Annotated in this window: 58 protein-coding genes (1 of these 58 running past the window's edge); 43 read left to right on the top strand and 15 right to left on the bottom strand. The window is 38.8% G+C overall.

The features are described from left to right. A protein-coding gene (locus tag MMB68_RS19495) for a Cof-type HAD-IIB family hydrolase (protein ID WP_153252809.1) crosses the window boundary here: on the top strand, positions 1–44 show its final stretch. The gene continues 826 nt to the left of window position 1, outside the view; only the last 44 of its 870 coding nucleotides appear in the window; its start codon lies beyond the left edge, outside the window; the stop codon is at positions 42–44. A gap of 33 nt (positions 45–77) precedes the next feature. Here MMB68_RS19495 and pdxK read toward each other — a convergent pair whose 3' ends face one another. Continuing rightward, on the bottom strand, positions 78–902 hold the full coding sequence (pdxK, locus tag MMB68_RS19490; RefSeq protein ID WP_277448481.1) for a pyridoxine/pyridoxal/pyridoxamine kinase: 825 nt from the start codon (positions 900–902) through the stop codon (positions 78–80). A 255-nt stretch (positions 903–1,157) separates the two neighbouring features. On the opposite strand from pdxK, the gene MMB68_RS19485 reads away from it, so the two are divergent. Then, the gene (locus tag MMB68_RS19485; RefSeq protein ID WP_277448480.1) at positions 1,158–1,949 is read left to right on the top strand and encodes a hypothetical protein; all 792 of its coding nucleotides are present in this window, start codon (positions 1,158–1,160) and stop codon (positions 1,947–1,949) included. A gap of 62 nt (positions 1,950–2,011) precedes the next feature. Here the strand turns inward: MMB68_RS19485 and ald are convergent, their stop codons facing one another. Beyond that, positions 2,012–3,145 carry an alanine dehydrogenase gene (ald, locus tag MMB68_RS19480; RefSeq protein WP_221785888.1) on the bottom strand — a complete coding sequence of 378 codons (1,134 nt, stop codon included), beginning with the start codon at positions 3,143–3,145 and terminating at the stop codon, positions 2,012–2,014. Between the two features lie 253 nt (positions 3,146–3,398). Next, complete coding sequence (locus tag MMB68_RS19475) at positions 3,399–4,634, bottom strand: PucR family transcriptional regulator (RefSeq protein ID WP_221785887.1); 1,236 nt, start codon at positions 4,632–4,634, stop codon at positions 3,399–3,401. A gap of 396 nt (positions 4,635–5,030) precedes the next feature. Here MMB68_RS19475 and gndA point away from each other — a divergent pair, with 396 nt between their 5' ends. After that, positions 5,031–6,443, top strand: a complete 1,413-nt coding sequence (gene gndA / locus MMB68_RS19470) for an NADP-dependent phosphogluconate dehydrogenase (RefSeq protein WP_013059861.1) — start codon at positions 5,031–5,033, stop codon at positions 6,441–6,443. A gap of 42 nt (positions 6,444–6,485) precedes the next feature. Here the strand turns inward: gndA and zwf are convergent, their stop codons facing one another. Both zwf and MMB68_RS19460 read right to left on the bottom strand, forming a co-directional pair. Continuing rightward, entirely contained in the window at positions 6,486–7,988 is a 1,503-nt protein-coding gene (gene zwf, locus MMB68_RS19465; RefSeq protein ID WP_013085508.1) for a glucose-6-phosphate dehydrogenase, read from the bottom strand. Between the two features lie 305 nt (positions 7,989–8,293). Next, positions 8,294–8,740, bottom strand: coding sequence for a staygreen family protein (locus MMB68_RS19460; protein ID WP_075421471.1), 447 nt, complete (start codon positions 8,738–8,740; stop codon positions 8,294–8,296). Positions 8,741–8,917: 177 nt separating this feature from the next. Here MMB68_RS19460 and MMB68_RS19455 point away from each other — a divergent pair, with 177 nt between their 5' ends. The 3 genes from MMB68_RS19455 to MMB68_RS19445 all read left to right on the top strand — a co-directional run bounded on the left by MMB68_RS19455 (position 8,918) and on the right by MMB68_RS19445 (position 10,400). Beyond that, positions 8,918–9,592 (top strand): uracil-DNA glycosylase, encoded by a 675-nt coding sequence (locus tag MMB68_RS19455; RefSeq protein ID WP_221785886.1) that lies wholly within the window; start codon positions 8,918–8,920, stop codon positions 9,590–9,592. 103 nt (positions 9,593–9,695) lie between these two features. Next, on the top strand, positions 9,696–10,013 hold the full coding sequence (locus tag MMB68_RS19450) for a YwdI family protein (protein ID WP_075421472.1): 318 nt from the start codon (positions 9,696–9,698) through the stop codon (positions 10,011–10,013). 15 nt (positions 10,014–10,028) lie between these two features. Next, a complete protein-coding gene (locus MMB68_RS19445; RefSeq protein WP_013059856.1) occupies positions 10,029–10,400 on the top strand; it encodes a DUF423 domain-containing protein in 372 nt (123 codons plus the stop codon). 24 nt (positions 10,401–10,424) lie between these two features. On the opposite strand, the gene gerQ is transcribed toward MMB68_RS19445, so the two are convergent. The 3 genes from gerQ to hemQ all read right to left on the bottom strand — a co-directional run bounded on the left by gerQ (position 10,425) and on the right by hemQ (position 12,275). Continuing rightward, complete coding sequence (gene gerQ / locus MMB68_RS19440; protein ID WP_043977525.1) at positions 10,425–10,904, bottom strand: spore coat protein GerQ; 480 nt, start codon at positions 10,902–10,904, stop codon at positions 10,425–10,427. A gap of 26 nt (positions 10,905–10,930) precedes the next feature. Then, the gene (locus MMB68_RS19435; RefSeq protein ID WP_153252804.1) at positions 10,931–11,353 is read right to left on the bottom strand and encodes a cell wall hydrolase; all 423 of its coding nucleotides are present in this window, start codon (positions 11,351–11,353) and stop codon (positions 10,931–10,933) included. A gap of 178 nt (positions 11,354–11,531) precedes the next feature. Beyond that, positions 11,532–12,275 carry a hydrogen peroxide-dependent heme synthase gene (hemQ, locus tag MMB68_RS19430; protein WP_013059854.1) on the bottom strand — a complete coding sequence of 248 codons (744 nt, stop codon included), beginning with the start codon at positions 12,273–12,275 and terminating at the stop codon, positions 11,532–11,534. A 276-nt stretch (positions 12,276–12,551) separates the two neighbouring features. On the opposite strand from hemQ, the gene pta reads away from it, so the two are divergent. After that, the gene (gene pta / locus MMB68_RS19425) at positions 12,552–13,523 is read left to right on the top strand and encodes a phosphate acetyltransferase (protein WP_013059853.1); all 972 of its coding nucleotides are present in this window, start codon (positions 12,552–12,554) and stop codon (positions 13,521–13,523) included. Positions 13,524–13,554: 31 nt separating this feature from the next. Here the strand turns inward: pta and lipL are convergent, their stop codons facing one another. Together lipL and MMB68_RS19415 are read right to left on the bottom strand one after the other, a co-directional pair. Further along, entirely contained in the window at positions 13,555–14,406 is an 852-nt protein-coding gene (gene lipL / locus MMB68_RS19420) for an octanoyl-[GcvH]:protein N-octanoyltransferase (protein WP_013059852.1), read from the bottom strand. 128 nt (positions 14,407–14,534) lie between these two features. Further along, on the bottom strand, positions 14,535–15,209 hold the full coding sequence (locus MMB68_RS19415) for an RsfA family transcriptional regulator (protein WP_116739811.1): 675 nt from the start codon (positions 15,207–15,209) through the stop codon (positions 14,535–14,537). A gap of 201 nt (positions 15,210–15,410) precedes the next feature. Between MMB68_RS19415 and MMB68_RS19410 the strand changes: the two genes are divergently transcribed. The 3 genes from MMB68_RS19410 (at position 15,411) to MMB68_RS19400 (ending at position 17,669) form a co-directional block, all read left to right on the top strand. After that, on the top strand, positions 15,411–15,635 hold the full coding sequence (locus tag MMB68_RS19410) for a YuzB family protein (protein ID WP_013059850.1): 225 nt from the start codon (positions 15,411–15,413) through the stop codon (positions 15,633–15,635). A 193-nt stretch (positions 15,636–15,828) separates the two neighbouring features. Continuing rightward, positions 15,829–17,136, top strand: coding sequence for an HD domain-containing protein (locus MMB68_RS19405; protein WP_013059849.1), 1,308 nt, complete (start codon positions 15,829–15,831; stop codon positions 17,134–17,136). A 23-nt stretch (positions 17,137–17,159) separates the two neighbouring features. Then, the gene (locus MMB68_RS19400; RefSeq protein WP_013059848.1) at positions 17,160–17,669 is read left to right on the top strand and encodes a YwgA family protein; all 510 of its coding nucleotides are present in this window, start codon (positions 17,160–17,162) and stop codon (positions 17,667–17,669) included. A 46-nt stretch (positions 17,670–17,715) separates the two neighbouring features. On the opposite strand, the gene MMB68_RS19395 is transcribed toward MMB68_RS19400, so the two are convergent. Beyond that, entirely contained in the window at positions 17,716–17,901 is a 186-nt protein-coding gene (locus MMB68_RS19395) for a 2-hydroxymuconate tautomerase (protein ID WP_013059847.1), read from the bottom strand. A 274-nt stretch (positions 17,902–18,175) separates the two neighbouring features. Between MMB68_RS19395 and MMB68_RS19390 the strand changes: the two genes are divergently transcribed. Together MMB68_RS19390 and MMB68_RS19385 are read left to right on the top strand one after the other, a co-directional pair. After that, a complete protein-coding gene (locus MMB68_RS19390) occupies positions 18,176–18,820 on the top strand; it encodes a site-2 protease family protein (protein WP_016765944.1) in 645 nt (214 codons plus the stop codon). Positions 18,821–18,839: 19 nt separating this feature from the next. Then, positions 18,840–19,352, top strand: a complete 513-nt coding sequence (locus tag MMB68_RS19385; RefSeq protein WP_221785885.1) for a YwhD family protein — start codon at positions 18,840–18,842, stop codon at positions 19,350–19,352. Positions 19,353–19,388: 36 nt separating this feature from the next. Here the strand turns inward: MMB68_RS19385 and MMB68_RS19380 are convergent, their stop codons facing one another. After that, a complete protein-coding gene (locus MMB68_RS19380; protein ID WP_221785884.1) occupies positions 19,389–21,455 on the bottom strand; it encodes a transglycosylase domain-containing protein in 2,067 nt (688 codons plus the stop codon). 266 nt (positions 21,456–21,721) lie between these two features. On the opposite strand from MMB68_RS19380, the gene speE reads away from it, so the two are divergent. The 4 genes from speE (at position 21,722) to argS (ending at position 25,799) form a co-directional block, all read left to right on the top strand. After that, entirely contained in the window at positions 21,722–22,549 is an 828-nt protein-coding gene (gene speE, locus MMB68_RS19375; RefSeq protein ID WP_013059843.1) for a spermidine synthase, read from the top strand. Positions 22,550–22,624: 75 nt separating this feature from the next. Further along, positions 22,625–23,503, top strand: a complete 879-nt coding sequence (speB, locus tag MMB68_RS19370; RefSeq protein WP_221785883.1) for an agmatinase — start codon at positions 22,625–22,627, stop codon at positions 23,501–23,503. A 188-nt stretch (positions 23,504–23,691) separates the two neighbouring features. After that, a complete protein-coding gene (locus MMB68_RS19365) occupies positions 23,692–24,132 on the top strand; it encodes a YwiB family protein (protein ID WP_014457736.1) in 441 nt (146 codons plus the stop codon). Continuing rightward, entirely contained in the window at positions 24,129–25,799 is a 1,671-nt protein-coding gene (gene argS / locus MMB68_RS19360; protein WP_221785882.1) for an arginine--tRNA ligase, read from the top strand. Before MMB68_RS19365 ends, argS begins: the two co-directional genes overlap by 4 nt. Positions 25,800–25,830: 31 nt before the next feature. On the opposite strand, the gene uvsE is transcribed toward argS, so the two are convergent. Together uvsE and cls are read right to left on the bottom strand one after the other, a co-directional pair. Further along, a complete protein-coding gene (gene uvsE, locus MMB68_RS19355; RefSeq protein WP_221785881.1) occupies positions 25,831–26,784 on the bottom strand; it encodes a UV DNA damage repair endonuclease UvsE in 954 nt (317 codons plus the stop codon). 24 nt (positions 26,785–26,808) lie between these two features. Continuing rightward, complete coding sequence (gene cls, locus MMB68_RS19350; protein WP_260507032.1) at positions 26,809–28,005, bottom strand: cardiolipin synthase; 1,197 nt, start codon at positions 28,003–28,005, stop codon at positions 26,809–26,811. A gap of 195 nt (positions 28,006–28,200) precedes the next feature. Between cls and MMB68_RS19345 the strand changes: the two genes are divergently transcribed. The 9 genes from MMB68_RS19345 to MMB68_RS19305 all read left to right on the top strand — a co-directional run bounded on the left by MMB68_RS19345 (position 28,201) and on the right by MMB68_RS19305 (position 41,461). After that, positions 28,201–30,312, top strand: coding sequence for a (Fe-S)-binding protein (locus MMB68_RS19345; RefSeq protein ID WP_221785880.1), 2,112 nt, complete (start codon positions 28,201–28,203; stop codon positions 30,310–30,312). A 104-nt stretch (positions 30,313–30,416) separates the two neighbouring features. After that, positions 30,417–31,580: an acetyl-CoA C-acetyltransferase gene (locus MMB68_RS19340; protein ID WP_221785879.1), complete on the top strand. Its 1,164-nt coding sequence runs from the start codon at positions 30,417–30,419 to the stop codon at positions 31,578–31,580. Positions 31,581–31,595: 15 nt separating this feature from the next. Continuing rightward, positions 31,596–32,450, top strand: a complete 855-nt coding sequence (locus MMB68_RS19335) for a 3-hydroxybutyryl-CoA dehydrogenase (RefSeq protein WP_221785878.1) — start codon at positions 31,596–31,598, stop codon at positions 32,448–32,450. Positions 32,451–32,462: 12 nt separating this feature from the next. Further along, positions 32,463–33,590: an acyl-CoA dehydrogenase gene (locus MMB68_RS19330; protein WP_144633615.1), complete on the top strand. Its 1,128-nt coding sequence runs from the start codon at positions 32,463–32,465 to the stop codon at positions 33,588–33,590. An 11-nt stretch (positions 33,591–33,601) separates the two neighbouring features. Beyond that, positions 33,602–34,735 (top strand): acyl-CoA dehydrogenase, encoded by a 1,134-nt coding sequence (locus tag MMB68_RS19325; protein ID WP_013059833.1) that lies wholly within the window; start codon positions 33,602–33,604, stop codon positions 34,733–34,735. 27 nt (positions 34,736–34,762) lie between these two features. After that, positions 34,763–35,407, top strand: a complete 645-nt coding sequence (locus MMB68_RS19320) for a TetR/AcrR family transcriptional regulator (RefSeq protein ID WP_014457745.1) — start codon at positions 34,763–34,765, stop codon at positions 35,405–35,407. Further along, complete coding sequence (icmF, locus tag MMB68_RS19315) at positions 35,404–38,646, top strand: fused isobutyryl-CoA mutase/GTPase IcmF (protein WP_277448479.1); 3,243 nt, start codon at positions 35,404–35,406, stop codon at positions 38,644–38,646. The genes MMB68_RS19320 and icmF overlap by 4 nt, the downstream gene beginning before the upstream one ends. Before the next feature lie 350 nt (positions 38,647–38,996). Next, entirely contained in the window at positions 38,997–39,533 is a 537-nt protein-coding gene (rpoE, locus tag MMB68_RS19310) for a DNA-directed RNA polymerase subunit delta (RefSeq protein ID WP_013059830.1), read from the top strand. Positions 39,534–39,853: 320 nt separating this feature from the next. Further along, positions 39,854–41,461, top strand: coding sequence for a CTP synthase (locus tag MMB68_RS19305; RefSeq protein ID WP_014457748.1), 1,608 nt, complete (start codon positions 39,854–39,856; stop codon positions 41,459–41,461). 38 nt (positions 41,462–41,499) lie between these two features. Here the strand turns inward: MMB68_RS19305 and MMB68_RS19300 are convergent, their stop codons facing one another. Beyond that, a complete protein-coding gene (locus MMB68_RS19300) occupies positions 41,500–42,030 on the bottom strand; it encodes a DUF2529 family protein (protein WP_221785876.1) in 531 nt (176 codons plus the stop codon). Between the two features lie 237 nt (positions 42,031–42,267). Between MMB68_RS19300 and MMB68_RS19295 the strand changes: the two genes are divergently transcribed. The 18 genes from MMB68_RS19295 to MMB68_RS19210 all read left to right on the top strand — a co-directional run bounded on the left by MMB68_RS19295 (position 42,268) and on the right by MMB68_RS19210 (position 57,588). After that, positions 42,268–42,642, top strand: a complete 375-nt coding sequence (locus tag MMB68_RS19295; RefSeq protein ID WP_087944205.1) for a response regulator — start codon at positions 42,268–42,270, stop codon at positions 42,640–42,642. Between the two features lie 224 nt (positions 42,643–42,866). Then, positions 42,867–43,724 carry a class II fructose-bisphosphate aldolase gene (locus tag MMB68_RS19290; protein WP_129705480.1) on the top strand — a complete coding sequence of 286 codons (858 nt, stop codon included), beginning with the start codon at positions 42,867–42,869 and terminating at the stop codon, positions 43,722–43,724. 137 nt (positions 43,725–43,861) lie between these two features. Then, positions 43,862–44,506: a fructose-6-phosphate aldolase gene (gene fsa / locus MMB68_RS19285; RefSeq protein WP_221785875.1), complete on the top strand. Its 645-nt coding sequence runs from the start codon at positions 43,862–43,864 to the stop codon at positions 44,504–44,506. 207 nt (positions 44,507–44,713) lie between these two features. Continuing rightward, entirely contained in the window at positions 44,714–46,000 is a 1,287-nt protein-coding gene (locus tag MMB68_RS19280) for a UDP-N-acetylglucosamine 1-carboxyvinyltransferase (protein WP_013059824.1), read from the top strand. Positions 46,001–46,525: 525 nt separating this feature from the next. Next, positions 46,526–47,800 carry a transcription termination factor Rho gene (rho, locus tag MMB68_RS19275; RefSeq protein ID WP_013059823.1) on the top strand — a complete coding sequence of 425 codons (1,275 nt, stop codon included), beginning with the start codon at positions 46,526–46,528 and terminating at the stop codon, positions 47,798–47,800. 154 nt (positions 47,801–47,954) lie between these two features. Beyond that, a complete protein-coding gene (gene rpmE / locus MMB68_RS19270) occupies positions 47,955–48,155 on the top strand; it encodes a 50S ribosomal protein L31 (RefSeq protein ID WP_013085477.1) in 201 nt (66 codons plus the stop codon). Positions 48,156–48,359: 204 nt separating this feature from the next. After that, complete coding sequence (locus MMB68_RS19265) at positions 48,360–48,974, top strand: thymidine kinase (RefSeq protein WP_153252841.1); 615 nt, start codon at positions 48,360–48,362, stop codon at positions 48,972–48,974. Between the two features lie 138 nt (positions 48,975–49,112). Continuing rightward, positions 49,113–50,180 (top strand): peptide chain release factor 1, encoded by a 1,068-nt coding sequence (gene prfA, locus MMB68_RS19260; protein ID WP_013059820.1) that lies wholly within the window; start codon positions 49,113–49,115, stop codon positions 50,178–50,180. After that, positions 50,180–51,031 carry a peptide chain release factor N(5)-glutamine methyltransferase gene (gene prmC, locus MMB68_RS19255; RefSeq protein WP_221785874.1) on the top strand — a complete coding sequence of 284 codons (852 nt, stop codon included), beginning with the start codon at positions 50,180–50,182 and terminating at the stop codon, positions 51,029–51,031. The genes prfA and prmC overlap by 1 nt, the downstream gene beginning before the upstream one ends. 120 nt (positions 51,032–51,151) lie before the next feature. Then, the gene (gene spoIIR / locus MMB68_RS19250; protein ID WP_221785873.1) at positions 51,152–52,045 is read left to right on the top strand and encodes a stage II sporulation protein R; all 894 of its coding nucleotides are present in this window, start codon (positions 51,152–51,154) and stop codon (positions 52,043–52,045) included. Positions 52,046–52,130: 85 nt separating this feature from the next. Beyond that, positions 52,131–52,577 carry a GNAT family N-acetyltransferase gene (locus MMB68_RS19245; protein WP_221785872.1) on the top strand — a complete coding sequence of 149 codons (447 nt, stop codon included), beginning with the start codon at positions 52,131–52,133 and terminating at the stop codon, positions 52,575–52,577. 192 nt (positions 52,578–52,769) lie between these two features. After that, the gene (locus MMB68_RS19240; protein ID WP_221785871.1) at positions 52,770–53,810 is read left to right on the top strand and encodes an L-threonylcarbamoyladenylate synthase; all 1,041 of its coding nucleotides are present in this window, start codon (positions 52,770–52,772) and stop codon (positions 53,808–53,810) included. Between the two features lie 67 nt (positions 53,811–53,877). After that, a complete protein-coding gene (locus tag MMB68_RS19235; RefSeq protein ID WP_013059815.1) occupies positions 53,878–54,438 on the top strand; it encodes a manganese efflux pump MntP in 561 nt (186 codons plus the stop codon). A gap of 24 nt (positions 54,439–54,462) precedes the next feature. Continuing rightward, positions 54,463–54,618 carry a hypothetical protein gene (locus MMB68_RS19230; protein ID WP_221785870.1) on the top strand — a complete coding sequence of 52 codons (156 nt, stop codon included), beginning with the start codon at positions 54,463–54,465 and terminating at the stop codon, positions 54,616–54,618. 50 nt (positions 54,619–54,668) lie between these two features. Further along, on the top strand, positions 54,669–55,097 hold the full coding sequence (locus MMB68_RS19225) for a low molecular weight protein arginine phosphatase (protein WP_153252778.1): 429 nt from the start codon (positions 54,669–54,671) through the stop codon (positions 55,095–55,097). A gap of 80 nt (positions 55,098–55,177) precedes the next feature. Next, positions 55,178–55,639, top strand: a complete 462-nt coding sequence (gene rpiB / locus MMB68_RS19220) for a ribose 5-phosphate isomerase B (protein ID WP_153252777.1) — start codon at positions 55,178–55,180, stop codon at positions 55,637–55,639. 35 nt (positions 55,640–55,674) lie between these two features. After that, the gene (locus tag MMB68_RS19215; protein WP_029319400.1) at positions 55,675–56,226 is read left to right on the top strand and encodes a TIGR01440 family protein; all 552 of its coding nucleotides are present in this window, start codon (positions 55,675–55,677) and stop codon (positions 56,224–56,226) included. A gap of 117 nt (positions 56,227–56,343) precedes the next feature. Further along, the gene (locus MMB68_RS19210) at positions 56,344–57,588 is read left to right on the top strand and encodes a serine hydroxymethyltransferase (protein WP_013059811.1); all 1,245 of its coding nucleotides are present in this window, start codon (positions 56,344–56,346) and stop codon (positions 57,586–57,588) included. Positions 57,589–57,671 lie beyond the last annotated feature (83 nt).

Genomic DNA, 57,671 nt, shown 5'->3' with positions numbered 1-57,671 from the left:
TAGCTCAAGCCATTTTAAATGCCCTTGAAACAGTCAAACAATAAGCAAACTAAAAAGCATGCCTTTAGGCATGCTTTTTAGTTTGCTACTTTTTCTTTTTTACGACGGTACGCACCGTGGTTTGTTGGTCCAACATATTGATTTAAAGCAAATGAATGCCGAATTGCTTCTGTAATAAATTCTTTTGCTGTATAAATAGCTTGTTTAACGTTACTGCCTTTTGCCAATTCAGCAGCAATCGCAGCTGAGTATGTGCATCCAGCACCGTGTGTAAATGTCGTTTCAATACGTTCAGACTCCAAGATTTCAAACGTCTTTCCATCATAAAGTAAATCGATTGCTTTTTCGTGCTCTAATTTACTTCCGCCTTTAATCAATACATATTCGGCACCAAGTTCAGAAATTTTCACGGCCGCTTCTTTCATTTTATCGACCGTTTTGATAGGACCAAGTCCGCTTAATTGGCTAGCTTCAAATAAGTTAGGCGTTACGACTGTTGCTTTTGGAACTAGTACATCACGCAAGCTGACAGTTGTTTCCGGGTGAAGCGCTTCGTCTTCTCCTTTACATACCATCACAGGATCTACTACGACATTTTTCAAACCGTATTCTTCAATTGTTTTTGCGGCTAGCTCAATAATTTCCACTGAGCCAAGCATACCTGTTTTGAGAGCTTGTATGCCTACGCCTTTTACAATTGTTTTTAACTGCTGTTCAACAGTTGAAACTTCTTGTGGAAATACGTTATGAGACCAGCTGTTATCGGGATCCATTGTTACAATTGTTGTTAAAGCTGTCATTCCGTAAACACCCAGTTCTTGGAATGTTTTTAAATCCGCTTGAATGCCAGCTCCGCCGCTGCTGTCAGAACCAGCAATGGTTAATGCTTTATTCATTGTCATAAAAAATCCTCCCGTATTTTAAGTTCATAGAGAAAATAGAGTAAAACTTCCACCGGTCGGTTTTTAGCTGCCCAATGTGTTTTAGATAACTTTCTTCCATTCACTTTTTCTTCTATTTTATCGCTTTTAATGTAGATATTCAATTTCTAAAAACTGTATGAATCGTAAGTGTATACTTTTGTCTTAGCCTCTTTTACCTTATGGTACAAGCACTCTTTCTTTTCATGAATAGAATAAAGAGAAACTTAAGAAAGGGTGATTCACATAAAAAAACATTCTAATCATGACAGTTATAAAGACGATTCGTATTCTTTCAATAAATCACAGCCTCGCAAAAAAAATCACAAAGATTATTATATGAATTCAAATTTAACAAACGATCACTTCACAACTGTTAAGGCAGGCACTTTAAATGTTTGTATAATTGTATTACCAGGAGCTAAAGTTGATAGAAACTTCAAAGATAATCAGTCTATAGTTCCCAATCGTGTAAAAAGAGACATAGCGGCTGCTAACAGAATATGGAAACAATATGAGAAAAAACGATTAACCCAAGGTGTTACATTTACTATTACACGTTCAGTTGTTTTTTTGGAAAACATCAATGGCATTGTTAGTAATGCGGAAAATTTTCCAATTGGAGGGGCTAGTCATCTTACAATGGTACAAGCAATGCTTAAAACTGGCCGAAAGGTTTGTCAAAATGCTGATGTGTATGTATTTTACATGAATGGAAATAGATTTGGGCCTGTTAATTTTGACTATTCATCTACTCTCGCTGTGACTTATAACTCTTTTCCGCTTATTATTATGACAAATGCAAGTACAGATGAGTATCTTCTCGCACATGAATTGGGTCATTTTATGTTTATTACGAATCGTTTTAACGAGACGGATGATCCAGAACCTTTTCATGAACTAGATGGAAATCATAATAAAACGCCTAGTAACCTTATGTTTCCTACTCCTGAATTCTGGCCAATAGTACCGGAGATTACCAGTGAACAGATACACAAAGCTTTAAATAGTCGTGTTTTTTACCGCTGATTGTTGTTCATGCAAAATAAAAACGCCCTTAACAGAGGGTTAAGGGCGTTTTTCACTTTTTATTAAATAGAAGCTAATTCTTTTTCAAGAGCTACGTCTACTGATACATAATCATAACCTAAATCATGTGCAACTGCTTCGTACGTAATGGCTCCGTTTGCAACGTTCACTCCTAATTTTAACGCTTTGTTTTGAGCGATTGCTTTGTGAACACCTTTAGAAGCAATTTGAAGTGCGTAAGGTACCGTTACATTTGTTAGAGCAATCGTTGATGTGCGAGGAACTGCTCCCGGCATGTTTGCAACTGCATAGTGTACAACGCCGTGCTTTTCATAAGTCGGCTGATCGTGTGTTGTAATGTGGTCGATTGTTTCAACAATACCACCTTGGTCGATTGCTACGTCAACAATAACAGAACCTGGCTTCATTGTTTTCACCATTTCTTCTGTTACTAGTTTTGGAGCTTTTGCACCTGGGATTAATACTGCGCCAATCACTAGATCTGACTCCGCTACTGCATCCGCAATATTATAAGGGTTTGACACTAGCGTATTGATTTGGTTGCCAAAGATATCGTCTAATTGACGTAAGCGTTCAGGACTTAAATCAATAATTGTTACATCAGCACCGAGACCGATTGCGATTTTTGCAGCATTTGTACCAACACCGCCGCCTCCGATAATCGTTACTTTTCCGCGGCTAACTCCAGGAACACCCGCTAGTAAAATTCCTTTTCCACCGTTTGATTTTTGAAGGAATTGTGCACCGATTTGAGCAGCCATACGTCCTGCTACTTCGCTCATAGGCGTTAATAGAGGCAATGTACGATTTACTGCTACTGTTTCATAAGCAATGGCTGTTACGCCGCTATCTTTTAATGCTTTTGCTAGTGCTGGTTCAGCTGCTAAGTGAAGGTATGTGAATAAGATAAGACCTGGTCTAAAATAGCCGTATTCACTTGCTAGTGGTTCTTTTACTTTCATAACCATTTCAGCTTGTGCCCACACGTCAGCTGCTGTCTCAACAATTTCAGCTCCAGCTTTTACATAATCTTCGTTTGTGAAGTTACTTCCAATACCCGCTTCATTTTCAATTAATACACGATGACCTGTACCAACAAATGATGCTACGCCTGCTGGTGTAATCGCTACCCGGTTTTCGTTGTTTTTGATTTCTTTTGGTACGCCAATAATCATGATTAATTTCCCCCTTGGTCGTTTGTGTACCTTTAGTATAAAGAAAGTTTTATGAAATTTCTTTGTCTAGAAAGAAGAATTGAAGAAGTAGTTTTTGTTTAAACACACAAATGTAAACGCTTACTTATCAGAATTTTTAATTTTTGTGTAAGGTAATCTAACATCATAAAGAAATAAAAAGTGAAAAAAAAGAGCTATTCGTTTATTTTCCAATAAACGAATAGCTCAATGTTAAAAAAAGTAACATCATCTGTTATTTTTTATATTTCATTAACTTAATATCAATATAAAGAGTCATTTTTTGATTAACGTCCTTTAAGTTAATATCACCAATCTCTGAAATTCGCTTTAATCGATAGCTAAGTGTATTCATATGCACATTTAATTCTTTTGCTGCTTCGTTAATGTTATTATCATTATTTAAAAATACTTCGAGAGTCTCCACCAAGTTGCTATTATGACGAAGATCGTAATCAGTTAGCTTCTTTAAAGAATGGTTTTCAAATTGATCTTGCACGCGCTTTTCTAAAATAACGTCAAGAAATTGATAAATACCTAATTCCTGATAGTTAATAATCTCTCTCGTTTCTTCTGGAAACTTACTTTTCATATCTAATACGTTCAAGGCTTCTTTATAACTTTTTTCGATATGATCGTGCGATGAATAAATACTGCTGCAGCTGGCTTTAATTTGAGTAACATCAAAGCGTTCATACATGTTGCCTCTAAAATAGTCTACAAAATCTCGCTGTTCATCAAGAGGGTTTTCAACTGCATCCAAAGAAAGCAGTAAGATTAAATCATTGCAATCAATCGTGTAAAGCACGATTTTCAAGCGGTGCATCGTTTTTAGCATATACGAGATTTGACGTTCAGCTTCAGGCCTAATATCTTCTTGGAAGCGGAAGATAGCAATGGAAAACGTTGATGGAGCTGTAATTTGAGCTTCATAAAACGCTTCTGAAATTTCTTGGCGAGACTTAATGTGACCAGTTAATAACTTCCAGAAAAATTCCTGTGAACGTTCCTCTCGTTTATACTTTCGAATTTGAAGCTGTAGCAATTTATTTTTTAATACATTCGCAGCTTTTTTTAATAGCTCTACTTCTTCGTCGCCTAAGGCTTTCTCAATTTCAACAGCCCAAATGAATCCTAGAACTTCTTCATTTTTCCAGATGGAAATAGCTATACGATCTCCAAGCCCAATTTCATTTATATTTTTCACACGCACAGGCTCATTTGTCTCAAGCAGTTTAGGAATAATGCCTTCTTTCCATAAGTTGTTGATGACTTTTTCCGGAACTCTTCTTCCAATAATCGTGGCAATACGCGCCTGGTCCGTTCTTTCGTCATGGGTGCTATAAGCTAATAAGCGATGATTAGCATCTTCAATGGTAATAGGACAGTTCAATACTTCGCTAATGCGATCAGCGAATTCTTCAAGCGTATCAAAATTTTCCTTGAACGGATCTTTGATTGGTTTCGTCATATATAAAATCCCTCTTCATAAAACAAAATAAGTACTAGTACAGCTTTTTTAGCTGCAATAAATATAGTAAAACGGTAACAACCGTGTTGATCATCAATTCGTTGAAATGATTAACTGCTTAATATTTTAACAAAAGTAATTGTTTAAGAAAATGTTAAAATGCGTCTAAAGGTAGTTAAGAATGTGCGGATGATTAGTAACTGCGTTCATTTCACTTATTTTATCGAAATTTTCTTCAAAATAATCAATGTTCGGTGAGCATGATTCTTTTCAAATGTGTATAATAAAACGTATGATTATGGTTATATCAAACTTGAATCTGTAACTTTCTTTATGATATGTTCAGTTACGATTAGGTTGACCAATTCATATTACACATGAAGGGAAGAATTTAACATGGCAAAACAACAAATCGGTGTTATCGGTTTAGCGGTTATGGGGAAAAACTTGGCGCTAAACATTGAGAGCAGAGGCTATTCTGTTTCAGTTTATAACCGCTCTCCTGAAAAGACAGAAGAGTTCCTAAAAACAGAAGCAGAAGGTAAAAATTTTGCAGGTACATACAGTGTGGAAGAGTTTATTAATTCTCTTGAAAAACCGCGTAAAATTTTATTAATGGTTAAAGCTGGTGCTGCTACAGATGCAACAATTGATTCGTTAAAACCATACTTAGAAAAAGGCGACATTTTAATCGATGGCGGAAATACATTCTTCCAGGATACAATTCGTCGTAACAAAGAGCTAGAAGAATTAGGTATCCATTTCATCGGTACAGGCGTATCCGGCGGAGAAGAAGGCGCATTAAAAGGACCTTCAATCATGCCTGGCGGACAAAAAGAAGCATATGAACTTGTAAAACCAATCTTAACAGCTATTTCAGCGAAAGTTGAAGGCGACGATTGCTGCACATATATTGGACCAAATGGTGCAGGTCACTACGTAAAAATGGTTCATAACGGCATCGAGTATGGGGATATGCAGTTAATTTGTGAAGCATACTTCATTATGAAAAACGTATTAGGTTTAGAAACAGATGAACTACATGAAGTATTTGCTGAATGGAATAAAGGCGAGCTAGATAGCTACTTAATTGAAATCACAGCGGATATCTTTACGAAAAAAGATGAAGAAACAGGTAAAGCACTTGTAGACGTTATTTTAGACACTGCAGGTCAAAAGGGTACAGGTAAATGGACAAGCCAAAGTGCGCTTGACTTAGGTGTACCACTACCAATCATTACTGAATCTGTATTTGCGCGCTTTATTTCAGCTATGAAAGAAGAACGTGTAAAAGCAAGCAAAGTATTAAGCGGTCCAAATGCAGCTGCATTTGAAGGCGATAAAACCGAATTAGTAGAAGCAATCCGTAAAGCATTGTACATGAGTAAAATTTGTTCATATGCGCAAGGGTTTGCTCAAATGAAAGCAGCTTCTGAAGAATATGACTGGAATTTACAGTACGGTGATATTGCAATGATCTTCCGTGGTGGTTGTATCATCCGTGCACAATTCTTACAAAAAATTAAAGAAGCTTACGATCGCGATGCAGATCTAACAAACTTATTATTAGACCCATACTTCAAGGATATCGTAGAAGGCTATCAGTCGGCTCTTCGTGAAGTTATTTCAATTGCGGTTAAACAAGGTATTCCTGTACCAAGTTTCTCAAGTGCATTAGCTTACTATGACAGCTACCGTACAGAAACGCTACCGGCGAACCTTTTACAAGCGCAACGTGACTACTTCGGAGCTCACACATATCAACGTGTTGATAAAGAGGGCGTATTCCATACTGAGTGGTTAAAATAAAAAACAAGAAAAGCAGCTGTATACTACAGCTGCTTTTTTTATTTACTCTTTAGGTGAGAAGTTGTCTTCTCCGACTGGCCACCAGTGAAAACCGTCTTCAGCAAGCAATGCGTCTGATTCTTTTGGTCCCATTGAACCTGATTCGTAGTTCGGGAAGTTTTGTGCTTTTGTGCTTTCCCATGCTTCTGAAATGGTATCAACAAACTTCCAAGAAAGGGCTACTTCATCCCAGTGAGTAAAGTTCGTTGCATCTCCAAGCATGCAATCATAAATAAGGCGCTCATAAGCTTCCGGTGTATTCATTTTATCTCCACAGTTATTGCAATAGTTCAAGTTAATTGGTGTGGACGATGTTGCACCCGGCGTTTTACGAGCGTTTAAGTGAAGCGTAATGCCTTCTTCCGGTTGGATATGAATGACAAGCAAGTTTGGATGAATTTCTTTATCTTTATTGAAGTACAGGTTCATTGGTAAGTCTTTGAACTGTACAACAATTGTCGTTGCTTTTTCTTTCATGCGTTTACCTGTACGGATATAAATTGGTACCCCAGCCCATCTGAAGTTATCAATCATAAGCTTACCAGATACAAATGTAGCGGTATTAGACTCAGGATCAACCGAGTTTCCTTCGCGATAGCCGATCACTTCTTCTCCTTCAAGTACACCTTTGCCGTATTGGCCTCGTACAAAATAATCATCTACTTCATCTACTGATAAAGAGCGAAGAGCACGCAGTACTTTTACTTTTTCACTACGAATTTCTTCCGGTGTTAATTTAATTGGCGGTTCCATTGCAAGCAATGCCACCATTTGAAGCATATGGTTTTGTACCATATCTCGAAGGGCACCTGAAGATTCATAGTAACGGCCACGGTCTTCTACACCAAGCGTCTCGCTAGACGTAATTTGGATGTTTGAAATGTATTGGTTGTTCCACATCGGTTCAAATAGAGCATTTGCAAAACGGATAACTTCGATATTTTGCACCATTTCTTTACCGAGGTAGTGGTCGATACGATAAATTTGATCTTCCTTAAATGCATGGCGAATTTGTTCATTTAGTTCTTTAGCAGAAGGATAATCATGGCCAAATGGCTTTTCAATGACTAGGCGACTCCAACCTTCTGTTTGTGTTAAACCTTCATTTTTTAAATTCGAAGCAATTGTTCCGAAAAATTCAGGTGCCATTGCTAGATAGAAAATACGATTTCCAGGCACGTTGTATTGCTCATCAAGGCTTTCTGTTAGGCTTTTTAATTCTTGATAAGAAGCGACATCTGTTACGTCAAACGGTTGGTAATAAAAATGTGAAGCAAACTTTTCAATGTCAGCGTCACTGTTTTTGAAACTGCTCACTGATTTTTTTACATTTTCGCGTAATTCGTCATTAGTCCAAGGTCTTCTTGCGACACCAACAACAGCGAAATCTTCCGATAGTTTGTTCGCTTTATATAAGCGGAAAATAGAGGGGAATAACTTACGTTTTGCTAAATCACCTGTAGCGCCAAAAATTACGATAATGGATTTTGGTTGTACATTTGTCATTACTTCTAGGACCTCACTTTGTCGTAGTTACGTTCAATTTTTTTCCGCTTTAACAGACAACACTAAAATGAAATCTGGGGATTCATTGCCCGTTAAACTCGGCCTTTATAAACAAACGAATGATTGCTTGTTTACCTTTTCCTTTATGTATAGAACTACTAATAAATTGTAACGATTTTAAAGGGTTAACGCAAATAGATTAAAACAATTTGTAGTTATTATTCCATGTTTTTAACAAGTTTAAAAGTATTTTGTTTCGAATACGGAGAAAAAGCTACTGTTATTTTAACAGTAGCTTTTCTCATTTATTTATATTGATACAGGGAACCGATAGATTTTTTTGTTAAAAATGGCAAGTCAGGGCTATCGGCGATGATAAAAATAGGACAGTGCATTAAAAGTGGATGTTTTTCGAAAAAAGAAGCATCAGCGTGATAGATGGACGATAGAATAACAGGGAGCTGTTCTAAAAAGTGAAGGTAGCGTGTAATGGTTTCATCTGTTGATGTATGCGCACCGATGTAATAATACACAGTAAGGGAATAAAAGCCTTTATCAAAGACGAAGGATGCTAAATATTCGTTCCGCTCTTTTTGCATATGATCGTAGGCAAATTCAATGCCGATTTGAATGGAAGGAACAGAAGTGTGTTGACCTGGGAAAACGGTGTATTTTCTTGGTATCATCGGTTCAACGGGTGTAACACCCAGGCTGTAGGTTACATCTATTTGGTGGGGATTGCTAATGATCATATGGAATCCCTCCTTTAATATAAAAATACACTCTTTATAAGTGTATACAAAGTTTCATTGAACATGACAATATTAAAATATGCCCAGGCTCTCAGCATATTTAAAGCAGGCAACGTTTGAGCAGGGGGCAGAGTTTACGATAAAATAACAAAAAAGATTATTATGAGGTGATAAGCGATGAGTATTTTAAAAAATGACTGGGCTCCTTTATTAGAAGAAGAATTTCAAAAAGACTATTACATACAGCTTCGAGAATTTTTAGTGGATGAATATAATCACCACACCATTTACCCTGATAAATATGATATTTTTAATGCCTTACACTATACGGATTATAAAAATGTAAAAGTGGTCATATTGGGACAAGATCCTTATCATGGACCAAATCAAGCGCATGGACTGAGCTTCTCTGTTCAACCAGGAGTAAAAACACCGCCTTCTTTAGTGAATATTTACAAAGAGCTGAAAAATGAAATGAATTATCATATTCCGAATAACGGTTATTTAGTCAAATGGGCAGAACAAGGTGTTCTTTTGCTTAACACTGTTTTAACAGTTAGAAGAGGAGAAGCGAACTCTCACAAAGGAAAAGGGTGGGAACAGCTGACGGACCGCATTATTGAATTAGTGGCACAAAAAGAGGAGCCAGTCGTGTTTTTGCTGTGGGGCAAGCATGCACAAGCTAAAAAAGAGCTTATTCATCATTCGCACCATTTAATTTTGGAAAGCCCGCACCCTAGCCCATTTTCGGCTAATCGAGGCTTTTTTGGCAATAATCACTTTCAACGAGCAAATGAGTTTTTGCTCCAACAAGGACGTCAATCTATTAATTGGCAAATTGACGATGTGTAAAAGTGAGCATTTCATGAAGATTAGCTTCAGACATAGCCTCCTATTTCATCTTTTGATAAAATAGCTGTATAAAGTCATATTGAATGTAAGATGAGGTGTCTACATGGATATAAAAATGACGCAGCTCCTTGATAAAATTAGTGCAGAAGTACAAAAAGCAAAGCACCATTCGAATAGTGCGAACGTTCGAGATCAATTGGTTGCCATAAAAGCACTATGTGAGCTTGCATTAGATCAAAATGGAGAGGTTTCAGTATCGAAACCTGTCTCGGTTTCAAAACCTGTTGTAATGTCTTCACCGGAAATTATGCAATCGCCTGAGATTATGCAGCAACAGATTATTCAGTCATCCAAACCTAATTTTGAAGGAACGAAATTGAAATCAGATGATGCAAACGGCGATAGTCTGTTTGATTTCTAAAGTGAGGAGAAAAACATGAAACTATTTTTAATAATCGGTGCAATCAATGCAATGTTAGCGGTTGCTCTTGGTGCTTTTGGAGCGCATGGGTTAGAAGGGAAAATCTCAGAGAAGTATTTAGAGGTATGGAAAACGGGAGTGCAGTACCAAATGTTCCATGCAATGGGGCTGTTTGTCATTGCGTTTCTATTAAGCAAATTTCCTCAATCTTCTTTGTTAACAGCTTCGGGCTGGATTATGTTCGCGGGGATTGTGCTGTTTTCGGGCAGTCTCTATGTATTAAGTACGTCCGGTATTAAAGTTCTCGGCGCGATTACTCCGCTAGGTGGAGTTGCATTTATTGTGGCTTGGATTTTAATTGTTGTTGCAGCTGTAAAATGGCTATAAAAAAACCCCTGAAAAGGGGTTTTTTTAACGCGGAGAATAATTGCTCAACTGCTGGCCTCCACCGCTAAACGGATAATTATATTTGATTGGACCCTCAAAAGTGATGTAATCGAGATAAACCATAAGCAGTAAATAACGAGTGCCAGTTTGTGGATCACTTAAAATGATATGATCGCGTCCGGCAGCTTCAATTTCCCCTCTAAAGACTTTCGCGTTCCACTGCGTGTTATTTTCAAACGTCATATATACAGTGGCTATTTTCCCTCGATTTAAACGTAAAATATTTTCAATATATGATTCTTCAATGGGCAGTTGATTCGGGTCTTGCGGGGCACCGCTGCCTCCAGAAGAGGTAGGGGGCGGACCTCCTTGGGTTTGCCCTTGAACCTGCTGGCCGCCTGGCTGGGGCTGCTGAGGCTGAGGCATATAATAAGGATAGTTTGGACTCATATACGGATTTTGCATATATTGCTGTTGTGGTTGATTAGACTTTGGTTTTTTCATAGGAACCTCCTTCAAACAAAAAGAAATTAGTAAACTCCTGGACAATCAGCTTGAGTTGGTGCAAAGAAACAGTGAGATTTAAATCGTCCTGTGTTATTTTGGTTATACCATTGAGCAGGACAGTCGCCGCTGGGCCTGAAAAACCACAGTGAGTTTTCTGCGGGGTTAAAACGTTCCCCTCTTAATACACGTCGTGCAAGTGTAATTTCAGACTGGCGGGCACGCTGATAAAAGTAGCCTTTTTGAGTTGCTTCAAATCCGCCTGGGTTTTGAAACACCATCTGACGAATGGTTCTTATATTTCTAAAATCTAAACAGGGAGCTTTAGCGCGGTTCACGCCTACATTTCCTACCAGTAACATCCCTTGTTTTCCTTCACTTTCAGCTTCAGCTCGAATGAGTCTGGCTAGGAGCTTAACATCTTCTTCGTTGTGTGCAACGACTGCCATTATCCCACCTCGCTTACTTGTGACACTGTTGTATATATATGGTCCTGTAAGTGCGAATATGCCATGGCTAGAAAATAAAAAACCTGTTTCCACTTGGAAACAGGTTTTTTTAGATAAAGCTCATTGATATTTATTGTTCTAGGCGTTACAAAAGCGATGAGCGCTTTTGCGGCTTAGTTTAAACGTGTAAAAAGCGTGCAATAGCTTCTTCTTTTAATAAATTTCCGACAAAGAAGCTGCCAAATTCCCCGTATCGAGCACTTACTTCGTCAAAACGCATTTCGTATACTAATTTTTTAAATTGAAGTACGTCATCTGCAAAAAGAGTAACGCCCCACTCGTAATCATCAAAACCCACAGAACCCGTAATGATTTGCTTTACTTTTCCAGCGTATTGACGTCCAATCATTCCATGACTGCGCATTAAGCTGCGTCGCTCTTCCATGGGAAGCATGTACCAATTGTCATTTCCTTGACGACGTTTATCCATTGGATAAAAGCAAACATGACTAGCTTTTGGTAAAGTTGGATATAGTCTAGCTTGGATTTGGGGATTTTCATAAGGATCCTCCCCAGCAGGTAAGTAGTTGCTTAATTCAACTACTGATACGTATGAATAAGTAGGAATGGTAAACTCAGCAAGCTTTGTTTTATTAAATTCTGTTTCAATTTCATTTAGTTCTTCCATAGTAGGACGAACAAGCATTAGCATAAAGTCTGCTTTTTGGCCGACAATGGTATATAAAGCATGACTGCCTTGCTTCTCAGCTTCAGTTCCTTTCCATTTCTCAATCAACCCTAAAAATTCATGGATAGCCGCTTGGCGATCGTCGCTTGATAACTGCTTCCAAGCGCCCCAATCGATTGAACGGAAATCATGAAGTGCATACCAACCGTCTAATGTTTGTGCTGCTTCTGCCATTTCGTTTCACTCCTATTGTCCGATTATGATAAATTCCAATTCTACTATATCATAGTTTGTCCGAAGAACTGGAATGAAAAACCTGTGATTTTGTGACTAAACTTTAAACAATTGTCGCAAAGTAAAAACAGGTTTCATTTTAGGTGTTAGTGGAAAATTAAGAATTAAAAGACTTTTTTGTAATCATGGATTCTTGAAGGACATGCCTTTGATTTTTAAAAAAAGTGGAGTATCCTATTATGAGAAAAGTTTTTTACATATCGAGGAGGATTTACTTTGAGTGATTTATTTACAGGTTTAAAACAAAAAGTATCAGCTAGCGATGTATCAATCGTATTCCCAGAGGGATTAGATGAGCGCGTATTAGGCGCTGTTTCTCGTTTAGCTGCCGACAATATCTTAAAGCCTATCGTTGTTGGAAACAAAGACGCTGTAGCATCAAAAGCAGCAGAACTAAACGTGAAATTAGACGGTGTTGAGGTTTTAGATCCTCAAAGCTACTCTGAATTTGATGAAATGGTAGCAGCGTTTGTTGAGCGTCGTAAAGGTAAGGCAACAGAAGAAGATGCTCGCAAAATTTTATTAGATGAAAACTATTTTGGCACAATGCTTGTTCATATGAACAAAGCTGACGGTCTTGTAAGCGGAGCCGCTCATTCTACAGCAGACACAGTGCGACCTGCTCTACAAATTATCAAAACAAGACAAGGTGTTAAGAAAACATCTGGCGTATTTATTATGGTTCGCGGCGATCAAAAATACGTATTTGCTGACTGTGCAATCAATATTTCACCTGACAGCCAAGATTTAGCTGAAATTGCTATCGAAAGTGCTCGTACAGCTGAAATGTTCGACATCGATCCCCGTGTTGCTATGCTAAGCTTCTCAACAAAAGGATCAGCAAAATCTCCGGAAACAGAAAAGGTAGCAAACGCAGTAGAAATTGCAAAAGAATTAGCACCAAGCGTAACATTAGACGGCGAATTCCAATTCGACGCAGCATTTGTTCCTTCTGTAGCTGAAAAGAAAGCACCAGGTTCAGTGATTAAAGGAGATGCAAATGTATTTGTATTCCCAAGCCTTGAAGCAGGTAACATTGGTTACAAAATTGCACAGCGCCTAGGAAACTTTGAAGCAGTAGGTCCAATCTTACAAGGTCTAAACAAACCGGTAAACGATCTATCTCGCGGTTGTAACGAAGAAGATGTGTACAAGCTTGCTTTAATCACAGCAGCTCAAGCACTATAATAAAAAACTCCGTCCTAGGGCGGAGTTTTTTTTATTCGGCTAATGAACCTAATGCTTTTTCGTTGCGGTCATACATGCGCTGCAGCTGCGTCTCAAACAGCTCTTGTTCGGTAGCATTTAAAGGCATATTTACAAGAGAAGAGCTCATACTATTCAGTGTTTGCAATAAAAGCAGCATGACATCAGATACAGTTAACTCAATCTGTAATAGTTCAGATAGAGAAGCCATTGTGTGAGGCTCGATATCTGGGTATGAAAATTTAGTTTCCGTGTTTTGGAGACCTTTTTTGTAAAACTCTTGAATGAGAGAAGCACGTTTAGAACCGCTTCCTTTAACGCATAAGTAAATTTGTACAGCCACTCCGCCGCGAACGCGTCGCTGTGAAATGCCTGCAAACTTTTGGTTGCGAATGCTTAAATCGAAGCTGCCGGGACAATAAGAGCCTACGATTTCCTTCGCTTCAATTGCTGTCCCGTAAGATGCAAACATGACCTTAATCAAATCAAACATGGCTTCATATCCACGATCAATATCAATTCCTTTTTCTGCATCAGGAAAAATTAAAGAAATGTTTAGAACATCCTGATCAAGTACGACAGCGAGGCCGCCTGAATTGCGGACGATTGTTTTATATCCTTGTTCATGTAAATAAGCTGCCCCTTCAGCTAAATGAGGTAGCTTTGTATCTTGGATGCCTAACACAATCGTATCGTGATGCACCCATGAGCGCATGACAGCTGGAGATTCACCTCTTCCAACGGTTGTACAAAGCGTGTCATCGATGGCAAAAGAATGACGGGCATCAAAATGAGGACCTAGACTGGATTGATCAATAATACGCCAAGCGGGCTGTGCTAAAAGCTTCAAACTATTCTGCTGCATATCTCAAACCCCTTTATAAACAGTAAACGAACATATTATAGCATAAAGGCGTCCCGTCATTGGCTGTAAAATAGAAAAAGAAGAAAGAAGAGCCAAGTTTGACATCCCTCTTTCTTCGTTCGTGTAGCTTATTCAGCCATTTTCTCAAGATTTCCGTTACGATCCATTTTAAATGTAGTAGAAGAACGTTCTTCTTCATCAAATAGAGCTAACTTTCGCGCACGGTTCATGATTTGCATTAATGTTTCATAGTCTTCTTGAATAGTAGTAGCATTTGCCTCGAGATGTTTGATTTGTTTTTCCAACTCTGTGTTTTTCTTAGCTAGCTCTGCATTTTCTTGCATCAAGCGTTTGTTTTCGCTTTGCAATGCCTGTAAATTGCTCGCTTGATTTGGCATTGTTTGCAAAAAGCGAATAACGTCAGCCATTGAAAGCTCCTCGCTGCTGCTTTTTTCTACTTGTGTTTCAGGTAAGCTATATGTTGCTGTAGGTGCAGACATTATTTGTTCCACATGCTCTACAGATGCTGGTGGCGTATATAACAATTTCTTTTTGCCTTGCTCTTGTCCAAGTGCACGCATGCGCTGTTTTCGCTGTTTTTTAGCTAGCTGCAGTGCTTTTTCATACTGATGGCGTACCACAGCATTCCATCTGAATCCACATGCTGCTGAAGTGCGGTTTAATTCATCTCCAACTTCTTCAAACGCATTCAGCTGCGTACTTCCTTCGCGGACATGGCGCAATACTGTTTCAGCTAATAATAAGTCGTTTTCTTCTGTCCAAGCATCTTGTCTATCTTTCACTTTGTTCACTCCTCTATTTTCCATGACTCATAGTAATCATGTTTTGTAGTATCATCATGTACAAAAAATCCATACTTTATACCATTTCTTCTAGGAGTATGATAGATTTTGCTTCCTTCTTTAACTTGCATCGGACTTCAAATAGGGGTAAAATACCCCTTAGACAAAATGATGAACCAATTTTGAAAGGATTGTGTCAACATGGCAAATGAATTTAGAATTTGTGATGATTGTCAGGCAACAAACGTCAAAACGTTGTTACCTCGACTTAAAAAAATAGATGAACAAGCTGAAGTACAAATCGGCTGCCAGTCTTACTGTGGACCCGGACGTAAAAAGTCATTTGCATTTGTAAACAACCGTCCTGTAGCAGCGCCAACAGAGGATGAATTAATCGAGAAGATTGAGAAAAAAGTAAAAAAATAGATAGTGAAACAATAAATAGCTGCTTTTCTGCTACTTATTTGTCGAACGAGCTTCTTACAAACAGAATCGCCTTGTTTGTTAGGTAAATCACCTTGGTTGCTTGACAAGGTGATTTTTTATTCTGAATAGGAAAATAGGAAGTGAGTGTCGAAAAATTATAGCAACAACAAAGTGAAGATAGAGAGGTATGTAAATGACATATCCTAATGAAAAACTCAGTGAAGAAAAAGTATTTAAAGATCCTGTTCACCGCTATATCCATGTAAGAGATCGTGTTATTTGGGAGCTAATTGGGACAGCCGAATTTCAAAGGCTGCGCCGTATTAGACAGCTAGGAACGACATACTTAACGTTTCATGGGGCTGAGCACAGCCGTTTTAGTCATTCCTTAGGTGTTTATGAAATTGTGCGCCGTATTATTGATGACGGTTTTCAAGGACGCCCTGAATGGAATGAAGATGAGCGTCTTCTTTGTCTTTGTGCTGCTTTACTGCACGATTTAGGTCACGGTCCGTTTTCACATTCGTTTGAGAAGGTTTTCCACTTAGACCATGAAGAATTTACACAAGCCATTATCGTAGGTGACACAGAGGTAAATCAAGTGTTAACGAAAGTAGGAAAGGATTTTCCTAAAAAAGTGGCTGAAGTAATCGCGAAAACATATGAAAATAAGCTTGTCGTTAGTTTGATTTCCAGTCAAATTGATGCAGATCGCATGGATTATTTGCAGCGTGATGCGTATTACACAGGAGTAAGCTACGGTCATTTTGATATGGAGCGAATTCTGCGTGTTATGCGCCCTCGGGAAGACCAAGCCGTGATTAAACACAGCGGTATGCATGCGGTTGAGGATTATATTATGAGCCGCTATCAAATGTACTGGCAAGTGTATTTTCATCCTGTTACGAGAAGTGCTGAAGTGATTTTGACAAAAATTTTACATCGTGCAAAAGAGCTCCATCATCATTACTATGAGTTTAAGCAGGAGCCAACTCATTTTTATTCGATTTTTGAAGAAGAAATATCGCTAAAAGAGTATTTGAAATTAGATGAATCTGTTATTTTATTTTATTTTCAAGCGTGGGAAGAAGAAGAGGATGAAATTTTATCTGATCTATGCCGAAGATTTATGAATCGTCAGCTTTTTAAATACATTGAGTTTAATCCGAATTCACAAATGAAGATGTGGATGGAGCTTACAACATTATTTAAAAAAGCGGGCATTAATCCAGATTATTATTTAGTCGTCGATTCTTCAAGCGACTTACCATACGATTTTTATCGACCGGGTGAAGAGGAAGAGCGTTTGCCGATTCATCTGTTGATGCCAAATAATGAAGTGCGTGAATTATCACGTCAGTCGGAGATTGTTGAAGCAATTTCAGGGAAAAAGAGAACCGATCATAAATTATATTTTCCACAAGATCTCATTGATCAATTGTCGTCTAAGCGAAAAGTTAAAGATCAGATTATAAACTTACTAAAAGGAGATCAGAGTTAAATAGTATAGGAGTTGAAGGGGCTGTGTTAAACGATCACGCAAAGATTGTGAAAGTATTTTCCGCGGCGGGAGAAGTTGTTGGCAGAAAAAAGTTACAAAAGATGATATTTATCGGAAAAAAGCTGAAGTTTCCTTTTTATGAAAAGTATAATTTTCACTTTTTTGGACCTTATTCTGAGGAATTAACGCTTCGAATTGAAGAGCTGTGTAACTTAGGCTTTTTAAGTGAAATTAAAGAGAAAAAAGGCGGGTATATGCAGTATCGCTACGTATTAACAGAAGCGGGGGAAGGATTTCTAAGCCACTATGACTTAGAACTTCCTCACTTGCAGGAATGTATGAAGGATATGAACGAACAAAGCTCGAAATTTTTGGAGCTTGTCTCTACGATTTTATATTTCGATAATTTACCGAAAGAAGAAGTAAAAGAAAAAGTGTTTACGCTAAAGCGTAAGCAAAACTATACAGAAGAAGACATTTCAGAAGCATACAAATATATTGAAAAACTTCAGGCAACGCTGTCTGTCCATTAAAAAAATGCCATAGGTTCATTCCTATGGCATCTTTTTTATGTAGGCGTTATTGATCGCTCATGCGTTTGCCCGCTACAGCGTAATGGTTTTTAGACATTTCTTCGATGATAATGGATACTTTTTCAGGTGCTGCACCTGTTGTTTCAACAACAGCATCCGTTACTTTTTCAACAAGAGCTCTTTTTTGATCATCTGTACGGCCCTCAAGCATTTTAACAGTTACAACTGGCATAATGTGTACACTCCTTTTTGATCGTTATATGATTAGTGTACCCGTTTTCTGAATAAAATGACAGTATGAGATAGTGATGGAGGCCATAATCTGTAGTATACTTTTATAATAACATCGATATAAAAAAACAGGTGTGCCTAAAGGAAGCACATCGCTGGTCTTTGAGAACTTTTAGGGCATATTTGAAGAAACCTTGTATCTTTCTTACCGCAAAAAAAGATTCATCTAGTAGATGTGATAGGTAGAAATTATTTTAAAATAAAGGAGATAAAGAGTGGAACATTTTTTAGCTTTTTCATTGCAAGACCTTCCTTACGTGGTAATGACGCTTATTGTTGCATTCACGCTGCATGAGTTTGCACATGCGTATGTAGCTTATTTATTTGGAGACCACACGGCTAAAAAGCAAGGAAGGCTAACGCTTTCTCCGCTGGCTCATTTAGATCCATTTGGAACGCTTTTGTTAATCATCGCAGGTTTTGGGTGGGCGAAGCCGGTTCCTGTTAATCGCTATTTCTTTAAAAAGCCACGTTTAGCTGGTATTCTAGTATCGATAGCGGGACCGTTTAGCAACTTGGTGTTGGCATTTATCGGCTTGCTTATTTATTATTTGATGAATAACGCCGCAGTGGACAATGATGCGCTTTATCGTTTTGTTACATTATTTATTCAAATAAACCTAACGCTAGGTGTATTTAACTTGTTGCCTTTTCCGCCTTTAGACGGCTACCGCGTGATTGAAGATCTCGTTCCGCCATCCACGCGAGCCAAAATGACGCAGTATGAGTCTTGGGGCATTTTTGTATTTTTGATTCTTGTGATTACACCTCTGGATCGAATTGTGATCTGGCCGCTTCTAAACGGAGCAGCAACATTTGTTATGAATATCTTTCAGCAGATATTAGCACCACTGATTTAATGAATAGAGGAGGCTTACTATGACTCAGTCAAAAAAGAAAAGTATAGGATTTAATATCATAAAAGACGATTCAACCGACGGCCACGGTGGTTACGGGGTTGGAGCGTTAAGTTTAGAAAACATTTCACCCGTTTTTGTTTGTCCGAGCGATGAAGAAGTATTTGTGGATATCGGTGCGATGCATGCAAGAAGTGTAGTGGAAAAAGGAATTAAGTTCTTACCCAATAAAGACGAGGTGCCAAACGGCAAGTTATATTGGCTTGTGTGGGTAACAATTGATCGCAAGCAAGAAGGACCTTACTACGCAGGTATGACAGCATGTGAAATGACTGTTGATCGTGAAATTCGCCGCGGCTATAAGTCACTTCCTGAACACGTGAACAAAATGGATAAATCCTTAAAACGACGCATTATGGTAGAAGAAATGGATAACAAGTCTAAGGATTTGCTTCGTGAGTTTTTGAAGTCTCATAATGAAGAAATTTGGACGTTATCTAATGATGACTTAAAAGAAGCGCTTCAAACATCGTAATGCTAAAAAAGCTTAAGGCCTTGGCCTTAAGCTTTTTTAATCAAACCATTTGGGGAACCAGTGAAACTTTTTATCTTCTGTTTCATGCTCTTTTTTCTTCGTTCTTGCTGCATGATCAATGTGATCAGTACAATATGTTTTTGGCTGTGTTCCAGTTAAATAATAAGCTTTATATTGAACAGGGCATGATTTGGATGCTAACTTTCCATTTTGAGGATTAATGTTTACGCTCATTAATCCGTTTGGTGCTTTAAACTTTTCTTTTTTCTTCCCTTTTAAAGCATCTTCCATAAATAATGCCCACATTTTTTTGGCGTATCCTTTTTCAGCTACATCATCCATTGTCCTTCCTTGATCATATCCAACCCAAACGCCTGAAACGAGCTGAGGAGAGTAGCCAATCATCCAGCTGTCCGTAGAGGTCGTGCCGGATTTTCCTGCGTAAGGACGAGATACATATTTAGAAATAGGCTTTCCTGTGACGGTTGTATAGCCATTTAGCTTTTGATTAAACATGCCTGTCATTAAATGGGTAGTAAGAAAAGCATAGCGCTTATCAATGACTTGTTTCTGTTCGGAAGGAGCTTGATAAACAACTTCTCCGTCATGGGTTTCAATTCGTTTAATAAATGTTGGACGAATTTCTTTTCCGCCATTAGCAAAGATGCCGTACGCATTAACCATATCAATGACTTTGACAGGCGAAGTTCCAAGAGCTAAAGATGGAACTTTCTTTAAAGGTGATGATATTCCAAGTGTTTTAGCGGTTTCAATCAAGCGGTTTTCCCCAATAAACAAATGCGTTTTTACGGCATAAATATTGTCTGAAAGTGCGATGGCTTGAGCCATTGTAATAGGAGCATCTGCATAATAGTTGTGATAGTTACTAGGCGTGTATGTCGAAACGCCATCTTCCAATTTGAACGTCGTTTCTTCACTTTTCATTGGAGTAGATTCAGTAAAACCATCTTTTAACGCCGCATAGTATAAAAATGGCTTCATCGTTGAGCCAGGCTGTCTTATTGCTTGAGTCGCGCGATTAAACGGGCTCTTTTCATAATCTCTTCCACCAATAAGAGCTTTCACTTGTCCATTTTTAGGATTCATCGCAACAAATGCACTTTGTACGTCTGAAGAGCTGCTGATAACATCCTTCATTTTTTCTTCTGCCGTTCGCTGCATCTTTTCATCCAGCGTTGTATAAACGCGAAGTCCATTTGTATAAATCATGGTTTCATCAATGCCTAAATCTTGCTTTAATTCTGCTAGCGCTGCATCCATAAAGTAAGAAGCATCTTCTTTGTTAGGATCTTTTTCAGCAGGCTTTGCGAATGCTAGAGGTGTTACAAGCGCTTTTGTTGCTTGCTTAGCTGTAATAATTCCATCCTCTTTCATGAGAGATAAAATGATATTTTGTCGTTTTTTTGCATTTTCTTGATGAATAAGAGGAGAGTAGTAGCTAGGGCCTTTTGGAATACCTGCTAACATACTCGCTTCACTTAACGTCAAATTCTTGGCGTGCTTATCAAAGTACAGCCTAGCTGCCGCTTCAATTCCATAAGCTCCATGGCCGTAGTAAATCGTGTTCATGTAGCCTTCTAGAATTTGGTCTTTGCTATAATTCATTTCTAACCGAATCGTATACAGAGCTTCTTGAAGCTTTCGAGTCCACGTTTTGTCGTGCTCTAAAAACAAGTTTCGTGCATACTGCTGAGTAATAGTACTCGCACCTTGTACTTTTCCCATAGCTTTTATATCAGCTACAATTGCTCCGGCGATTCGATGCATATCAAAGCCATGATGCTCATAGAAGCGCTTATCTTCAACGGCTAAAGTCGCATCTTTTACGTAAGGTGAAATTTGATTAAGTGAAACCCAGTAGCGCTTTTGTCCATTGTGAACTTCATCAAGAACTTTACCGTTTGCTGAGTAGAAAACAGCTGTTTGAGAAACGTTTAGCGGAGGGGGGCCAGCGATTTTGGCGTAGAGAAAGATGCTTATGTAGGCAAACAACAATAAAGCCCCCGCTAATATACCAAGGACGAGAAGAATTCGGAAGATGCGTCTTGCCTTTTTTAAATGTTCGGTTAATACCGTTTCCATTTCTATTCACCACCAATATGTGTCACTATGCACCATACATGTTGTTTTCAACACAACAAAATTCTATTAAAAGAGCGGTGCAAGTAGATTCTAAAGCTTGTATCTATCATCAGTATGAAATAGAAAAGGAGGTTTTAAACCTCCATTGCTAAAAATTTCACTTGCTTTTTTGCTGAATTCATCTATACTTTTTTCATGTTTGTATAAATTATGTTAGGGTAATCTATGCATAGGTTAATTCTCAAAATAGAAGGGAAGAGTTTGAAATGGAATTATGGTTCACAGAAAAGCAAACAAAGAACTTTGGTATTACAGCTAAAATTAATCGCACTTTACATACAGAGCAAACGGAGTTTCAAAAATTAGACATGGTTGAAACAGAAGAGTTTGGTAACATGCTCCTACTTGACGGTATGGTTATGACAACAGAAAAAGATGAGTTCGTTTATCATGAAATGGTTGCACATGTACCGTTATTTACGCATCCAAATCCAGAAAACGTACTAGTTGTAGGTGGAGGAGACGGAGGGGTAATCCGTGAAATCTTAAAACACCCAAGCGTAAAAAAAGCGACGTTAGTTGATATCGATGGAAAAGTTATTGAGTACTCAAAAAAATTCTTACCTTCAATTGCGGGTAAACTAGAAGATCCTCGTGTTGATGTACAAGTAGATGACGGATTTATGCACATCGCTAAAAGCGAGAACGAATACGATGTCATTTTAGTGGATTCAACAGAGCCAGTAGGTCCAGCTGTGAATTTATTTACAAAAGGATTCTATGCAGGTATCTCAAAAGCACTTAAAGAAGATGGTATCTTTGTTGCTCAATCGGACAACCCTTGGTTCACGCCAGAACTTATCTCAAATGTTCAGCGTGATGTAAGAGAAATCTTCCCGATTACACGTCTATACGTAGCAAATATTCCAACGTACCCAAGCGGTTTATGGACATTTACAATGGGTTCAAAGAAACATGATCCATTAGAAGTAAGTGAAGATCGTTTCTTCGATATTGATACAAAATATTACACAAAAGAATTGCACAAAGCCGCATTTGCTTTACCTAAATTTGTGCAAGATCTTATTAAATAAGTTATCACATACAAGTGAGATGCCAGAGGTTTAAGGCTGGCATCTTTTCTATGAATAATGAAGGAGGAACAAAATATGCGTTTTGATGAAGCTTATTCAGGTAATGTATTTATCGGCAGTCACCCTGTTTTTGAAGAAAGTGAAGCGGTTCTTTACGGAATGCCAATGGACTGGACAGTTAGCTATCGTCCAGGTTCACGATTTGGCCCAACTCGTATTCGTGAAGTATCAATTGGATTAGAAGAATACAGCCCGTATTTAGATCGCGAGCTAGAGGAAGTAAAATATTTTGATGCAGGAGATATTCCACTTCCATTTGGAAATCCGCAGCGCAGCTTAAATATGATTGAAGAGTATATCGACCAGCTTTTAGCAGCAGACAAGTTCCCGTTAGGTATGGGCGGAGAGCATTTGGTTTCTTGGCCTGTTATGAAAGCTATGTATAAAAAATATCCTGATTTAGCCATTATCCATATGGATGCTCACACAGACCTTCGTGAAGAGTATGAAGGAGAACCACTTTCTCATTCCACTCCGATTCGTAAAGTAGCAGAACTAATCGGACCGGAGAATGTTTATTCATTTGGTATTCGTTCAGGAATGAAAGAAGAATTTCAATGGGCAAAAGAAAACGGCATGCATATTTCAAAGTTTGAAGTTCTAGAGCCGTTAAAAAAGATTCTACCAACACTTGCAGGTCGTCCTGTTTATGTAACAATTGATATCGATGTATTAGATCCAGCGCACGCTCCTGGTACAGGAACAGTAGATGCAGGCGGTATCACATCAAAAGAGCTTTTAGCTTCTATTCACGCAATTGCTAAATCAGATCTTCGCATTGTCGGAGGAGATTTAGTCGAAGTAGCTCCAATTTATGATCCGTCTGAACAAACAGCTAATACAGCAAGCAAGCTTATTCGCGAAATGATCTTAGGCTGGGTTCAAAAGAAATAAATAAAGTAAAAAGGCGGCCGCCTACGGCCGCCTTTTTTGTTTGAAATATGTGAGTATGTCAAACACAGTGAAAAAGGAATTCTCGGCGTATCTATCATATTTCCTTTGAAGTATTATTGAATTCTTTCTTTAGAATGTTTATACTATTTAAGTTATAACGTATTCATTTTAATAAGGAAGTGTCTTTTGTGAGTAACGCTTCAGAAGTCAAGAAACCCATTGAAGTTAAAATTGTGACGGATATCCGCGATGGTCACCGAAAAGAGACAACATCGGTAAATGCAAAAGGTATGTATTATGAAAAAGGATCGAAAATTTATCTTACATACACAGAGCGCCAAGAGGAAATCGGAGATATTAGAACAATGGTGAAAATTAGCGAAGATGAAGTATCAATTAATCGAACCGGTGCTGTTCAAATGAAGCAATCGTTTCGTAAAAAGGTACAGATCGAAGGAACTTATATAAGCCCTTATGGACGTATGGATTTACTAACATTCGCTCATAACATTGAATATAAACAAATGACTCAAAAGGGTCGGTTATTTTTAACGTATGATCTAGAAGTACAGGGTCAGCCTACCGGGAAATATGCGTTAACCATTACATTCAAGGAGGAGAAAAAATGAACATCGTCGAACAAGTGCAGCAAAAATTAAAAGCTGAAATTCAAGATGCTGTGGTCAAAGCAGGACTTGCTGAAAAAGCAGAACTTCCAGAAGTTCTATTAGAAACCCCAAAAGATAAAACACATGGTGATTATTCTACCAATATGGCTATGCAGCTAGCTCGTATTGCCAAAAAAGCACCGCGTGTTATCGCTGAAGAGCTTGTAGCAAACTTCGATAAATCAAAAGCATCTATCGAGAAAATTGACATTGCAGGCCCTGGATTCATCAACTTTTATATGAATAACTCTTATTTAACAGAGCTTATCCCAACGATTGTAAAAGCTGGTGAAGCGTACGGTCAAACAAACGTAGGGAACGGACAAAAAGTACAGGTTGAGTTTGTTTCAGCTAATCCGACAGGGGATTTACATTTAGGACATGCCCGCGGTGCTGCAGTTGGAGACTCATTATGTAATGTTCTTGAAAAAGCAGGTTACGATGTGTCACGTGAATATTATATCAATGATGCTGGTAACCAAATTAATAACCTGGCTTATTCAGTAGAAGCACGCTACATGCAGGCTCTTGGTTTAGAGAAAGAAATGCCTGCAGACGGCTATCATGGTGCGGACATTATAAACATCGGAAAAGAGCTAGCAAAAGAGCACGGAGACAAGTATGTAAATGTTTCTGAAGAAGAGCGTTTTGAATTCTTCCGTCAATACGGGTTAGATTATGAGTTAGCTAAATTAAAGCGTGATCTTGAACAGTTCCGTGTGAAATTTGACGTATGGTATTCTGAAACGTCTCTTTATAAAAATGATAAAATCTCAGTTGCACTTGAAACGCTGAAAAAACAAGGCCATGTATATGAAGAAGAAGGTGCTACGTGGTTCCGTTCTACGACATTTGGTGATGATAAAGACCGTGTGTTAATTAAAAATGACGGTTCATTTACGTACTTAACACCAGATATCGCGTATCATCAAGACAAAATTCAACGCGGATTTGATAAGCTAATTAACATTTGGGGAGCCGATCACCATGGATATATTCCTCGTATGAAAGCGGCGATTCAAGCGCTTGGTTATGAAAAAGATACGCTTGAAGTAGAAATTATTCAAATGGTTCAACTGTATCAAAATGGCGAAAAAATGAAGATGAGCAAACGTACAGGTAAAGCAGTAACAATGCGTGATCTAGTAGAAGAGGTAGGCCTTGATGCAACTCGCTACTTCTTTGCGATGAGAAGTGCGGATACACATTTAGACTTTGATTTAGATTTAGCTGTTTCTCAATCTAATGAAAATCCTGTATACTACGCGCAATATGCTCATGCCCGTATTTGCAGTATTCTTCGTCAAGGTGAAGAGATGGGGATTCAATCAACATCTGGCACTGACCTTTCATTAATTAGTGCAGAAAAAGAAATGGAACTGCTGAAGAAAATCGGAGAGTTCCCTCAGGCCGTAGCGGAAGCAGCAACAAAACGTATTCCACACCGCATTACGAACTATGTATTTGATCTTGCTTCTACGTTCCATAGTTTCTATAATGCAGAAAAAGTATTAGACAGCGATAATGTAGAAACAAGTAAAGCGCGTATTGAACTAGTGAAAGCTGTTCAAGTAACGCTTCAAAACTCCTTAAAACTAATTGGTGTTTCAGCACCTGAAAAAATGTAAAAAAAAAAGAGCCTCTTGGCTCTTTTTTTGTTTAAAAAACAAGCGTGGCACCTCCCGTACGCTTTACTCCTCTCATTGATACTAAATCTTCTACTAATTTTAGCAGCGCTTTATCTTTTAACTTTGCTTCAATCATTACGTCAAAATCTTGTCCGATATCTTTAGCTATTTGCAAAAAAGGTGCGATAAAATCAGTTGAAACATAATCAGAGTGACTTCTAAATTCTTTTTCAGATTTAGGAGAAGAGATATGTACTTTTGGTTTTAACCCGATATGTTTCCACGTGTCAAAGATACGAGGGAGCAATAATGAAAGAGGTTCTTCTCCTTCATTTGCTTTGTGGTGGTGATAGTCAAATAGGAGAGGGACTTTCTCTTTTTCGCATACAGCTAATGTTTCTTCAGTCGTGTATGTTTTATCATCATTTTCAAGAGTCATGCGCTTTTTAATGACAGGTGGCAGCGTTTGAATGTTTTCATGAAATCGACCGATCGCTTTTTCTTTATTGCCATAGGCTCCTCCTACATGAATATTAATAAGAGCTTGATCGGCCACTCCCATCGCTTCAAGCATTCTATAATGATAGTCCATGTCTTTTACCGCATTTTCTGTAATATGTTTTTTGTCGCTTGTAAATAATGTGAACTGATTGGGGTGAAAACTTACGCGCAGCTGATGATTCCGAATCAATTCTCCTATCTCTGACCAATCGTCTTGGAACGCATCAATGTAATTCCAATCTACTTCAGGATGAGTGGCTAAAGGGACAAGAGAAGATGATAATCGATACAGCATAATTTCATGGGCAATATTAAAATGTAAAGCGCGCTTAGTATGATTCAAATTTTGTTTTGTGACGTAATGAAGCTTATCCAGCCTCTCGTCTTTTTTCATTTTTTCCCATCTAGTAAACGTGAGGGTTTTCGCGGGTGAGCAGTCCCAAAGCGACAGGGCATGTGATACATAGCCAAATCTAATTTTCATGATAAATTTTCCTCTTTTCGTTCATTAAAGTAACGGAGAAATAAAGGTTGCAAATCCTTGCTTTAGTTTTTCACTCCATTTTCGGTTTTTGACATCTTCTAAAGACAAAATTGGGCATTCCCCCATACAAGCTTTAAAGCTGTTCTTTACCTCTTCAATGTATGTGGCATCGTAGATTAAACAGTTGATTTCAGCGTTTAAGAACAAGCTTCTTTTATCAAAATTAGCCGTTCCTACATCGCAGATAACATTGTCTGCAATTAATACTTTTGCGTGGTAAAAACCGTAATAATATTGATAAATCATGCAGCCTGCTTGAAGTAATGTAGGAAGATAGGCAAATGCAGCATGATGAACAAGCGGTTGATCTGCACGCATTGGAATCAAAATATGAACTTGTACTCCCCGTGCGCGAGCTTGCAGTAACGCATTCATCAAAGGTTCACTTGGAATAAAATAAGGGGTACCTATGTACAATTCCCTATTGGCTTGGTTGATAATCGATAAAAAGCTTTCTTCAAGTGAAAAACCTTCAGTCGACTGTAGCTGAATAACATAGTCTCCTTCAGAGGTTGGTGGAAAGTACCTTTCCACTTTACGCAGGTCTATGCCGGTAGCAGCATACCAGTCGCTCAACAGCTGCATTTGAAGATCTTGGATACCTTCACCTTCCATACGCAGGTGGTAATCTTTCCACACCCCAAGCTTGGGGTCGAGTCCTAAATATTCTCTTCCGATATTAAAACCGCCAATGTAGCCAACTTTCCCATCAATAACGGCCATTTTACGGTGATTACGTGCGTTGAGTGTATAAAACAAATAAGGCCACCGTAGCGTTCGACTGTAAGCAAAATGAACACCTTGTTTTTTTAAGAATGCAATTTTGTTTTTCTTGATTTTATAGCTTCCCACACGGTCTACCAATAACCGGACTTCAATATTTTGCTGTGCTTTTTGGACTAGTAAATCTAAAAAATCTTGGCTAATTTCATCATTTTGTACGATGTAAAACGATAAATGGATAAATGAAGAGGCATTTTCTATTTCATGAAATAAATCTTTATACAAGACATTCCCGTCTGCGAACAAAAAAAGAGAAGCACGGCGCTTTGGAAATGTGTTTTCACCCTGAGAAAATACTTTCTTTCCAACGCCAAGGTCAATTGCAAGCCAAGCAATAAAAATAATAAAAAGTAAAATTACAACCATGCCGCTCATCATGTCACCTCTTTTCCCGATGTAAATACATTTTATGTTGTTCTTAGTGTCACCTTGTTTAAATAGAATATGAACAAAAGAACGAAAAGATATTGACTGAATGCTCATTCATTATATACAATGAAAACAGATATATTATCAGAAAATTTAGTCGTCAGGAGGAAAGAAAGGTAACAAATTATTTAAGGAGGGGACGAGATGACAGGGTTGCTGTGGGTGAATTTTCTCTTTTTTATTATTGTAACCGCTTACGCTGTTTCTTTGTTTGTATATTTAATTCGCACACGCATTGAGTATATTCAATTAGGGAAAAAAGTAGAATTTGATCAGCGGTTAAAAGAAAGGCTGCAAAAAATTTGGGTGAACGTGTTTGGACAAAAGAAGCTGTTAAAAGATAAAAAAAGTGGAATTATGCACGTCATGTTTTTTTATGGGTTTATTTTAGTTCAGTTCGGCGCGTTAGACTTCATTATAAAAGGTTTGCTTCCAGGTAAACATTTGCCGCTTGGACCTTTATATCCCGGCTTTACATTTTTTCAAGAAATTGTGACGTTTTTGATTTTAGTAGCAGTTGTCTGGGCTTTTCATCGTCGCTATGTAGAAAAGCTTGTGCGTTTAAAAAGAGGGTTTAAATCTGGTTTAGTACTGATTTTTATTGGAGCGCTTATGCTTTCAGTGCTTGTTGGAAACGGTATGTCAATCATCTGGCATAATCATGAACCGGCTTGGACAGAACCGATTGCGTCATCGATTGCCATCTTGTTTAAGGGAATCAATGACGTTGCCGCTATCTCCATTTTTTATGTTTCATGGTGGATTCACTTAGCGGTGTTATTGACGTTTTTAGTATATGTTCCTCAATCAAAACATGCTCATTTACTGGCTGGACCGGCCAATGTATTTTTTAACCGTGTTTCTAAGCCAGGTAAGCTTGAAAAGATTGATTTTGAAGACGAGACGCAGGAGACGTTTGGGGTTGGAAAGATTGAAGAATTCACGCAGCATCAGCTTATTGATTTATATGCCTGTGTGGAATGCGGTCGCTGTACGAATATGTGTCCGGCAACGGGTACAGGGAAAATTTTATCTCCAATGGATTTAATTTTAAAGATGCGCGATCACTTAACAGAAAAAGGAGCAGTTGTGACATCTAAGGCTCCTTGGGTTCCTACGTATGCATTCTCTAAAACAAAAGGAAATCAACTGGCGATGATGGCGGCGGGCCAAGGCGGAGAAGAAGCCGCAGCAACAGCGGAATATAATCCCGCTTTAATTGGAGAAGTCATTACGGAAGAAGAAATTTGGGCATGTACAACGTGCCGAAACTGTGAAGATCAATGTCCCGTAATGAACGAGCATGTAGATAAGATTATAGATTTACGACGTTTTTTAGTATTAACCGAAGGAAAGATGGACGCGGATGCTCAGCGTGCCATGACGAATATTGAGCGTCAAGGAAACCCTTGGGGATTAAATCGAAAAGAGCGTGAAGAATGGCGACATGTAAGAGAAGATGTTCACATTCCGACTGTTAAAGAAGTAAGTAAAGCGGGTGAAACGTTTGAGTATTTGTTCTGGGTAGGTTCGATGGGATCTTATGATAACCGCAGCCAAAAAATCGCTCTATCGTTTGCAAAGCTTCTCAATGAAGCGGGTGTTTCATTTGCGATTTTAGGAAATAAAGAAAAAAATTCTGGTGACACGCCGCGCAGGTTGGGCAATGAATTTTTATTCCAAGAGTTAGCTTCTAAAAATATCGCTGAATTTGAAAAAAATGAAATCAAAAAAATTGTTACGATTGATCCACATGCTTACAATATTTTTAAAAATGAATATCCAGATTTCGGTTTTGAAGGAGAAGTGTATCATCACACAGAATTATTAGCTATGTTGGTGAAAGAAGGTAAGCTGACACCAAAACATGCGGTTAATGAAAAGATTACCTTCCATGATTCCTGTTATTTAGGAAGATATAACGAAGTATACAGTCCCCCAAGAGAAATTTTGAAAGCGATTCCAGGTGTTAGTTTGATTGAAATGGATCGCAACCGTGAAAATGGTATGTGCTGTGGAGCAGGAGGAGGGTTAATGTGGACGGAAGAAACGACCGGCCAGCGCATTAACGTAGCGCGCACGGAACAAGCCTTAGCCGTTAACCCAAGCATTATCAGTTCAGGTTGTCCGTACTGCTTGACGATGCTAAGTGACGGAACAAAAGCAAAAGAAGTAGAAGAAAAAGTTCATACGTATGACGTAGCAGAACTGCTTGAAAAGTCAATTTATGGCGACGTGCAAGAACAGCTTTCATAAAGGAGAAGTAGAGATGGTATTCATCTCTACTTTTTACAGAAAGGAAATTGAGCAAGCGTTCAATCAGCAAGGACAAAGATTAGGAAAAAGAGGAGGAAACAATAGTGGGGAAAACAGTTATTGTGAGTGCAGTTCGAACACCTTTTGGAAAATTAGGTGGCAGCGTAAGCGGACTAAAAGCGGCAGAACTAGGCGGGAAAGCGATTCAAGCAGCATCAAAGGGACGTACAGAAATTGATTCCGTTATTATGGGGTGCGTGCTGCAAGGAGGCCAAGGACAGCTACCTTCTAGGCAAGCCATGCATTATGCAGGTTTACCGTGGCAAGTAGAGACGGAAACCATTAATAAAGTTTGTGCATCGGGCATGCGCAGTATTACAACTGCTGATCAGCTGATTCGATTAGGAGAAGCAAAAACAATCATTGCAGGTGGAATGGAATCGATGAGTAACGCGCCGTATCTTCTTCCAAAAGCAAGATGGGGATTCCGTATGGGAGATAGTGTTGTGACGGATTTGATGGTTCATGACGGTTTGACATGCAGCTTTACAGGGGTTCAAATGGGTACGTATGGAAATGAAATAGCTTCTGAAATGAATATTTCCCGAGAAAAGCAGGATGAATGGGCGCTTCGCAGTCATCAGTTAGCGGTAGAGTCAGAAGAGAAAGGGAGATGGATCGCAGAAAGAATTTCAGTTGATATTCCGTCTAAAAAAGGAACGATAACGGTTCAAAAAGATGAAGGACCAAGAAAAGATACGTCGATAGAAAAACTCTCGTCTCTTCGGCCTGTATTTGGCCACAGCGGAACCATTACAGCAGGAAATGCACCTAGCGTAAATGACGGAGCAGCTGCGCTCATGCTAATGGATGAAGATGTGGCAAAAACAAATGGCTATGAGCCGTTGGCTACGATTATAAACCATACTTCTCTTGCGATGGAGCCAAGGGAATTTCCGAAAACGCCTGGGTTTGCTATTAACAAGCTACTGCAAAAAACAAATAAGACAGTAGACGATATTGCGCTGTTTGAAATCAATGAAGCTTTTTCAGCAGTAGCGTTGATGAGTATGGAGATTGCAGGGCTTCCGGCTGAAAAAGTAAATGTGAACGGCGGGGCTGTGGCACTTGGACATCCAATTGGCGCAAGCGGCGCCCGTATTGTTGTCACGCTCATTCATGAATTAAGACGACGAGGCGGCGGTCTAGGCATTGCTTCTATTTGCAGCGGCGGCGGCCAAGGCGATGCCATCATGGTAGAGGTGTAAAAGGGGGATATCAACTTGAATATTGAAACAGTTATGGTTATTGGAGCAGGTCAGATGGGGGCAGGCATTGCACAAGTATTTGCTGCGAGCGGATATCAAGTTTCTTTGTATGACGTTGATCAAAAAAATACACAAAAGGGAATAGAAGGTATTGATAAACGTCTGAAAAAACAGGTGGGAAAAGGTTCTCTCTCAGCTAAGGAATATGAAGGGATTATGGAGCGCCTTCACCTGGCAAATGAAATAACGGCAGCACAAAAAGCAGATTTAATCGTCGAAGCGGTTGTGGAAAAGATGGAAGTCAAACAAGCCATTTTTGCGGAGTTGGATTCGTTAGCCCCGAGTCATACTATTTTAGCAACCAACACGTCTTCGCTTCCTATTACTGAAATTGCAGCTGTGACCACTCGACCTGAAAAAGTAATTGGCATGCATTTTATGAATCCTGTTCCGGTGATGAAGCTCGTTGAAATTATTAGAGGGCTGGCTACTAACGATGAAGTGTATCAAGCAGTCTATGAAACAACGAAAAAATTAAATAAAACCCCGGTGGAAGTTCATGATTTTCCAGGGTTTGTTTCAAATCGAATTTTAATGCCAATGATTAACGAAGCTGTGTTTACGCTCTATGAAGGTGTAGCAAACGAAGAGGATATTGATCAAGTCATGAAACTAGGAATGAATCATCCAATGGGACCTTTGACATTAGCAGATTTTATCGGCCTCGATACATGTTTATTTATTATGGAAACGCTTCATAAAGGGTTTGGTGATGACAAATATCGTCCTTGTCCATTGCTTAGGAAATATGTAAAGGCAGGGTGGCTTGGTCGAAAAACAAGAAAAGGATTTTTTACGTACGAAATATAAAGGAGTGGCGAAATGATCTTTTTTACGTCTGAACAACACATGATTAAAAAGATGGTAGCTGATTTTAGTGAAAAAGAAGTCGCTGCGGCTGTGCCAAACATGGAAAAGGGCGAATTTCCTCGAGGTTTATTAAAGCAGATGGCTGACCTTGGCCTGATGGGCATTCCCGTTCCTCAAATTTACGGAGGGGGCGGACTGGACTTTGTGTCCTATATGATTGCCATCCACGAAATATCAAAAGTAAGTCCAGCCCTGGGCGTCATTTTGTCTGTTCATACTTCTGTAGGTACGAATCCTATTGTCGTATTTGGGACGGAAGATCAAAAACAAAAGTATGTAAAAAAACTGGCGACAGGTGAATATTTAGGTGCTTTTTGTTTAACAGAACCTAGTGCAGGGTCTGATGCTGCGAGCTTAAAAACAAAGGCAGAACGAAAAGGAGACCACTATCTTTTAAATGGCTCAAAGCTTTTCATTACAAACGGCGGAGAAGCGGATACGTATATTGTATTTGCTAAAACGAATCCCGAACGCGGGTCCAGAGGGATGAGCGCTTTTATCGTTGAAAAGACCATGGAGGGATTTTCAGTAGGAAAAGATGAACATAAGATGGGCCTTCACGGTTCTCGAACGGTTCAACTGCACTTTGAAAATATACAGGTGCCCGTAGAAAATCGTCTTGGAGAAGAAGGTGAAGGCTTTCGAATTGCTATGGCTAATTTAAATGCAGGAAGAATTGGTATTGCTGCTCAGGCGGTAGGAATTGCTGAAGGTGCGTTAACGGCAGCTAAAAACTATGCAAATGAACGATATCAATTCGGAAAACCGATTTTATCTCAGCAGGGTATTGCCTTTAAGCTGGCTGATATGGAAACGGCTGTTGAATCAGCGAAGCTTTTAATGTATAGAGCCGCTTTTTTATATGATCAAAAACTTCCTTGTAAAAAAGAAGCCTCAATGGCGAAATTATTTGCTTCCCAAACGGCCATGAATGTAGCAATCGATGCGATTCAAGTTTTGGGAGGCTATGGTTATATGAAAGATTATCCAGTAGAGAGGTATTTTCGTGACGCCAAAGTATGCGAAATCTACGAAGGTACAAGCGAAATTCAGCGCATCGTCATTAGCAGTCAATTATAGGGGGAATAATCATGTTTTTTAAACTTTCAGAAGAACACGAAATGATTCGAAAAATGGTGCGGGACTTTGCCAAAAACGAAGTGGCTCCGACAGCTGCACAACGAGATGAAGAAGAGCGTTTTGACAGAGGAATCTTTACGCAAATGGCTGATCTAGGATTAACAGGTATTCCATGGCCGGAGCAATACGGAGGAATTGGCAGTGACTATCTAGCTTATTGCATTGCTGTTGAAGAACTGTCTAGAGTATGTGCATCAACAGGTGTTACTTTGTCGGCTCATACTTCTCTTGCCGGCTGGCCAATCTATACATTCGGAACAGAAGAACAAAAACAAAAATACCTGAAACCTATGGCAACAGGTGAGAAAATAGGTGCTTATGGGTTAACCGAACCGAGTGCTGGATCAGACGCAGGAGGAATGAGAACGCTCGCTGTAAAAGACGGAGAAGATTATATTTTAAATGGTTCTAAAATCTTTATTACAAACGGCGGCGAAGCGGATATTTACGTCGTATTTGCTCGCATCGACCCCAATGAAAAACGCACGAGCGCTTTTATTATTGAAAAAGATATGCCCGGATTTTCAGTTGGTAAAAAAGAAAAGAAACTGGGCATTCGCTCTTCACCTACCACAGAAATTATTTTCGAGGACTGCCGTGTTCCAAAAGAAAATTTGCTGGGAAATGAAGGAGAAGGATTTAAAGTTGCGATGATGACACTAGATGGCGGCCGAAATGGCATTGCAGCGCAGGCTGTAGGAATTGCTCAGGGGGCGTTAGATGCGGCCGTAGCTTATGCCAAGGAACGTCAGCAATTTGGTAAGCCAATTATTTCTCAGCAAGGAATTGCGTTTAAGTTAGCCGACATGGCCACGAGTATAGAAGCTGCAAGACTGTTAACCTATCAAGCCGCTTGGCTGGAGTCCCAAGGGCTGCCATATGGCAAAGAATCAGCCATGTCAAAATTATATGCCGGGGATACCGCAATGAAAGTAACGACAGAAGCGGTTCAAGTATTTGGAGGGTACGGTTATACAAAAGATTATCCAGTAGAACGTTTTATGAGAGATGCAAAAATCACGCAAATTTATGAAGGCACACAAGAAATTCAGCGTCTCGTCATTTCTAGGTATCTTGCCAAATAAAACACTTGTTGTAGGAGAGGTGAAAAAATGAAAAAGAGAGAAGTTCTCACATCTATTAAAGATGAAAAGCTGATTGTAGAGCGTCGTAATCAAATGATTAAAGGGGCCGTCACGCTATTTAAGGAAAAAGGTTTTCACCGAACAACAACAAGGGAAATTGCCAAAGCCGCTGGGTTCAGTATCGGTACACTTTACGAATATATTCAATCTAAAGAAGATGTTTTATATCTTGTATGTGACAATATTTACGATGAAGTGAGAGAGCGATTAGAAGAGATGGTCGTGGATCGTTATACAATCGCTGAGCTTCAACAAGCGATTCAGCACTATTTTAAAGTTGTGGATGAGCTTCAAGATGAAGTATTAGTCATGTACCAAGAAGCGAAATCACTGTCTAAAGATGCGCTTCCATATGTATTAAAAAAAGAGCTGGATATGGTTGAGATGTTTAAGGTTATTATCGAAGGCTGCGTAGAAAACAATCAATTTGCACTTACGGATAAAGAAATTTCGCTGTTTGCTCATCATTTATTTGTTCAAGGTCAGATGTGGGCATTTCGCAGATGGTGGCTGCAAAAGCATTATTCATTAGAAGAATATACAAATATGCAGTTAGATTTTTTACTTAAAAATTTTTCATTTCAACAACTTTGTGAGGGGGAGACAGTTTGAATACAAGCAAAAGACCGCTTCGTTTTTTAACCGCTTCTAGCCTGTTTGACGGCCACGACGCGTCCATTAATATTATGAGACGAATTCTTCAAGCCAAGGGGGTAGAAGTCATTCACCTGGGACATAACCGATCTGTTGAAGAAGTTGTTAACGCTTCCATACAAGAGGATGTTCAGGGGATTGCCATTTCTTCTTATCAAGGCGGCCATGTAGAATATTTTAAGTATATGTACGATTTACTCCAAGAACAACAGGCTTCTCATATTAAAATTTATGGCGGAGGAGGAGGGGTCATTATTCCGAGTGAGATTCAAGAGCTTCATGATTACGGCATTTCTAAAATCTTTTCTCCGGAAGATGGACGAAAAATGGGGTTAGAAGGCATGATTCAATTCATGATCGATGATTGTTATTACACAAATCCCCCTGCACTGCCGAAGGATCGAACCTTAACGCCAGCTAATGACCGTTTAATTGCCCAGCTTATTACATGCGCTGAAAATGAAGCCTATGAATACACAAAAGAGCACGCAGCTGCTCTTGAAGAAATCCGAGAAAGTGTAATCGAAAGCGAGACGGATCAAAAAATACCGGTCATTGGAATCACAGGAACAGGAGGAGCGGGGAAAAGTTCGCTTACGGATGAATTAGTAAGAAGGTTTATTGAACATATTCCAGATATTCATGTAGCTGTCTTATCCGTTGATCCAACTAAACAAAAAACCGGAGGAGCGCTTCTTGGGGATCGAATTCGCATGAACATCGCAGCGTCTCCTCGTGTGTATATGAGAAGTTTGGCCACGCGTTCATCTGGACATGAGCTATCGGCCGCCATTCGAGATGGAATTGCCGTCGTGAAAAAAGCGGGTTTCGACATTATCATTGTCGAAACAAGCGGCATCGGGCAAGCTGATGCTCAAGTCAAAGATATTGCAAACGTCTCTCTTTATGTAATGACAAGCGAATTTGGCGCGCCGTCGCAGTTAGAAAAGATTGAAATGATTGATTACGCAGACTTTATTGTAATCAATAAATTTGAAAAAAAAGGTTCCGAAGACGCAAAAAAACAAGTGCAGCGTCAGTATCAGCGCAATCATCAGCTGTTTGAAAATAATCTCTCTACCATGCCAATTTACGGAACAATTGCGAGTCAGTTCAACGACGGGGGAACAAATATTTTATTCGAAGATCTTGTAAATCATCTGCATCAAACATGCCGTACGTCTTGGCACGTAGAAAAATCATCAGAGCGCGTAAGTGAAAAGAAATATACCATCATTCCTAATGATCAACAGCAATATTTACAGGAGATTGTAAACAGCGTTCGCTCTTATCACCGCAATGCGGATGTTCAAGTGCAAACAGCGCGTAAATTTTATCAGCTAGAGGGTGCTCTGGAAGAAGTGGAAACAGAAACAGCCAAGCAAGAGCTCACTCAGCTAAAGGAGAAATATCAAAAACAGCTAACGGCTGAATCAATTGAAAAGCTGGAAAACTGGCCGAAATTAAAAAGTCAGTATGGGCAAGAAGAACTTATTACAAAGATAAGAAATAAAGAAATTAAAACCTCTCTGCAAGTTGATACCCTATCAGGACTGCGTATTCCGCGCGTGGCCCTTCCAAAAGTTAAAGAATACGGGGAAGTTCTTCGTTTTCTTTATAAAGAAAATGTGCCAGGTGCGTTTCCTTATACAGCAGGTGTTTTTCCGTTCAAACGAAAAGGTGAAGATCCTAAGCGTCAATTCGCAGGCGAAGGAACACCAGAACGAACAAATCGCCGCTTTCACTATTTGTCAAAAGATGATGAGGCTAAGCGTTTAAGTACAGCGTTTGATTCTGTAACGCTTTATGGAGAAAATCCGGATCCAAGGCCGGATATCTTCGGGAAAATTGGCGAAAGCGGCGTAAATGTCTGTACGCTTGATGATATGAAACTCTTGTATAAAGGATTTGATCTTTGCCATCCGTCGACTTCCGTTTCGATGACCATCAATGGGCCGGCTCCAATATTACTAGCTATGTTTATGAATACAGCTATCAGTCAGCAGGTGGAAAAGAAGGAAGAGGAGCTGAAGCGTCCTTTAACAGAAGAGGAATACGAGGACGTAAAATCGGGTACGTTGAAACAAGTGAGAGGAACCGTTCAAGCGGATATTTTAAAAGAAGACCAAGGACAGAATACGTGTATTTTTTCCACAGAATTTGCATTAAAAATGATGGGAGATATTCAGCAGTACTTTATTGACGAGAAAGTGCGCAACTATTATTCTGTTTCTATTTCAGGCTATCATATTGCTGAAGCAGGAGCGAATCCAATTTCTCAGCTCGCGTTTACATTAGCCAACGGTTTTACGTACGTGGAATATTACTTGAGCCGAGGCATGCACATTGATGATTTTGCTCCTAATTTATCTTTCTTCTTTAGTAATGGACTTGACCCTGAATACACGGTTATTGGACGTGTAGCGAGAAGAATCTGGGCAATTGTGATGCGTGATAAATACGGCGCGAATGAACGCAGTCAAAAGCTTAAGTATCATATTCAAACATCCGGCAGATCGCTTCATGCACAGGAAATTAATTTTAATGATATACGTACGACGCTGCAAGCCTTAATGGCTCTTCATGACAACTGCAACTCTCTTCATACCAATGCGTATGATGAAGCAATTACAACACCGACAGAGGAATCTGTACGAAGAGCGATGGCCATTCAATTAATCATTACAAAAGAGCATGGATTAACTAAAAACGAAAATCCACTACAGGGCTCTTTTATTATTGATGAACTAACAGACTTGGTAGAAGAAGCGGTCTTGGCTGAGTTCCAACGCTTAAATGATCGAGGCGGCGTTTTAGGTGCGATGGAAATGCAGTATCAGCGAGGTAAGATTCAAGATGAATCGATGGAATATGAGATGCAAAAACATACGGGAGCTTTACCTATTATAGGAGTAAATACGTATATTAATCCAAATGAAGAGGAAAATTCCTCGGTTGATGACATGCAGTTAGCCCGCGCATCAAAAGAAGAAAAAAATCATCAAATTAATCAGCTTCAGAAGTTTCAACAGCAGCATGAAGAAAAAAGAGAAGATGCGCTGAAAAGGTTAAAGAAAGCTGCAACAGAAGGAGAGAACATTTTTAAAGAGTTAATGGAGACCGTTAAAGTAGCCAGCTTAGGAGAAATTACGCGAGCTTTATATGAATGCGGTGGGCAATATCGCCGAAATATGTAATAATGTATCGTTAGTATATAGTGATATATTAAAAGCCGAGATGACCGTTTGTTGGTCGTCTCGGCTTTTATAGACCTAACCCTAGCAGAGTCAGAATAACTGATGGTGAATTCCTTTTGGTTAAAGGATGCTGTTGGCGTATTAAGTAGAATGTATTATAGTGATAAAATGTCTATTTTTTTGTTGTTTTATGCGAAATTCTCGAGAATTTTAGAAACGAGGCTAGCATAAATGTATTGAATTTGTTTATAATGAATGGTATGTATTTATTCGTTTCCATCATTTACACATATGATGAATTGATTTAATAGATTTTCGATATACATAGCCATAGAAAGGATGTGCCAGATTTGAGTTTAGCACAGTACTCAAAAACGGATTTAAAAGAAATGTCGATGATTGAGATTGCTTATGCGCTTCTAGAAGAAAAAACAGATCGTCAAGCAATGTCATTCCAAGAAATTATTGCTGAAATTAAAGCAGCAGCTGAAATGTCAGATCAAGAATTAAAAACGAGATTAGCTCAGTTTTATACAGATATTAATATTGATGGTCGCTTTTTAACAGTAGGGGACAACCACTGGGGTCTTCGTGGGTGGTATCCTTTTGACCAAGCTGAAGAAGAAGTTATTCCGGTTGCAAAACCTAAAAAGAAAAAAGCGAAAAAAGCTGTTGTTGAAGAAGTTGAAGATTTTGATGATTTAGAAGAAGATTTGGATTATGAAGATGTTGATGATCTAGACGAAGAAGAAGATTTTGAAGACATTGACGAGCTAGAAGAAGATGAAGATGATCTTGCAGAAGACGATTTTGACGATTTAGAAGATGATCTAGACGATGATGAGGAAGACGAAGAAGAAGATTATGAGGACGAAAAAGAAAAATAATCCTTCTTGACTTTTTCAAGCGAAGTAGGTAGAATCTTTTTTGGGCTCTTTAAACAAGCATTTAAAAAGTTTTTATTTAAAATAGACTATTGCTCCCAATCCAGTTTTGGTATTGGGAGCAATTTTTTTATTTTATCTATCCATGTTTTACACCCCGATATGTTCTTATAAATCCTTGATAGAAACTTTCTTTTGGTTCTTGAACGTTTCACATTCATAAGGTTTCTTATAATTTCGCATGCACAATGAATGAATTGTGATTGTTTATGTGAAAACTTTTAATATTGTACAGTTCAAATTATTTAGAGGGGGAAGTATAGATGACAAAGTATATTTTCGTAACAGGCGGTGTTGTATCATCTCTAGGAAAAGGGATTACAGCAGCTTCTTTAGGCCGTTTATTAAAAAACCGTGGGTTGAACGTAACGATTCAAAAGTTTGATCCATATATTAACGTAGACCCAGGAACAATGAGTCCATACCAACACGGTGAGGTATTCGTAACGGATGACGGCGCGGAAACAGACTTAGACTTAGGTCACTATGAGCGTTTTATCGATATCAACTTAAATCGCTACAGCAACGTAACAACAGGTAAAGTATATTCAACAGTATTGAAAAAAGAGCGTCGCGGTGATTATTTAGGCGGAACAGTTCAGGTTATTCCGCACATCACAAATGAAATTAAAGAACGCGTTTTCCGTGCAGGTAAAGAAACAAATGCGGACGTTGTTATTACTGAAATCGGCGGAACGGTAGGAGATATTGAATCACTTCCTTTCCTAGAAGCTATTCGTCAAATCAAAAGTGATATTGGCCGTGACAATGTTATGTATATCCACTGTACACTTGTGCCATATTTAAAAGCTGCTGGTGAAATGAAAACAAAACCAACACAGCATAGTGTAAAAGAGTTACGTAGCTTAGGCATTCAGCCAAATGTTATCGTTGTTCGTACAGAAATGCCAATTTCTGAAGATATGAAAGACAAGCTAGCTTTATTCTGCGACATTGATCCAAAAGCGGTTATTGAGTGTGCAGACGCTGAAACATTATATGAAATTCCACTATCTCTACAAGAACAGCACCTAGATCAAATCACATGCGATCATTTGAAATTAGATTGCAAAGAAGCAGAAATGACTGAGTGGAAAGCACTGGTTGAGAAAGTAAAAGGACTTTCAAATACAACAAAAATTGCATTGGTTGGTAAGTATGTAGAGCTTCAAGATGCTTATATTTCTGTCGTAGAAGCAATGAAACATGCTGGATATGCATTCGATGCAGATGTAAACATCAAGTGGGTAAACTCGGAATTCGTAACAAAAGAAAATGTTCAAGATTTACTTGGTGATGTAGATGGTATCTTAGTTCCAGGTGGATTTGGTGATCGTGGAATTGAAGGTAAAATTGTAGCAACACAATATGCACGTGAGCAAAAAGTTCCATTCTTAGGTATTTGCTTAGGTATGCAGCTGGCATCAGTTGAGTTTGCGCGTAATGTATTAGGCTTAGAAGGCGCACATTCAGCAGAAATTGCACCTGAAACAAACTATCCAATTATCGACTTATTACCAGAACAAAAAGACGTAGAAGACCTAGGCGGTACACTGCGTTTAGGACTATACCCTTGTAAATTGTCTGAAGATACGCTTGCATATGAAGCATATCAAGATGAAGTGGTATATGAGCGTCATCGTCACCGTTATGAATTTAATAACGAATACCGTCAACAAATGGAAGAGAAAGGCTTTATCTTCTCTGGTACAAGCCCAGACGGCCGTTTAATTGAAATTGTAGAGCTAAAAGACCACCCATGGTTCTTGGCTTCACAATTCCACCCAGAGTTTACTTCTCGTCCAACTAGACCGCAACCATTGTTCAAAGAATTTATTCGCGCATCAATGGAATCAAGCCAAAACAAATAAGTGAAATAAAAACACGCTGTCTTTAGACAGCGTGTTTTTTATTCATATTCTTCTACGATTTCTTTTAATGTGAAAGTTAAACCGTAGTATGCGTATAAAGCGACCATCATTGCTGGAAAACCAAATCTTGAGCCGTCTTCTCCAGGAATAAGCGGCTTTAACAATTTTGTATCAATATGAGCATCTGCGAGTGCTGTTAAAGAAGGTTCGGCTATCTCTTTAGGAACAGCAGCAATGCTAACAAATGGAATATCGTGTTTCTTTAAACGTTCAGCTATTTCCACTGCTTTATTATCTGTTGAAAATCGAGAGACGAGCAGTACGCGATCAACGCTAGTCAGCTGATCTAATTCATGTAAAGACAAAGCTTTTGCCTGACTTAAAGGTTCTGCACTGCTTAGTGCTTCAAGCGTAATGGCGTGCATTTCTTCTACGCCATAAATATAAATAAATCCTTCTCCGACAGAGGCTTGTGCTAAAATACGCGCGGCATCTTCAAATTGGAATTCTTCTTGTTCTTCAATTCGTTTAAAAAAACCTGAAAGTTGAGTTGTGAAAATTTTAAGCATAGAATCTCCCTTCGATTTAAGCGGCTAAAGCCGTCTATCTACACATTATAACGAAAAAAGCTATCTGTATTCTATCTTGAAATGAGCTACAATGAAAGTAAAGTGCAATGAAGTTGGATAGATGACAAAAAAAGCTATGTTTTGTAACAATTTCTCTAATTAGCAGGGATTTTTGTTTTAAAGGCGAAATACATATGTTAGTTTTGTCTGTAGAAGAGGAATATAAAAGGTGGGATTATATTGGCAGAGAAAATTTTAATTGTTGATGATCAGTATGGTATACGTATTTTATTAACGGAAGTGCTGCAAAAAGAAGGCTATACGACATTTCAAGCGGCGAACGGCTTCCAGGCGATTGATATTACAAAAGAGCAAGCACCGGATCTTGTCTTATTAGATATGAAAATTCCAGGAATGGATGGAATTGAAATTTTAAAAAGGTTAAAGCAGCACGATGAAACGATTAAAGTCATCATTATGACCGCTTATGGTGAATTGGATATGATTCAAGAAGCAAAAGATTTAGGAGCATTAACACACTTTGCAAAACCGTTTGATATTGATGAAATCCGAAAAGTTGTTAGGGAATATATACCAGTAAAGTCGAATTAAGGTTTTGGTAGGGTTTTCATCCTAACAAATTTTGAATATCAGCCTAAAAATGTTGCTGTTTTCATTGTTAGTTGGTATCCTAATTACTGTATTCATAATTCGACAATCTATTATGTAAAGATGCGCTTTGTTTCTACATGAAACACTCAATTCAAGAGCATACTATTTGAGTGTGCCTTTTGGTTAGCATCTAATCTAAGGTTGATTTTAAGGAGGATTTCAATATGCCTTTAGTATCAATGAAAGAAATGCTTATTACAGCAAAAGAACAAGGCTATGCAGTAGGTCAATTTAACTTAAATAACTTAGAGTTTACTCAAGCTATTCTTCAAGCAGCAAAAGAAGAAAACTCTCCAGTTATTCTTGGTGTATCTGAAGGTGCAGCACGCTACATGGGCGGTTTCAAAACTGTTGTAGCAATGGTTGAAGCTCTAATCGAAGATTACGACGTTCAAGTACCAGTTGCAATTCACTTAGACCACGGTTCAAGCTTTGAATCATGTGCAAAAGCAATCCATGCTGGATTCACTTCTGTAATGATCGATGCTTCTCACCACCCATTTGAAGAAAACATTGCAATTACTTCTAAAGTAGTTGAACTAGCTCACTTCCACGGAGTATCTGTAGAAGCAGAACTAGGAACTGTTGGTGGACAAGAAGACGACGTTATTGCTGAGGGCGTTATCTATGCAGATGCTAACGAGTGTGAAGAACTTGTTAAACGTACAGGTATCGATTGCTTAGCTCCAGCATTAGGATCAGTTCACGGACCATACAAAGGTGAACCAAACCTAGGTTTTGCTGAAATGAAAGAAATCGGAGATCGTACAGGCTTACCATTAGTTTTACACGGTGGAACTGGTATTCCTACAAAAGATATCCAAAAATCAGTTTCTTTAGGTACTGCTAAAATCAACGTAAACACTGAAAACCAAATTGCTTCAGCTAAAGCTGTTCGTGAAGTATTAGCTGCGCAACCTGAACAATATGATCCACGTAAATACTTAGGACCTGCTCGCGAAGCAATCAAAGAAACGGTTCAAGGTAAAATGCGTGAATTCGGTTCTTCTAACAAAGCATAATTTGAAATCTTCGGATTGCCTGTTTGCAGTTAGTTGAGTCTGAAAAATAAAACCGTCTTATTTTTATTGTAAGGCGGTTTTATTTTTACTATAATTTTCTTATCATTCTGAATACATAACGTAGGGAGATGGCATTCATGAAGTTTTTTATTGATACGGCTAATTTAGACGAAATTAAGGAAGCGCATTCATTGGGTTTGTTAGCGGGGGTTACAACAAATCCTAGTTTAGTAGCTAAAGAGAACATCACGTTTGAAGATCGTCTTCGTGAAATTACAGAATTCGTTGAAGGGTCTGTAAGTGCAGAAGTGATTGCGCTTGATGCAGGAGGCATGATTCGCGAAGGAAAAGAGCTTGCTGCGATCGCGCCGAATATCACAATCAAGGTACCGATGACTCCAGATGGCTTAAAAGCAGTAAAAGAATTTACTAGTTTAGGTATTAAGACAAACGTTACGCTTATTTTCTCAGCTAACCAAGCGTTAATGGCAGCAAGAGCAGGTGCTACTTACGTATCGCCTTTCTTAGGAAGATTAGACGATATTGGTTTTAATGGTCTCGATTTAATCTCAGATATCGCAGATATTTTTGCGATTCATGACATTCCATCAGAAATTATTGCAGCATCTATTCGTCATCCGATGCACGTAACAGAAGCTGCAAAAAATGGAGCACATATTGCGACAATTCCTTACAAAGTTTTAATGCAATTGTTCAAACATCCGTTAACAAACGCAGGGATTGACCAATTTTTAGCAGATTGGGAAAAGCGAAATGTCTAAACATGTATAAATTTGTGTGGCATTTACCATCCTGACAGGTGAATGCCATATTTTTCTTTTATCTTGTCGAAACTATACATGATTTTTTCATTTTCGTGTACACTAGTAGGTAATAGGAAAAATAACCATTCTTTTAGGTATTCTTTGTACCAAAATTTTCCTCAATTACTAGGTGAGAAACTTTCTTTCACTAGAAGGGAGCTATAAATGGAAAAGTTAAAAATACAAGGTGGCTTTACCTTAAGTGGATCCGTCCGCGTCAGTGGTGCTAAAAATAGTGCCGTTGCGCTTATTCCAGCAACAATTTTAGCCGAGTCACCTGTTACAATTGAAGGTCTGCCCGATATTTCAGACGTGCAGTTATTAGGGGATTTAGTTGAAGAAATTGGTGGGAAAGTAACCATTGATAACGACGAATTAACAGTAGATCCATCCGGAATGGTTGCAATGCCTTTACCGAACGGAAAAGTAAAAAAATTACGCGCTTCTTATTATTTAATGGGGGCGATGTTGGGACGCTTTAAAAAAGCGGTAGTTGGGCTTCCAGGAGGATGTTACCTTGGTCCTAGACCAATCGATCAGCACATTAAAGGATTTGAAGCTCTTGGCGCTAAAGTAACAAATGAGCAAGGAGCTATTTACATTCGAGCTGAGGAGCTGATTGGTGCTCGAATTTATTTAGACGTTGTTAGCGTAGGAGCAACAATCAATATTATGCTCGCTGCTGTAAGAGCAAAAGGGCGTACCGTTATTGAGAATGCTGCTAAAGAGCCTGAAATTATTGATGTAGCTACGTTACTGACAAGTATGGGTGCCCGTATTAAAGGTGCAGGTACGGATGTTATTCGAATTGATGGGGTAGATCAATTAAAAGGATGCCGTCATTCCATCATTCCAGACCGAATTGAAGCAGGCACGTATATGATCATGGGAGCGAGTATGGGAAAAGAAGTTGTTGTTGACAACGTTATCCCTCAGCATTTGGAGTCATTAACGGCTAAAATGCGTGAGATGGGTATTCATATCGAAACAAGCTCAGATCAGATTCTTGTAGCGACTCGTCAGCTACTGAAGCCCGTAGATATTAAGACGCTAGTATATCCAGGTTTTCCAACTGATCTACAGCAGCCATTTACGACGCTTCTAACAAGAGCGTCTGGTACAAGCGTTGTGACGGATACAATTTACGGTGCAAGGTTTAAGCATATTGATGAGCTGAGACGAATGAATGCATCTGTTAAGGTAGAAGGACGTTCTGCTATTATTAATGGTCCCATTCACTTGCAAGGTGCACGTGTGAAAGCGTCGGACTTACGAGCAGGAGCAGCTCTCGTAACCGCTGGCTTAATGGCCAAAGGGATTACAGAGGTAACGGGTTTAGAGCACATTGACCGAGGTTACAGTCATTTAGTAGACAAGCTATCGGATTTAGGGGCAATGATTTGGCGTGAAGAGATGACTCAAGAGGAAATTGAGCAATTTCAAAATTCATAGAGGCAAATCGGTGCCACAGTCATGAAAGCAAAGTTTAGAAATGAGCTTTTTAATAAGCTACACAGGCGTAGGAGCGTTCTTCTATGTCTGTGTAGCTTATATATTTATGAATAGGGTAAATAGATAAAAAGGGAAGCTAAAAGAAAAATTTCACTTCTTATTCTAACGTCCAGTTTATTTCCTTTAATGTGAAATTATGAAAAGGTTTTCCTCGCTTCTCGTAAGCTATTAAATTTCCTTTTTTTTATTCATCTTCTAAAGTAAAAAAAGATTGATTAAAAAGATAGAAAAAGGTTAGAATATAAATTGCTACGTTAAATTTATCAAGATAATATAAATGGTTTTATGTCGGAATTATTCTTCTAAAAGTGTATAGTTAATCAATTGATTCTACTTATTATACTTCAAAGGTTATATTCTCCATTTTCACAGATTTATTCCATCCATATCATCTCTCAATTTTATATTTGAATTTAATATGGGAGGAACGGTTAAAAATTATTCATTATAAAGCGTGGTGTCCTAATGAACTTAACATTATCCAGTTTAGAAAATATGAAATTAAAAGAGCTATATGAACATGCTCGTGAGTATAAAGTTTCGTACTATAGTAAATTAACGAAAAAAGAACTTGTCTTTGCTATTTTAAAGGCTCAAGCTGAACAAGATGGGCTTTTATTTATGGAAGGCGTTCTTGAAATTATTCAGTCAGAAGGATTCGGTTTCTTACGACCAATTAACTATTCACCGAGTTCAGAAGATATTTATATCTCAGCTTCACAAATTCGTCGCTTCGATCTGCGTAATGGAGACAAGGTATCGGGGAAAGTTCGTCCTCCAAAAGAAAATGAGCGCTACTACGGATTATTACATGTAGAAGCGGTAAACGGAGAAGATCCAGAAACGTCAAAAGATCGCGTGCATTTTCCAGCGCTAACGCCGATTTATCCAAATGAGCAAATGCTGCTAGAAACTCAGCCAAGAAGTTTCTCTACGCGTATTATTGACTTGATTTCACCGATTGGATTTGGGCAACGGGGACTAATTGTTGCGCCGCCAAAAGCAGGTAAAACGATGCTGTTAAAAGAAATTGCCAATAGCATTACAACGAATCATCCTGATGCAGAATTAATTGTCCTTCTTATCGATGAGCGTCCTGAGGAAGTGACGGACATTGAGCGTTCGGTTGACGGTGATGTTGTCAGTTCTACATTTGATGAAGTGCCAGAAAACCACATTAAAGTAGCGGAACTTGTCCTTGAACGTGCGATGAGATTAGTCGAACACAAAAAAGATGTTGTCATTTTGATGGATAGCATCACAAGACTTGCTCGTGCTTATAACTTAGTTATTCCACCGAGCGGTCGTACACTATCAGGGGGTATTGACCCGGCTGCTTTTCACCGTCCAAAACGATTCTTTGGAGCTGCTCGTAACATTGAAGATGGAGGCAGCTTAACCATTCTAGCAACAGCCTTAATTGATACAGGCTCTCGTATGGATGATGTTATTTATGAAGAATTTAAAGGTACAGGTAACATGGAACTGCATCTAGATCGTTCACTAGCTGAAAAACGTATCTTCCCTGCGATTGACATTCGCCGCTCAGGCACACGTAAAGAAGAGCTGTTAATTCCAAAAGAGCATTTAGACCATTTATGGGCAATTCGTAAATCAATGGCAGATGCTCCTGATTTTGCAGAAAAATTCTTAAAACGTTTACGTCAAACAAAGACAAATGAAGAGTTCTTCTCGATGTTAACGGAAGAGAAAAAAACGCTTCTAGCAAATAAACGATAAGTTATAAAACATGTGGTTGCAAAAGCATACAACCCTTGTTATAATTTCATCATGTGTGTTGATAAAGTACACAGTGAAATAGTTATTATTTCATCACTATCTTTATCAATAAACTCTGTTTCAGAATGATTCAGGGCGGAAGGAGATGAAACGAATGAAAACAGGAATTCATCCAAACTATAAAACAGTTATGGTTAAATGTACTTGCGGAAACGAATTTGAAAGTGGTTCTGTAAAAGAAGAGATCCGCGTTGAGACTTGTTCTGAATGTCACCCATTCTACACTGGTCGTCAAAAATTCGCTGAAGCTGGTGGCCGTGTTGATCGCTTCAACAAAAAATACGGTCTTAAATAATCACATTGTCGAAACAAACAGGCAAGTAGCTTAACTTCTTGCCTGTTTTTTTGCTTATAAAAGTAGAAAAACAGTGTCTGCTTGATAAAAAAGTGGGTACTTTATCATAGGAATAAGATCTACATAGAAGACGTAGATTAAGTTAGTAGCGGTTCGCTCAGAAACGGAACGAGAAGAAGGGAGAGTCCCGCAGTGGTGTACGTAATGAAACAAAGCGGTTGGATAGAAGTAATTTGTGGCAGTATGTTTTCAGGGAAATCAGAAGAGTTGATTCGACGTGTGCGCCGTACGCAGTTTGCTAAACAAAAAGCACAAGTGTTCAAGCCTGCAATTGATAATCGATATAGCGAAGAAGCTGTCGTTTCACATAATGGTACATCTGTTATGGCTTATTCAATCTCGGCATCGCGCGATATTTTAAAGCGAGTAAATGAAGAGACAGACGTAGTAGCGATAGATGAAGTACAGTTTTTTGACACAGATATTCTAGAAATTGTTCAATCTTTAGCAGATCAAGGCTTTCGTGTGATTGTAGCGGGGTTAGATCAAGACTTCAAAGGTGAACCTTTTGGACAAATGCCGCAGTTAATGGCTATTGCAGAATCGGTAACAAAGCTACAGGCCGTGTGCGCTTCATGTGGCTCTCCTGCGAGCCGTACGCAGCGTTTGATTAACGGTGAGCCTGCTTCTTATGACGACCCTATTATTTTAGTCGGTGCGTCTGAATCGTACGAACCAAGATGTCGTCATTGCCACGTTGTGCAAAAGTCTAAAGGACAAGCTGTGTCTGTGGACTCAAGCGAAATGGTCGAAAAATAAAGCAAGAATTTTATGATGATAAAAACAGAACGCGCAGTTCTGTTTTTTTGTTCATATACGTGTATTAACAAGGTTTTGACTCTATTTTAAAGCTATACTATAATTACAATGTTATGGATAAAGAATGAGGTGAATGACGTGTTTGATCGTTTAGAAGCGGTAGAGGCGCGCTATGAGAAGTTAAACGAACTTCTGAGTGACCCTGAGATCGTAAACAACCCCTCTAAGTTGAGAGAATATTCGAAGGAACAATCAGATATACAACAAACGGTAGCCGCTTATCAGGAATACAAAGATGTAAAAGAGCAGTTATCGGAAGCGAAAACGATGCTTGAAGATAAGCTTGATGCAGATATGCGTGACATGGTAAAAGAAGAAATTGCCGAGTTAGAAACGCAGCAAGAAGAGCTAGTTGAAAAGCTACGTATTTTATTAATTCCAAAAGATCCAAACGATGATAAAAACGTAATCATGGAGGTTCGTGGAGCTGCTGGTGGAGATGAAGCGGCATTATTTGCAGCTAATTTGTACCGCATGTATTCACGCTTTGCTGAATCACAAGGCTGGAAAACAGAAGTAATGGAAGCAACGACTACTGGAGTAGGCGGTTATAAAGAAATTATCTTTATGATTAACGGTAAAGGTGCGTACTCAAAGATGAAATTTGAAAACGGTGCACACCGTGTTCAACGAGTTCCTGAAACAGAATCAGGTGGTCGTATTCATACATCTACAGCAACGGTAGCATGTCTTCCTGAAGCAGAAGAAGTCGAAGTGGACATTCATGAAAAAGACATCCGTGTAGATACATTTGCTTCAAGTGGACCTGGTGGTCAAAGTGTTAATACGACGATGTCAGCCGTTCGTTTAACGCATTTACCAACAAATACAGTGGTATCATGTCAAGATGAAAAGTCTCAGATTAAAAATAAAGAAAAAGCAATGAAAGTGTTGCGTGCTCGCGTGTACGATAAGTTTCAGCGAGAAGCACAAGCAGAGTACGATGCAACGCGCAAACAAGCAGTTGGATCAGGAGATCGCTCCGAGCGTATCCGTACGTATAACTTCCCGCAAAATCGCGTAACGGACCACCGTATTGGTCTGACGATTCAAAAGCTAGATCAAATCTTAGAAGGCAAGCTTGATGAAATTATCGATGCATTAGTCATGGAAGACCAAGCGCGCCGAATGGAAGATTCGAACTAATGAAAGTATTTGAAGCCCTTAAGTGGGCTTCTTCTTTTTTGAAAGAGGCAAAGCGAGATGAAAACGCGGGAGAACTTTTGCTTCGCCACCACTTGCAGATGACGAGAACTCATTTGCTAGGTGCTCTGCAGGAAGAACTAGAAGAAGAAAGTCTAAAAAGATTTGAACAAGATGTCCATGCTCATAAAGCAGGTATGCCTGTACAATATCTAATCGGGACAGAAGAATTTTACGGGCGTTCATTTATTGTAAACGAACATGTATTAATTCCAAGACCGGAAACGGAAGAGCTGGTATACGGAATGATTTCTCGAATAAAAAAAGAATTTCAACACCAGCCTATTGAGCTTGTAGATATTGGAACGGGAAGTGGGGCAATTGCTATCACTTTAGCTTTGGAGCTTGACAGAGTGGAAGTTACAGCAACAGATATAGCTATAGAATCTTTAAGCGTAGCCAAAGAAAATGCTCAAAACCTGGACGCTGCTGTCACGTTTATACAGGGAGATCTATTACAACCATTTCTATTATCAAATCAGAAATTTGATGTAATTGTGTCTAATCCGCCTTATATTCCAGCAGATGATGAGTTGTCCACAGTGGTAAAAGATCATGAGCCAAACCGAGCTCTTTTTGGTGGAAAAGATGGCCTGGATTTTTATCGACGTTTCATGGAAGAGCTGCCATATGTGACGAAGTCAAATAGTATTATTGGGTTTGAAGTCGGGGCTGGACAGACAAAAGATGTAGCTGAGATGCTGCAAAAAACGTTTCCGACAGCTTTTGTAGAATGTGTATATGACATTAATGGAAAAGATCGAATGGTTTTTGCACAACTTCGCGAGAACTAAAAAAATCAGAGGGAATGATTTTCCCTTTGATTTTTGAAAATCATGCATTTTTTACTAAATTACTAGTTTAAGATATCTTGCTTTCGGCCATACTGTTCCTATGAAAGGGCGGTGGCCGAAATGAAGAAATATGCTATCATTTATTTTATTTTATTAATTATTGGGGCAAATGCTCAACTTATATATACACATAACCAAGTGCAGGCAGATCAGCCTGCAGTCATTCCAGACGAGGCGATTCGACTGCGCATTTTAGCAAACAGCGATGGTGAAAAAGACCAGTACGTAAAACGTCTGATTCGTGACCGGGTGAATGAACAAATTACAGAATGGGTAAAAGATTTAACATCCGTAGCGGTAGCTCGAAAAACAATTAAAGAAAATTTGCCGGCGCTTGAAACAATTGCGAAAGAAGTGTTAAAAGAAGAAGGCGTAAATGAATCTGTTCATGTTAAATTCGGAAAAGTAGAGTTTCCTACTAAGTTGTACGGTCAGTTCTTATATCCAGCAGGTGAGTACGAAGCCGTGCTTATTACTCTTGGCAAAGGAGAGGGAGCAAACTGGTGGTGTGTACTATTTCCTCCTTTATGCTTCTTAGATTTCTCAAACGGTGAAGCGGTAAAAGCGCCGGAGCCATCTGAAGAAGAGCCAAAGGAAGAAAAAGAGAAACCAGCAGCTTCTGAATCAAAATCTGCAGACAAAACAGATGACAAATCGGCTGAAAGTAAAGAACCCGCAGCGAAAACAGAAATTCAATCTGCAACTATTACATCGGATTCTATTGAGCAGAAGGCTGAGGAACCTTCTCAACCAACAGTATCTTCTAAAGAAGCAATTGCAAAAGATACACGCAGCACAGTAAAGGAAGAAACAAGTGCTAAGGCTGAAAAAAAGGAAAGTAAAGAAGCTGAAAAGTCTGTTCCATCTAAGAAAAAAGCTGATTCTAAATCAAAAGAAGATTCTGTAGAAGTTAAGTTTTTTGTAGTAGAATGGGTATCGTCAGTATTTAATTAATAGAATCATTAAAAATAAAATTCAGTTCTACTTTTTTTAATCATCTCATAGATTTGTTACTAGAAAACAAGTTGAGGTGATTAAAATGAGAGAACAATTAAAAATTGCTAGTGAAAATGATTATATTCGAATTCAACAGTTCTTACAAAAAGCGGGCATTAGCACAGCTGGCGTGGAAGAGCATATTCATCAATTTGTCATAATGGAAAATGAAGAAGGCGAGCTGCTAGCAACAGTTGGGTTTGAAAAAGAGGGTGTGGATGGAATTCTCCGCTCCCTTGTCGTATCACCTTCTTTAATGCAATCTGATATTCTGCTGCTATTTAAAAGCATCGTCCAGTTGGCTCAAAAGCACGGCGTGAAGCAACTATATTTACTAACAAATAAGGCATCTTCTCTACATTTTTTTCAAATGATGAACTTTCAGCAAACATCTTACAGTGCACTGCCTGAGTTGTTAAAAGAGCATTCTTATTTAAAAAAGTTACCAAACCCTCAGGAGGTCTACGTGATGTTTTATGCAGCTAGTTAAAAGAAAATGTGGATAAATCATTTTAACGGGGTATCCACAATGTTATTCACAAAAATATAAGCTTTATCCACATTTTGTGGATAAAGCTTGTTTGTTGATATAATGAATGCATGTATTTTACTGCTTTTAATACATATTGTACTTTTAAAGTAAAAAAAACCTAGATATAGAAAGAAAAAGGAGTTGAAGAAGATGGAAACTAAGTTATGGGTTGTGGATAATTTTATGAACGAAAAAGGTATTTATCCACAGATAGAAGAAGCGGCAGATTTGCTGCGCAATCACGAAGTAGTTGCTTTTCCTACAGAAACGGTGTATGGATTAGGAGGAGATGCCACATCAGATAAAGCTGTGGATAAAATTTTTGCAGCGAAAGGACGTCCTAGTGATAACCCTCTTATTGTTCATATTGGAGATAAAGAGCAGCTTCATACATTTGTAGAGTCGATTCCTTCAAAAGCAGAGAAAGTGATCGATGCTTTTTGGCCGGGCCCTCTTACAGTAATATTACCCAAAAAAGATGGAGTCTCAGATAAGGTTACGGCTGGTTTAAACAGCATTGCAGTGAGAATGCCATCACATCCGGTAGCCCTCGCATTATTAAAGAAAGTGGCTTTGCCTATCGCAGCTCCTAGTGCAAACCTTTCCGGCAAGCCAAGTCCCACTCTAGCTCATCATGTGATGAATGATTTAGAAGGGCGTATTAGCGGAGTTGTGGATGGAGGAGCAACAGGGGTAGGAGTAGAGTCGACTGTCCTTGACTGTACCGAAGAGATTCCTATTATTTTACGGCCGGGCGGCATTACTCAGAAAGAGTTGGAAAATGTAATTGGTCCCGTAAAAGTAGATCGAGCGTTATTAAGTGATAAAGAAGCGCCAAAATCTCCAGGTATGAAATATACGCATTACGCACCTGATGCACCGCTTGTCATCGTTGACGGCAGTTCAGATTTTTTCCAATCTATTATTGATCGCTATAAAGATCGGGGTAAGCGAGTGGGGGTATTAACGACATCTGAACATGAAGATGCGTATAAAGCGGATGCGGTTATCACATGTGGATCTCGTTCAAATTTAGAGACGGTTGCTAGCCACTTATACGAGTCGCTTCGTTCATTTAATGAGTGTGATGTAGATATTATCGTTAGTGAAAGTTTTTCTGAAGAAGGAGTCGGTCATGCCGTTATGAATCGATTAATGAAAGCGGCAGGACATCATGTGATTAAGCAATAAAATTCATCTTCTAAACCTTTTCGAATGTGCATATTTTGAAATAGGAGCACGTCCGAGGAGGGTAAAGATGAATGTATCTCAGTTAATTAGTGAAATGATCACGTTAGTCATTATGGCGTTTGCCTTAGGAATGGATGCTTTCTCAGTTGGTTTGGGAATGGGATTAATTCGTTTACGCTTTCGCCAAATTTTCTACATTGGTGTTGTTATCGGTGTATTTCATATTTGGATGCCACTGTTAGGCATGTTTATTGGACGACTTTTGTCTGATAAACTTGGAATGTTTGCTACCTATGGCGGTGGGATTTTATTGCTGATTCTTGGAGCCCAGATGATTTATTCCTCCTTTAAGCATGACGATACGCCGTTTATCAAACCAGTTGGCTTTGGACTGTTATTTTTTGCGCTCAGCGTGAGTCTAGATAGTTTTTCTGTTGGACTTAGCTTAGGTATTTTTGGGGCAAGAACGTTTTTGACCATTATTGTTTTTGGTGTAGTGAGTATGCTATTAACTTGGTTAGGACTGCTGCTAGGCAGAAGAGTACAAGGTTGGCTTGGTTCATATAGTGAGGCGCTGGGCGGGAGCATTTTATTAGCTTTTGGAATCAAATTGTTACTACCTTTTTAAATATATATAAATTGGTAAAGGATCATGACCATGCAGGTTATGGTCTTTTTTTGCTTCTTTTGGATTGTAGCGATAAAAGAAGGAAAGCGAAGTCGTTTTTTCGAGATGGATGAAGCGGTAATGGATAAAAAATACCCAGAAAAGCGAACTGGATTTATGCAAGCAATAGAGATACAATAGGGTGGAATGTCAACATAGTCGAACATAGTGAAAGCAAGGGAGGATGTATCTTGAAAAACATCTTATTTGTATGTACAGGAAACACGTGCCGCAGCCCTATGGCAGAAGCGTTGCTCAAAGCAAAAGAGATAGATGGAATAAACGTGAAGTCTGCAGGTGTATTCGCTTCAAATGGAAGCGAAGCTTCTGTTCATGCACAAGTTGCCCTTCAACAGAAAGGCATAGCTTGTTCTCATGCTTCGGCAGCATTAACGGAAGAACAATTGATGTGGGCTACTTATATTTTTACGATGACGGAGCAGCATAAAATGCTGATTTTGAACCAAGCTCCATACGTAAGTGATAAATTATTTACGCTAAAAGAATTTGCCGACGAGCAAGGTGAAGTATCTGATCCGTTTGGCGGATCATTACAGACGTACGAACAGACTTTAGAAGAGTTAGAGCGTATGATTAACAAAATAGTCGACAAATTATAAAAGGTCCCATAAATTTTTGCTGGCTTAAAATGAACAGAAATTTAATATAAGACGAAGGTATGTATGAGGAGGAAACAAAGATGAAAGTAGCTATTGCATCTGACCACGGCGGTATAAATTTGCGACAGGAAATTATCTCTTTAATGGAAGAATTAAATATTGAATATGTGGATTTAGGGTGTGAATGCTCAGCATCTGTCGACTATCCGGATTATGCACTTCCCGTTGCCCAAAAAGTGGCGAGCCAAGAAGTAAGCCGAGGCATTCTTATTTGTGGAACAGGCATCGGTATGAGTATAGCAGCTAATAAAGTAAAAGGAATTCGCTGCGCTCTAGTGCATGATACATTCAGTGCAAAAGCAACAAGAGAACATAATGATAGCAACATTTTGGCGATGGGTGAACGCGTCATTGGGCCGGGGCTTGCACGTGAAATTGCGAAAATTTGGTTAATGACGGAATTTGAAGGCGGTCGCCATGAAAATCGCGTGAATAAAATTAAACAGTATGAGCAGCAAAGCGATGCAACAGTAACTGTATAATGTGAACGTATTCAATGAAAGAAAGGAAGAAAAACGTGTCTGAACTTACGAAATGGAAAGAGCAGTTGGAAACGGTTTTATCTGATTTTTTAGCACAAGTGCAGTTGTCTTCAGAACATACACTTGTCATTGGATGCAGTACAAGCGAGGTAATTGGTGAAAAAATAGGAACCGCAGGCGCAATGGAAGTCGCAGAAATGATTTTTGATACACTAGCAGATTTTCGAAAAAAAACGGGTGTCCACTTAGCATTTCAATGCTGTGAACACCTCAATCGAGCACTGGTAGTAGAAAGAGAATTAGCTCGAAAAGAACGTTTAGAAATCGTTAGTGTTGTGCCTATTCATAAAGCAGGCGGAGCGATGGCTACACAGGCCTATGGCCAGCTTAAAGATCCTGTTTTGGTAGAGTTTATTAAAGCTGATGCCGGTATTGATATTGGAGATACATTCATTGGTATGCATTTAAAGCATGTCGCAGTACCCGTTCGTTGTACGTTAAACGCAGTTGGACACGCTCATGTTACTGTAGCAAAGACGCGTCCAAAACTAATTGGTGGAATGAGAGCGTTTTACGAACTTTCGTAATTAAATATATTAAAATAATACACATTTTTTCTTTTTTATTCTAAATAAATCATGTTACAATGTAGTTGAATCAACAAATAACGAACATTGCGAATACGAAACGAGGAGAGGATTTTGATGGAGAAACAACTAATGCAACAAGATCCAGCAGTTTATAATGCGATCAAGGATGAATTACAAAGACAACGTACTAAAATTGAGCTAATTGCTTCAGAAAACTTTGTAACAACAGCGGTAATGGAAGCACAAGGTTCAGTTTTAACAAATAAATATGCTGAAGGCTATCCAGCTAAACGTTACTACGGCGGTTGTGAACACGTGGACGTAGTAGAAGACTTAGCTCGTGATCGTGCAAAAGAAATTTTCGGAGCAGAGCACGTGAACGTTCAACCTCACTCAGGTGCACAAGCAAACATGGCTGTATACTTCACTGTTTTAGAAGCTGGAGACACAGTACTAGGTATGAATTTATCGCACGGCGGTCACTTAACACACGGAAGTCCTGTTAACTTTAGTGGTGTTCAGTACAATTTCATCGAATATGGCGTAGATCGCGAAACACATCGTATTAACTACGATGATGTATTAGAGAAAGCTCGTACACATAAACCAAAATTAATTGTGGCTGGTGCAAGCGCATATCCACGCGCAATCGACTTCAAGCGTTTCCGTGAAATCGCTGATGAAGTAGGCGCTTATTTAATGGTAGACATGGCTCACATTGCTGGTCTAGTAGCTGCAGGACTTCATCAAAATCCTGTGCCACATGCTCATTTCGTTACAACTACAACACATAAAACACTGCGCGGACCACGCGGCGGTATGATTTTATGTAAAGAAGAATTCGCGAAAAAGATTGATAAGTCAATCTTCCCTGGTATTCAAGGTGGTCCATTAATGCACGTTATCGCTGCAAAAGCAGTAGCATTTGGTGAAGCATTACAAGATGAATTTAAGCACTATGCTCAAAATATCATCGACAATGCTAATCGTTTAGCAGAAGGATTAAAGAAAGAAGGATTTGCTCTTGTATCTGAAGGAACAGACAACCACCTTGTGTTAATCGACGTAAGCTCAATGAATTTGACAGGTAAAGTAGCTGAAAAAGCACTTGATGATGTAGGTATTACAACAAACAAAAATACAATTCCTTATGATGAGCAAAGCCCATTTGTAACAAGCGGTATTCGTATTGGTACAGCTGCGGTTACAACTCGCGGATTTGGCTTAGAAGAGATGGATGAAATTGCTTCTATCATCGGATTAACGCTTAAAAATATTGAAGATGAAGAAAAGTTAGCTGAAGCTAAAACACGCGTTGAAGCTTTAACAAGCAAGTTTGAAATGTATAAATCACTCTAAGAGAGACAGGCCTTTGTGCCTGTTTTTTTATGGAGAAAGTGGTAGCAATTCAATCATTTTTTGAATAATGCTTGAACTCAAAA

Origin of the sequence: Priestia sp. Y58 (assembly GCF_029522095.1) — a bacterium.
GTDB classification, from domain to species: domain Bacteria; phylum Bacillota; class Bacilli; order Bacillales; family Bacillaceae_H; genus Priestia; species Priestia megaterium_E.
Note: the sequence above shows the minus strand (reverse complement) of the source record. Positions and strands in the feature narration are given on the sequence as shown.

What these genes read in the sequence shown, in the direction of transcription:
- MMB68_RS19450 (WP_075421472.1), top strand. Translation starts at nt 9,696, where the DNA reads ATGGATATAAAAATGACGCAGCTCCTTGATAAAATTAGTGCAGAAGTA.
- MMB68_RS19320 (WP_014457745.1), top strand. Translation starts at nt 34,763, where the DNA reads ATGAAAAAGAGAGAAGTTCTCACATCTATTAAAGATGAAAAGCTGATT.
- MMB68_RS19445 (WP_013059856.1), top strand. Translation starts at nt 10,029, where the DNA reads ATGAAACTATTTTTAATAATCGGTGCAATCAATGCAATGTTAGCGGTT.
- argS (WP_221785882.1), top strand. Translation starts at nt 24,129, where the DNA reads ATGAACATCGTCGAACAAGTGCAGCAAAAATTAAAAGCTGAAATTCAA.
- MMB68_RS19265 (WP_153252841.1), top strand. Translation starts at nt 48,360, where the DNA reads ATGAAACAAAGCGGTTGGATAGAAGTAATTTGTGGCAGTATGTTTTCA.
- MMB68_RS19245 (WP_221785872.1), top strand. Translation starts at nt 52,131, where the DNA reads ATGAGAGAACAATTAAAAATTGCTAGTGAAAATGATTATATTCGAATT.
- MMB68_RS19435 (WP_153252804.1), bottom strand. Translation starts at nt 11,353, where the DNA reads ATGGCAGTCGTTGCACACAACGAAGAAGATGTTAAGCTCCTAGCCAGA.
- MMB68_RS19235 (WP_013059815.1), top strand. Translation starts at nt 53,878, where the DNA reads ATGAATGTATCTCAGTTAATTAGTGAAATGATCACGTTAGTCATTATG.
- speE (WP_013059843.1), top strand. Translation starts at nt 21,722, where the DNA reads ATGGAATTATGGTTCACAGAAAAGCAAACAAAGAACTTTGGTATTACA.
- MMB68_RS19345 (WP_221785880.1), top strand. Translation starts at nt 28,201, where the DNA reads ATGACAGGGTTGCTGTGGGTGAATTTTCTCTTTTTTATTATTGTAACC.
- hemQ (WP_013059854.1), bottom strand. Translation starts at nt 12,275, where the DNA reads ATGGCAGAAGCAGCACAAACATTAGACGGTTGGTATGCACTTCATGAT.
- MMB68_RS19380 (WP_221785884.1), bottom strand. Translation starts at nt 21,455, where the DNA reads ATGGAAACGGTATTAACCGAACATTTAAAAAAGGCAAGACGCATCTTC.
- spoIIR (WP_221785873.1), top strand. Translation starts at nt 51,152, where the DNA reads ATGAAGAAATATGCTATCATTTATTTTATTTTATTAATTATTGGGGCA.
- MMB68_RS19210 (WP_013059811.1), top strand. Translation starts at nt 56,344, where the DNA reads ATGGAGAAACAACTAATGCAACAAGATCCAGCAGTTTATAATGCGATC.
- speB (WP_221785883.1), top strand. Translation starts at nt 22,625, where the DNA reads ATGCGTTTTGATGAAGCTTATTCAGGTAATGTATTTATCGGCAGTCAC.
- fsa (WP_221785875.1), top strand. Translation starts at nt 43,862, where the DNA reads ATGAAGTTTTTTATTGATACGGCTAATTTAGACGAAATTAAGGAAGCG.
- MMB68_RS19325 (WP_013059833.1), top strand. Translation starts at nt 33,602, where the DNA reads ATGTTTTTTAAACTTTCAGAAGAACACGAAATGATTCGAAAAATGGTG.
- pdxK (WP_277448481.1), bottom strand. Translation starts at nt 902, where the DNA reads ATGACAATGAATAAAGCATTAACCATTGCTGGTTCTGACAGCAGCGGC.
- MMB68_RS19300 (WP_221785876.1), bottom strand. Translation starts at nt 42,030, where the DNA reads ATGCTTAAAATTTTCACAACTCAACTTTCAGGTTTTTTTAAACGAATT.
- zwf (WP_013085508.1), bottom strand. Translation starts at nt 7,988, where the DNA reads ATGACAAATGTACAACCAAAATCCATTATCGTAATTTTTGGCGCTACA.
- rho (WP_013059823.1), top strand. Translation starts at nt 46,526, where the DNA reads ATGAACTTAACATTATCCAGTTTAGAAAATATGAAATTAAAAGAGCTA.
- MMB68_RS19460 (WP_075421471.1), bottom strand. Translation starts at nt 8,740, where the DNA reads ATGATCATTAGCAATCCCCACCAAATAGATGTAACCTACAGCCTGGGT.
- MMB68_RS19405 (WP_013059849.1), top strand. Translation starts at nt 15,829, where the DNA reads ATGACATATCCTAATGAAAAACTCAGTGAAGAAAAAGTATTTAAAGAT.
- MMB68_RS19455 (WP_221785886.1), top strand. Translation starts at nt 8,918, where the DNA reads ATGAGTATTTTAAAAAATGACTGGGCTCCTTTATTAGAAGAAGAATTT.
- cls (WP_260507032.1), bottom strand. Translation starts at nt 28,005, where the DNA reads ATGATGAGCGGCATGGTTGTAATTTTACTTTTTATTATTTTTATTGCT.
- MMB68_RS19230 (WP_221785870.1), top strand. Translation starts at nt 54,463, where the DNA reads ATGACCATGCAGGTTATGGTCTTTTTTTGCTTCTTTTGGATTGTAGCG.
- ald (WP_221785888.1), bottom strand. Translation starts at nt 3,145, where the DNA reads ATGATTATTGGCGTACCAAAAGAAATCAAAAACAACGAAAACCGGGTA.
- MMB68_RS19410 (WP_013059850.1), top strand. Translation starts at nt 15,411, where the DNA reads ATGGCAAATGAATTTAGAATTTGTGATGATTGTCAGGCAACAAACGTC.
- prmC (WP_221785874.1), top strand. Translation starts at nt 50,180, where the DNA reads ATGAAAGTATTTGAAGCCCTTAAGTGGGCTTCTTCTTTTTTGAAAGAG.
- lipL (WP_013059852.1), bottom strand. Translation starts at nt 14,406, where the DNA reads ATGCAGCAGAATAGTTTGAAGCTTTTAGCACAGCCCGCTTGGCGTATT.
- MMB68_RS19305 (WP_014457748.1), top strand. Translation starts at nt 39,854, where the DNA reads ATGACAAAGTATATTTTCGTAACAGGCGGTGTTGTATCATCTCTAGGA.
- MMB68_RS19240 (WP_221785871.1), top strand. Translation starts at nt 52,770, where the DNA reads ATGGAAACTAAGTTATGGGTTGTGGATAATTTTATGAACGAAAAAGGT.
- MMB68_RS19280 (WP_013059824.1), top strand. Translation starts at nt 44,714, where the DNA reads ATGGAAAAGTTAAAAATACAAGGTGGCTTTACCTTAAGTGGATCCGTC.
- MMB68_RS19290 (WP_129705480.1), top strand. Translation starts at nt 42,867, where the DNA reads ATGCCTTTAGTATCAATGAAAGAAATGCTTATTACAGCAAAAGAACAA.
- MMB68_RS19475 (WP_221785887.1), bottom strand. Translation starts at nt 4,634, where the DNA reads ATGACGAAACCAATCAAAGATCCGTTCAAGGAAAATTTTGATACGCTT.
- MMB68_RS19385 (WP_221785885.1), top strand. Translation starts at nt 18,840, where the DNA reads ATGACTCAGTCAAAAAAGAAAAGTATAGGATTTAATATCATAAAAGAC.
- MMB68_RS19330 (WP_144633615.1), top strand. Translation starts at nt 32,463, where the DNA reads ATGATCTTTTTTACGTCTGAACAACACATGATTAAAAAGATGGTAGCT.
- MMB68_RS19395 (WP_013059847.1), bottom strand. Translation starts at nt 17,901, where the DNA reads ATGCCAGTTGTAACTGTTAAAATGCTTGAGGGCCGTACAGATGATCAA.
- gerQ (WP_043977525.1), bottom strand. Translation starts at nt 10,904, where the DNA reads ATGAAAAAACCAAAGTCTAATCAACCACAACAGCAATATATGCAAAAT.
- uvsE (WP_221785881.1), bottom strand. Translation starts at nt 26,784, where the DNA reads ATGAAAATTAGATTTGGCTATGTATCACATGCCCTGTCGCTTTGGGAC.
- rpiB (WP_153252777.1), top strand. Translation starts at nt 55,178, where the DNA reads ATGAAAGTAGCTATTGCATCTGACCACGGCGGTATAAATTTGCGACAG.
- rpmE (WP_013085477.1), top strand. Translation starts at nt 47,955, where the DNA reads ATGAAAACAGGAATTCATCCAAACTATAAAACAGTTATGGTTAAATGT.
- gndA (WP_013059861.1), top strand. Translation starts at nt 5,031, where the DNA reads ATGGCAAAACAACAAATCGGTGTTATCGGTTTAGCGGTTATGGGGAAA.